This is a genomic window from Aliivibrio sifiae, from assembly GCF_002954715.1.
Lineage (GTDB): Bacteria > Pseudomonadota > Gammaproteobacteria > Enterobacterales > Vibrionaceae > Aliivibrio > Aliivibrio sifiae.
Genome location: NZ_MSCP01000001.1, coordinates 248,179 through 305,849, shown reverse-complemented (window position 1 = coordinate 305,849; position 57,671 = coordinate 248,179). Strand labels below are relative to the sequence as shown.

52 protein-coding genes, 1 other RNA gene and 1 pseudogene (1 of these 54 running past the window's edge) are annotated in these 57,671 nt (G+C 39.0%); 21 read left to right on the top strand and 33 right to left on the bottom strand.

Annotated elements, in window-relative coordinates; all coding sequences use genetic code 11:
- From rseP to rpsB, 8 genes are all read right to left on the bottom strand, one after another.
- On the bottom strand, positions 1-212 hold the 5' portion of the coding sequence (gene rseP, locus BTO23_RS01300) for a sigma E protease regulator RseP (protein WP_060991657.1). The gene continues 1,147 nt to the left of window position 1, outside the view; 212 of the gene's 1,359 nt are visible here — the first part of the coding sequence; its start codon is at positions 210-212; its stop codon lies off the left edge, out of view.
- A 2-nt stretch (positions 213-214) separates the two neighbouring features.
- Positions 215-1,417, bottom strand: coding sequence for a 1-deoxy-D-xylulose-5-phosphate reductoisomerase (gene ispC, locus BTO23_RS01295; RefSeq protein ID WP_060991658.1), 1,203 nt, complete (start codon positions 1,415-1,417; stop codon positions 215-217).
- Between the two features lie 97 nt (positions 1,418-1,514).
- Positions 1,515-2,354, bottom strand: coding sequence for a phosphatidate cytidylyltransferase (locus BTO23_RS01290; RefSeq protein WP_060991659.1), 840 nt, complete (start codon positions 2,352-2,354; stop codon positions 1,515-1,517).
- Between the two features lie 3 nt (positions 2,355-2,357).
- Positions 2,358-3,131, bottom strand: a complete 774-nt coding sequence (locus BTO23_RS01285) for an undecaprenyl pyrophosphate synthase (RefSeq protein WP_060991660.1) — start codon at positions 3,129-3,131, stop codon at positions 2,358-2,360.
- Positions 3,132-3,254: 123 nt separating this feature from the next.
- On the bottom strand, positions 3,255-3,812 hold the full coding sequence (frr, locus tag BTO23_RS01280) for a ribosome recycling factor (protein WP_060991661.1): 558 nt from the start codon (positions 3,810-3,812) through the stop codon (positions 3,255-3,257).
- 61 nt (positions 3,813-3,873) lie between these two features.
- Positions 3,874-4,605 (bottom strand): UMP kinase, encoded by a 732-nt coding sequence (gene pyrH / locus BTO23_RS01275; protein WP_060991662.1) that lies wholly within the window; start codon positions 4,603-4,605, stop codon positions 3,874-3,876.
- A gap of 186 nt (positions 4,606-4,791) precedes the next feature.
- Complete coding sequence (gene tsf / locus BTO23_RS01270; protein ID WP_060991663.1) at positions 4,792-5,637, bottom strand: translation elongation factor Ts; 846 nt, start codon at positions 5,635-5,637, stop codon at positions 4,792-4,794.
- Between the two features lie 134 nt (positions 5,638-5,771).
- A complete protein-coding gene (gene rpsB / locus BTO23_RS01265) occupies positions 5,772-6,500 on the bottom strand; it encodes a 30S ribosomal protein S2 (protein ID WP_060991664.1) in 729 nt (242 codons plus the stop codon).
- Between the two features lie 354 nt (positions 6,501-6,854).
- Here rpsB and map point away from each other — a divergent pair, with 354 nt between their 5' ends.
- The 3 genes from map (at position 6,855) to BTO23_RS01250 (ending at position 10,865) form a co-directional block, all read left to right on the top strand.
- Positions 6,855-7,682, top strand: coding sequence for a type I methionyl aminopeptidase (gene map, locus BTO23_RS01260; RefSeq protein WP_060991665.1), 828 nt, complete (start codon positions 6,855-6,857; stop codon positions 7,680-7,682).
- A gap of 55 nt (positions 7,683-7,737) precedes the next feature.
- On the top strand, positions 7,738-10,362 hold the full coding sequence (gene glnD / locus BTO23_RS01255) for a bifunctional uridylyltransferase/uridylyl-removing protein GlnD (RefSeq protein WP_105062846.1): 2,625 nt from the start codon (positions 7,738-7,740) through the stop codon (positions 10,360-10,362).
- Between the two features lie 122 nt (positions 10,363-10,484).
- Positions 10,485-10,865, top strand: coding sequence for a DUF3461 family protein (locus tag BTO23_RS01250; protein WP_060991667.1), 381 nt, complete (start codon positions 10,485-10,487; stop codon positions 10,863-10,865).
- An 88-nt stretch (positions 10,866-10,953) separates the two neighbouring features.
- Here BTO23_RS01250 and secF read toward each other — a convergent pair whose 3' ends face one another.
- The 5 genes from secF to queA all read right to left on the bottom strand — a co-directional run bounded on the left by secF (position 10,954) and on the right by queA (position 16,631).
- Positions 10,954-11,904: a protein translocase subunit SecF gene (secF, locus tag BTO23_RS01245; protein ID WP_060991668.1), complete on the bottom strand. Its 951-nt coding sequence runs from the start codon at positions 11,902-11,904 to the stop codon at positions 10,954-10,956.
- Between the two features lie 13 nt (positions 11,905-11,917).
- Positions 11,918-13,774, bottom strand: coding sequence for a protein translocase subunit SecD (gene secD, locus BTO23_RS01240; protein WP_081091594.1), 1,857 nt, complete (start codon positions 13,772-13,774; stop codon positions 11,918-11,920).
- A gap of 54 nt (positions 13,775-13,828) precedes the next feature.
- The gene (gene yajC / locus BTO23_RS01235; RefSeq protein WP_060991670.1) at positions 13,829-14,161 is read right to left on the bottom strand and encodes a preprotein translocase subunit YajC; all 333 of its coding nucleotides are present in this window, start codon (positions 14,159-14,161) and stop codon (positions 13,829-13,831) included.
- Positions 14,162-14,253: 92 nt separating this feature from the next.
- Positions 14,254-15,381: a tRNA guanosine(34) transglycosylase Tgt gene (tgt, locus tag BTO23_RS01230; protein ID WP_045102741.1), complete on the bottom strand. Its 1,128-nt coding sequence runs from the start codon at positions 15,379-15,381 to the stop codon at positions 14,254-14,256.
- Between the two features lie 197 nt (positions 15,382-15,578).
- Positions 15,579-16,631, bottom strand: a complete 1,053-nt coding sequence (gene queA, locus BTO23_RS01225; RefSeq protein ID WP_061030225.1) for a tRNA preQ1(34) S-adenosylmethionine ribosyltransferase-isomerase QueA — start codon at positions 16,629-16,631, stop codon at positions 15,579-15,581.
- A gap of 243 nt (positions 16,632-16,874) precedes the next feature.
- Here queA and BTO23_RS01220 point away from each other — a divergent pair, with 243 nt between their 5' ends.
- Positions 16,875-17,318 carry a CBS domain-containing protein gene (locus BTO23_RS01220; protein ID WP_060991673.1) on the top strand — a complete coding sequence of 148 codons (444 nt, stop codon included), beginning with the start codon at positions 16,875-16,877 and terminating at the stop codon, positions 17,316-17,318.
- A gap of 108 nt (positions 17,319-17,426) precedes the next feature.
- On the opposite strand, the gene aceA is transcribed toward BTO23_RS01220, so the two are convergent.
- From aceA to BTO23_RS01205, 3 genes are all read right to left on the bottom strand, one after another.
- On the bottom strand, positions 17,427-18,755 hold the full coding sequence (gene aceA / locus BTO23_RS01215; RefSeq protein WP_061003073.1) for an isocitrate lyase: 1,329 nt from the start codon (positions 18,753-18,755) through the stop codon (positions 17,427-17,429).
- A gap of 14 nt (positions 18,756-18,769) precedes the next feature.
- Positions 18,770-20,374 (bottom strand): malate synthase A, encoded by a 1,605-nt coding sequence (aceB, locus tag BTO23_RS01210; RefSeq protein WP_105062845.1) that lies wholly within the window; start codon positions 20,372-20,374, stop codon positions 18,770-18,772.
- A 575-nt stretch (positions 20,375-20,949) separates the two neighbouring features.
- Positions 20,950-21,849, bottom strand: coding sequence for a hydrogen peroxide-inducible genes activator (locus BTO23_RS01205; RefSeq protein WP_061030227.1), 900 nt, complete (start codon positions 21,847-21,849; stop codon positions 20,950-20,952).
- A gap of 130 nt (positions 21,850-21,979) precedes the next feature.
- On the opposite strand from BTO23_RS01205, the gene BTO23_RS01200 reads away from it, so the two are divergent.
- Positions 21,980-22,588, top strand: coding sequence for a peroxiredoxin C (locus tag BTO23_RS01200; protein ID WP_060991677.1), 609 nt, complete (start codon positions 21,980-21,982; stop codon positions 22,586-22,588).
- Positions 22,589-22,839: 251 nt separating this feature from the next.
- Entirely contained in the window at positions 22,840-23,583 is a 744-nt protein-coding gene (locus BTO23_RS01195) for a copper homeostasis protein CutC (protein ID WP_060991678.1), read from the top strand.
- A 67-nt stretch (positions 23,584-23,650) separates the two neighbouring features.
- On the opposite strand, the gene BTO23_RS01190 is transcribed toward BTO23_RS01195, so the two are convergent.
- Both BTO23_RS01190 and BTO23_RS01185 read right to left on the bottom strand, forming a co-directional pair.
- Positions 23,651-24,016, bottom strand: coding sequence for a YgiW/YdeI family stress tolerance OB fold protein (locus BTO23_RS01190; protein ID WP_060991679.1), 366 nt, complete (start codon positions 24,014-24,016; stop codon positions 23,651-23,653).
- A 40-nt stretch (positions 24,017-24,056) separates the two neighbouring features.
- Entirely contained in the window at positions 24,057-24,686 is a 630-nt protein-coding gene (locus BTO23_RS01185; RefSeq protein WP_105062844.1) for an AcfA family outer membrane beta-barrel protein, read from the bottom strand.
- A gap of 287 nt (positions 24,687-24,973) precedes the next feature.
- Here BTO23_RS01185 and BTO23_RS01180 point away from each other — a divergent pair, with 287 nt between their 5' ends.
- From BTO23_RS01180 to BTO23_RS01165, 4 genes and pseudogenes are all read left to right on the top strand, one after another.
- The gene (locus BTO23_RS01180; protein ID WP_105062843.1) at positions 24,974-25,900 is read left to right on the top strand and encodes a LysR family transcriptional regulator; all 927 of its coding nucleotides are present in this window, start codon (positions 24,974-24,976) and stop codon (positions 25,898-25,900) included.
- 188 nt (positions 25,901-26,088) lie between these two features.
- The gene (locus BTO23_RS01175) at positions 26,089-26,943 is read left to right on the top strand and encodes a YadA C-terminal domain-containing protein (protein ID WP_170066685.1); all 855 of its coding nucleotides are present in this window, start codon (positions 26,089-26,091) and stop codon (positions 26,941-26,943) included.
- A 198-nt stretch (positions 26,944-27,141) separates the two neighbouring features.
- Positions 27,142-28,066: pseudogene (locus BTO23_RS01170) on the top strand (LysR family transcriptional regulator).
- A gap of 375 nt (positions 28,067-28,441) precedes the next feature.
- Positions 28,442-28,936, top strand: a complete 495-nt coding sequence (locus BTO23_RS01165) for a hypothetical protein (protein ID WP_105062842.1) — start codon at positions 28,442-28,444, stop codon at positions 28,934-28,936.
- Positions 28,937-29,022: 86 nt separating this feature from the next.
- Here BTO23_RS01165 and BTO23_RS01160 read toward each other — a convergent pair whose 3' ends face one another.
- The 8 genes from BTO23_RS01160 to phoB form a co-directional block, all read right to left on the bottom strand.
- The gene (locus BTO23_RS01160; protein WP_060991684.1) at positions 29,023-29,583 is read right to left on the bottom strand and encodes a VC2662 family protein; all 561 of its coding nucleotides are present in this window, start codon (positions 29,581-29,583) and stop codon (positions 29,023-29,025) included.
- 162 nt (positions 29,584-29,745) lie between these two features.
- Entirely contained in the window at positions 29,746-30,444 is a 699-nt protein-coding gene (gene phoU / locus BTO23_RS01155; RefSeq protein ID WP_060991685.1) for a phosphate signaling complex protein PhoU, read from the bottom strand.
- 40 nt (positions 30,445-30,484) lie between these two features.
- On the bottom strand, positions 30,485-31,303 hold the full coding sequence (gene pstB, locus BTO23_RS01150; RefSeq protein ID WP_060991686.1) for a phosphate ABC transporter ATP-binding protein PstB: 819 nt from the start codon (positions 31,301-31,303) through the stop codon (positions 30,485-30,487).
- A gap of 4 nt (positions 31,304-31,307) precedes the next feature.
- On the bottom strand, positions 31,308-32,831 hold the full coding sequence (gene pstA, locus BTO23_RS01145) for a phosphate ABC transporter permease PstA (RefSeq protein WP_060991687.1): 1,524 nt from the start codon (positions 32,829-32,831) through the stop codon (positions 31,308-31,310).
- A gap of 23 nt (positions 32,832-32,854) precedes the next feature.
- Positions 32,855-35,068: an ABC transporter permease subunit gene (locus tag BTO23_RS01140; protein WP_105062841.1), complete on the bottom strand. Its 2,214-nt coding sequence runs from the start codon at positions 35,066-35,068 to the stop codon at positions 32,855-32,857.
- A 75-nt stretch (positions 35,069-35,143) separates the two neighbouring features.
- Positions 35,144-36,124 carry a PstS family phosphate ABC transporter substrate-binding protein gene (locus BTO23_RS01135; RefSeq protein WP_374954016.1) on the bottom strand — a complete coding sequence of 327 codons (981 nt, stop codon included), beginning with the start codon at positions 36,122-36,124 and terminating at the stop codon, positions 35,144-35,146.
- 16 nt (positions 36,125-36,140) lie between these two features.
- On the bottom strand, positions 36,141-37,439 hold the full coding sequence (phoR, locus tag BTO23_RS01130) for a phosphate regulon sensor histidine kinase PhoR (protein ID WP_060991690.1): 1,299 nt from the start codon (positions 37,437-37,439) through the stop codon (positions 36,141-36,143).
- Positions 37,440-37,474: 35 nt separating this feature from the next.
- Positions 37,475-38,167, bottom strand: coding sequence for a phosphate regulon transcriptional regulator PhoB (gene phoB / locus BTO23_RS01125; RefSeq protein WP_060991691.1), 693 nt, complete (start codon positions 38,165-38,167; stop codon positions 37,475-37,477).
- 215 nt (positions 38,168-38,382) lie between these two features.
- On the opposite strand from phoB, the gene rdgC reads away from it, so the two are divergent.
- The 3 genes from rdgC to BTO23_RS01110 all read left to right on the top strand — a co-directional run bounded on the left by rdgC (position 38,383) and on the right by BTO23_RS01110 (position 41,245).
- Positions 38,383-39,294, top strand: coding sequence for a recombination-associated protein RdgC (rdgC, locus tag BTO23_RS01120; RefSeq protein WP_172795133.1), 912 nt, complete (start codon positions 38,383-38,385; stop codon positions 39,292-39,294).
- Between the two features lie 304 nt (positions 39,295-39,598).
- On the top strand, positions 39,599-40,987 hold the full coding sequence (gene trhP, locus BTO23_RS01115) for a prephenate-dependent tRNA uridine(34) hydroxylase TrhP (protein ID WP_060991693.1): 1,389 nt from the start codon (positions 39,599-39,601) through the stop codon (positions 40,985-40,987).
- Positions 40,988-40,990: 3 nt separating this feature from the next.
- A complete protein-coding gene (locus BTO23_RS01110; protein WP_060991694.1) occupies positions 40,991-41,245 on the top strand; it encodes a YfhL family 4Fe-4S dicluster ferredoxin in 255 nt (84 codons plus the stop codon).
- A gap of 100 nt (positions 41,246-41,345) precedes the next feature.
- On the opposite strand, the gene BTO23_RS01105 is transcribed toward BTO23_RS01110, so the two are convergent.
- The 5 genes from BTO23_RS01105 to grpE form a co-directional block, all read right to left on the bottom strand.
- Positions 41,346-42,440 carry a DUF3541 domain-containing protein gene (locus BTO23_RS01105; RefSeq protein WP_105062840.1) on the bottom strand — a complete coding sequence of 365 codons (1,095 nt, stop codon included), beginning with the start codon at positions 42,438-42,440 and terminating at the stop codon, positions 41,346-41,348.
- A 182-nt stretch (positions 42,441-42,622) separates the two neighbouring features.
- Positions 42,623-43,765, bottom strand: a complete 1,143-nt coding sequence (gene dnaJ / locus BTO23_RS01100; RefSeq protein ID WP_105062839.1) for a molecular chaperone DnaJ — start codon at positions 43,763-43,765, stop codon at positions 42,623-42,625.
- Positions 43,766-44,105: 340 nt separating this feature from the next.
- Positions 44,106-46,010 (bottom strand): molecular chaperone DnaK, encoded by a 1,905-nt coding sequence (gene dnaK / locus BTO23_RS01095; protein WP_060991700.1) that lies wholly within the window; start codon positions 46,008-46,010, stop codon positions 44,106-44,108.
- A 219-nt stretch (positions 46,011-46,229) separates the two neighbouring features.
- Positions 46,230-47,177 (bottom strand): hypothetical protein, encoded by a 948-nt coding sequence (locus BTO23_RS01090; RefSeq protein ID WP_061003096.1) that lies wholly within the window; start codon positions 47,175-47,177, stop codon positions 46,230-46,232.
- Between the two features lie 235 nt (positions 47,178-47,412).
- Positions 47,413-47,997, bottom strand: coding sequence for a nucleotide exchange factor GrpE (grpE, locus tag BTO23_RS01085; protein ID WP_060991702.1), 585 nt, complete (start codon positions 47,995-47,997; stop codon positions 47,413-47,415).
- A gap of 176 nt (positions 47,998-48,173) precedes the next feature.
- On the opposite strand from grpE, the gene nadK reads away from it, so the two are divergent.
- From nadK to bamE, 3 genes are all read left to right on the top strand, one after another.
- Positions 48,174-49,058 carry an NAD(+) kinase gene (gene nadK / locus BTO23_RS01080; protein WP_060991703.1) on the top strand — a complete coding sequence of 295 codons (885 nt, stop codon included), beginning with the start codon at positions 48,174-48,176 and terminating at the stop codon, positions 49,056-49,058.
- Between the two features lie 126 nt (positions 49,059-49,184).
- Entirely contained in the window at positions 49,185-50,852 is a 1,668-nt protein-coding gene (recN, locus tag BTO23_RS01075; protein WP_060991704.1) for a DNA repair protein RecN, read from the top strand.
- Between the two features lie 216 nt (positions 50,853-51,068).
- The gene (gene bamE, locus BTO23_RS01070) at positions 51,069-51,425 is read left to right on the top strand and encodes an outer membrane protein assembly factor BamE (RefSeq protein WP_105062837.1); all 357 of its coding nucleotides are present in this window, start codon (positions 51,069-51,071) and stop codon (positions 51,423-51,425) included.
- Positions 51,426-51,512: 87 nt separating this feature from the next.
- Here the strand turns inward: bamE and BTO23_RS01065 are convergent, their stop codons facing one another.
- Together BTO23_RS01065 and BTO23_RS01060 are read right to left on the bottom strand one after the other, a co-directional pair.
- Positions 51,513-51,824 (bottom strand): RnfH family protein, encoded by a 312-nt coding sequence (locus BTO23_RS01065; protein ID WP_060991706.1) that lies wholly within the window; start codon positions 51,822-51,824, stop codon positions 51,513-51,515.
- Positions 51,811-52,248 (bottom strand): SRPBCC family protein, encoded by a 438-nt coding sequence (locus BTO23_RS01060; RefSeq protein WP_060991707.1) that lies wholly within the window; start codon positions 52,246-52,248, stop codon positions 51,811-51,813. Before BTO23_RS01060 ends, BTO23_RS01065 begins: the two co-directional genes overlap by 14 nt.
- A gap of 99 nt (positions 52,249-52,347) precedes the next feature.
- Between BTO23_RS01060 and smpB the strand changes: the two genes are divergently transcribed.
- From smpB to BTO23_RS01035, 5 genes are all read left to right on the top strand, one after another.
- Positions 52,348-52,833: an SsrA-binding protein SmpB gene (gene smpB, locus BTO23_RS01055; protein ID WP_060991708.1), complete on the top strand. Its 486-nt coding sequence runs from the start codon at positions 52,348-52,350 to the stop codon at positions 52,831-52,833.
- A gap of 71 nt (positions 52,834-52,904) precedes the next feature.
- Positions 52,905-53,271, top strand: a transfer-messenger RNA (tmRNA) gene (ssrA, locus tag BTO23_RS01050).
- A gap of 97 nt (positions 53,272-53,368) precedes the next feature.
- On the top strand, positions 53,369-54,637 hold the full coding sequence (locus tag BTO23_RS01045; protein ID WP_105062836.1) for a site-specific integrase: 1,269 nt from the start codon (positions 53,369-53,371) through the stop codon (positions 54,635-54,637).
- A gap of 282 nt (positions 54,638-54,919) precedes the next feature.
- Complete coding sequence (locus BTO23_RS01040; protein WP_105062835.1) at positions 54,920-55,861, top strand: hypothetical protein; 942 nt, start codon at positions 54,920-54,922, stop codon at positions 55,859-55,861.
- On the top strand, positions 55,861-57,585 hold the full coding sequence (locus BTO23_RS01035; protein WP_105062834.1) for an RNA-directed DNA polymerase: 1,725 nt from the start codon (positions 55,861-55,863) through the stop codon (positions 57,583-57,585). The genes BTO23_RS01040 and BTO23_RS01035 overlap by 1 nt, the downstream gene beginning before the upstream one ends.
- Positions 57,586-57,671 lie beyond the last annotated feature (86 nt).

The following is a 57,671-nucleotide window of genomic DNA, read 5'->3' as shown; positions in this document are numbered from 1 at the left end:
TTCACATAACCCCCAAGCGGGATCATTGATATATTATATTCCGTGCCGTCTTTGCCTTTTCTGCTCCAGATTGACTTACCAAAACCAATAGAAAATTTCTCAACAATTACACCACAACGGCGAGCTACCCAAAAATGACCATATTCATGAACAGCAACAAGAATACCTAGTGCGATAATAAATGATGATAGATTCCATAGAAGTTCTGACATAGTTAAACCTTTTTAATTGCCTCATCGGCATAATGACGGGCCATTCTATCTAGGTCAATCAGGCTTTCCAAGCTATCTAGCTCAAGGTTTTGGAAGTTTGCGCATACTTTGTCCAAAACCGACTCATTAATTCGAGCTATATCTGTAAATTTAATCTGACCGTCCAAAAAAGCAGCGACTGATTGTTCATTAGCTGCATTTAACCCTGTCGTCGCGTGCTGACCTAAATAACATGCGTCAATAGCTAATTTCAAACATGGGTAACGAGAAAAGTCTGGCTCAAGAAAACTAAACTCTCCCACTTTAGTAAAATCAAGTGGTTCAACTCCAGCATTTACTCTTTTAGGATAAGACATAGTGCAGGCAATTGGGGTTCTCATATCGGGAAGTCCCATTTGCGCTAAGACAGAACCATCCTTGTACTGAACCATAGAGTGGATAACTGATTGAGGATGAATAACAACTTTCAACTGCTCTTTGCTTGCGTTAAACAGCCAACGAGCTTCTATATATTCCAACCCTTTATTCATCATGGTTGCTGAATCAACAGAGATCTTAGGTCCCATTGACCAGTTAGGGTGAGCAATCGCCATTTCTGGTGTTACCGACTCTAATTCTGAAATATCGGTATAACGAAATGGACCACCTGAACCAGTTAATAAAATAGAGCTAATGCCATTAGCATCTAAATCACAACGCCCTAAATTGGTTTGAATTCTCTCAGGAAGACATTGAAAAATTGCATTATGTTCACTATCAACTGGCAATAACTCGGCACCATATGTTTCGACAGCATCAATAAATAATTGCCCAGACATGACTAAAGCTTCTTTATTCGCAAGTAATATGCGCTTTCCAGCTTTAACTGCTGACATGGTTGGTAACAGACCAGCTGCCCCAACAATCGCAGCCATGACCGTATCAACATCATCAAGTTGAGCTATATGACACAGCCCTTTCTCACCAGAAAGAACCTCGATATTAAGACCATGCTCTTTTAGCTTAACCGCTAATACGTTTGCAGCATCAGAACTGGCCATAGCAACATATTTAGGTTGCCATTCACAACAAAGCTCCAGCATCTTTTCAACGTTGCTTCCTGCACCCAATGCAACAACATCAAATTTATCGGCGTTTTGTTTTGCGACTGAAAGTGTACTACTACCAATAGAGCCAGTAGCGCCTAAGATGGTTAACTTGCGCATAATGAATGACCACAATGAAAATTGAATAGAAAAACGGTAGATTATAATATCTACCGTATAAATTAAATTGATTTAGTTTTTCAAAATAGAAAAGAAACTATAGAAAATACAAGAAAGCAAACACTGGGAATGCAGCTGTTAAGCTATCAATACGGTCTAAGATACCACCGTGACCAGGAATGATCGTACCACTATCTTTAATACCAGATGCTCGCTTAAACATACTTTCAACAAGATCACCTAATACAGAAATAATAATAGTCACAATAAAAATACCCAGCATAGCTGCTGTACTTTCAAATCGGACCTCAAAGGCACTTGCTGCAACCCAACCAACGATAATCGCAGTAATGATCCCACCAATTAAACCTTCAATGGTTTTATTTGGGCTTACTGCTGGTGACATTTTACGTTTACCAAAAGTTTTACCAGCAAAATAAGCTCCGCTATCTGCAGCCCATACCAATAAACAAACCAGAAGAACTAATTTGGCACCATAAAAGCTATCAATCACATAACTATCGGCACGCAACAGTAAGATACTCCATAAAAATGGGATCATTGTTAGCCAACCAAAAATGTGCTTTAAAGGTAGGTTGTTTTGCCATAATGTTTTACTTTTAGGGAATGTTAAAACCAAACCTGAAGCAATTAACCACCATATTGAGCCGATCAATAAGATTGCTTGATGACCATCGCTTGGGATCGCTAATTCTAGAGTTGACGTTGGTAATAAAAAAAGAGAAGCGGCAAGCGCGATTACTGAAGGGACTAACGCTATATAACGAGATTTAGATTCTGTAAACTGAGTCCACTCCCAAAAACCAACAAGAGTAATTGCGGTAATTGCAATAAGGAAACCTTGCATTGGCAACATGAAGATCCCCGCAATAACTAGGGGTGCTAAAATAAGAGCGGTAATAATACGCTGTTTCAAACTTTATAGATCCTTTTCGTTCATTAGAGCTTGGATTTGCTCACCTGTACAACCAAATCGTCTTTCTCGACTAACAAACCAAGCAATAGCATCTGCTAAGCTTTGCTCATTAAAGTCAGGCCAATATTGGTCAGTGAAATAGAACTCAGCATAAGCCATTTGCCACAACATAAAGTTGCTAATACGGCACTCGCCACTGGTTCTTATCATCAAATCCACATCAGGTAAGTCTGACATTGTTAGCTTAGAAGCAATAGACGCCTCATCAATATCATTAACCTGTAAATTACCTTGCTCTACTTGATAAGCAAGACGTTTAACTGCTTGGGTAATATCCCACTTGCCGCCATAATTTGCAGCAACATTTAACACTAACCCTGAATTTTCACAAGTTAATGCTTCAGCATCAATAATCTTCTTTTGAAGACGAGCGCTGAATTGAGAAGTATCACCTATAACGCGTAATTGAATGTTATTTTTATGAAGACGCTTAACTTCACGGGAAAGAACCGTAATAAACAGCTCCATGAGGACACTAACCTCTTCCTCAGGGCGACGCCAATTCTCGCTACTAAAAGCAAAAAGAGTAATGGCACTTATCCCTAACTTACTGGCTGCTGATATGGTTTTTCTCACCGCATCAACACCGGCTTTATGACCAAATACACGAGGCTTACCCTGAGCTTTCGCCCAACGTCCATTACCATCCATGATTACCGCAATATGCTTTGGTAATACTTCAGATGATAAAAACTCGCTGTTAGTTTGACTGGCCATATAACTCCCTTAAAAATAAAAGCGCTAATGTCTACACATAGCGCTTCTTATCGTGTTCATCGCGGACATCATATCATTATTTATATGAAAAAATCAGCCTGAACAATGAGTAATAAAAGTAAATTATACTTCCATTAACTCTTTTTCTTTTACTGAAAGCACTTCATCAATGCTCTTAACAGCAGAATCTGTCAGTTTTTGAATCTCGTCTTGTGCTCTACGATCATCATCTTCTGAGATTTCTTTCTCTTTAAGAAGACCTTTAAGATCGCCATTTGCATCACGACGGATGTTACGAACAGCAACACGTGCGCCTTCAGCTTCACCACGTACAATCTTAACAAGGTCTTTACGACGCTCTTCTGTTAACGGTGGAAGTGGTACACGAATTACCGTACCAGCAGACATTGGGTTTAAACCAAGATCTGACATCATGATTGCTTTCTCAACAAGGCCAGCAAGCTCTTTGTCAAAAACAGTAATAGCAAGAGTACGTGAATCTTCAGCAATGATGTTTGCTACTTGATTGATTGGTGTTCTTGCACCGTAATACTCAACAGAAAGACCAGCAAGAAGACTTGGGTGAGCACGACCTGTACGAATTTTTAGCAGGCTGTTTCTCAGTGCTTCTACGCTTTTTTCCATGCGCTCTTGAGCGTCTTTTTTAATTTCGTTAATCACAACTTCACCTTAATTGTTATTTTATTCCGGACTTATACCAATGTAATCAATGGAATTGGTATTATTCAGCGCTGCTGATTAAAGTACCTTCAGCTTCACCCATTACAACACGACGCAATGAACCCGGCTTATTCATATTGAATACGCGGATTGGCATTTTATGGTCACGAGCAAGAGTAAACGCAGCTAAGTCCATAACTTTTAATTCTTTTTCAAGAACAGTGTTGTAATCCAGTTTATCATATAATTCTGCATCAGGGTTAGATACTGGATCAGCGGTAAATACACCATCTACTTTTGTTGCTTTTAAAACGACATCTGCTTCGATTTCAATACCACGTAAACACGCAGCCGAATCTGTTGTAAAGAATGGATTACCTGTACCTGCAGAAAAAATTACTACACGGCCTTGACGAAGTTGAGCGATTGCATCCGCCCAGTTGTAATCGTCGCATACACCTTTTAAAGGGATAGCAGACATAACACGAGCATTCACGTAAGCACGGTGAAGAGCATCACGCATAGCAAGCCCATTCATTACCGTTGCTAGCATACCCATGTGATCGCCTACTACGCGATTCATGCCTGCTTCAGCAAGGCCTGCACCACGAAAAAGGTTACCACCACCAATAACAACACCAACTTGAACACCAAGTTCGATCAATTCTTTTATTTCTTGAGCCATACGCTCAAGTGTTGCAGGGTCAATACCAAAACCCTCTTCGCCTTGAAGTGCTTCACCACTAAGTTTTAATAGAATACGCTGATATACTGGTTTCGGGTTCGTCGTCATGGTTCTTACCTTTTCACTAAGAGTTGTCGAAATAACTGTAACCATTTTAAATTAAACAAAATAATAAGATAAAATGGTTACAACTATTACTTTATATTAAGGCCATAGGCTATTAATAAACTTACTTCGCATTCACAAAAAGACCGTAGCAAAGCCACGGTCTTTTTTATCAACAATACAAAAGGATTAACCTTTTTGTACCGCTGCTACTTCGTCAGCAAAGCTCATTTCAGCCGCTTTCTCGATACCTTCACCAACTTCTAGACGTACGAAGTTAGATACTGATGCACCTTTTTCTTTAAGAATTTCAGCAACAGTTTTCTTAGGTTCCATGATGAAAGCTTGACCTGTTAGAGAAACTTCGCCCGTGAATTTCTTCATACGGCCGATAACCATTTTCTCAGCGATTTCTTGAGGTTTGCCTTCGTTCATAGCGATTTCAACTTGAACAGCTTTTTCTTTTTCTACTACTTCAGCAGGTACGTCAGATGGGTTAACGTACTCAGGCTTAGAAGCAGCAACGTGCATAGCGATGTGCTTAAGCGTATCAGCTTCGCCTTCACCAGCAACAACAACACCGATTTTCTCGCCGTGACGGTAAGAAGCAAGTGCTACGCCTTCAACAAGTTGAACGCGACGGATGCTGATGTTTTCGCCGATTTTAGTAACTAGAGCGATACGAGCATCTTCAAATTTAGCTTGAAGAGCTTCGATGTCTAGACGCTCAGCTAAAGCTGTTTCAGCAACTTCGTTAGCGAATGCTAGGAAACCAGCATCTTTAGCTACGAAGTCAGTTTGACAGTTAACTTCAAGAAGAACGGCAACGCCAGCTTCTTCTTTAATAATGATTGTGCCTTCAGCAGCGATGTTGCCTGCTTTTTTAGCCGCTTTTGCTGCGCCAGATTTACGCATGTTTTCGATTGCTAGCTCGATGTCGCCTTCAGCTTCAACAAGTGCTTTCTTACATTCCATCATACCAGCAGCAGTACGTTCACGAAGTTCTTTAACTAGAGCAGCAGTTACAGTTGCCATTCTCAATTCCTCAATATAAATAGGTATAAAAGTTAAAAATCAGGGGCCAAATTGGGCCCCTGCTAACTATATTTAGTTTACTACGAAACTAAAAGACTCACTAGGAGCAAATAATAATTCGACGAGTCGAAAAATTACTCAGCTTCTACGAAACCGTCTTTTTCAGCTACAGCTGCAACGTCTTGGTTACGACCAGACTTTACAGAATCAGCAGCAGCGTTCAGGTAAAGTTGGATAGCGCGGATTGCGTCATCGTTACCTGGGATAATGTAGTCAACGCCATCTGGGTTTGAGTTAGTATCAACAACAGCAAATACTGGGATACCTAGGTTGTTTGCTTCTTTAACTGCAATGTGCTCATGGTCAGCATCGATAACAAATAACGCATCTGGAAGACCGTTCATGTTTTTGATACCACCTAGAGATTTCTCTAGTTTTTCCATGCTACGTGTACGCATTAACGCTTCTTTCTTAGTAATCTTCTCAAAAGTACCGTCTTGAGCTTGAACTTCGAATTCTTTTAAACGTTTGATAGACTGACGAACAGTTTTAAAGTTAGTAAGCATGCCGCCTAACCAACGGTTGTTCACGTAGTACTGGTCACTGTTGATTGCAGCTTCTTTAACAGCTTCAGATGCAGCGCGCTTAGTACCAACGAAAAGAACTTTACCTTTTTTGCTACCGATTTTAGCAAGTTCTGCTAAAGCTTCGTTGAACATAGGTACAGTTTTTTCTAAATTGATGATATGAACTTTGTTACGAGCACCAAAGATGAATGGCTTCATTTTTGGGTTCCAGTAACGAGTTTGGTGACCGAAGTGAACACCAGCTTTAAGCATATCGCGCATTGATACAGTTGCCATTTGAGAATTCCTCTATTAAATGGGGTTAAGCCTCCACATACCCCGCTAGAATCCGACCCTAACTAATTAATGAATTCATTAAAAAATTGAGCACCCCGGACTGCGTGACGGTATGTGTGTGATTTAAAATTAAAGTATAGTCGGTATTGAGAACAAATTGTTCATCAATCCGGCGCGCTTTATACCATAAAAACGCCGTTAAAATCTACTATTTTCAAAAAAATCATTCTGATTCCCTTCTAAGCAAGAATTATTTTTCATTCTTCTTCATATTGAAAGATAAACACAGCCTAGGTAAACTAAGAACAATTATCGTTTAACCAGAACGATTTATTTCTAGATAGAGAAAAGCCCATGTCAGTAAATATTAAAAGCGCTGCAGAAATTGAAAAAATGCGCGTTGCCGGCCAATTAGCCGCAGAAGTACTTGAAATGATTGAACCCTTTGTAAAAGCTGGGGTAACAACTGAAGAACTTGATCAAATTTGCCACAAGCATATTACTGAAGTACAAGGTGCGATCCCTGCACCACTGAACTACCATGGTTTTCCTAAATCTATTTGTACCTCAATCAATCACATTGTATGTCACGGCATTCCGGCAACAAAAGATGAGCAATACAATGGTTTTACTAAACCAGCAGTACTAAAAGATGGCGATATTCTTAATATCGACATCACGGTAATCAAAGATGGTTACCATGGCGATACTTCAAAAATGTTTTTGATTGGTGACGTTAGCTCTACAGATAAGCGTCTATGCTTAATTGCACAAGAAAGCCTGTATGTTGGTATGCGTAAAGTAAAACCTGGTGTAAAACTAGGAGAAATTGGTACCGCAATTCAAAAATACATTAAAGGCACGACCCCTAAATGTTCTATTGTTCGTGATTACTGTGGTCACGGCATTGGTTCTCAGTTCCACGAAGAGCCACAAGTTGTTCATTACAAAAATAATGACCGCACTGTATTAAAAGCAGGTATGACATTTACTATCGAACCAATGATCAATTTAGGTAAATTTGGTTGCCTACAAGACGATAATGATGGTTGGACTGTTTATACTGGTGACGGTAAAAATACAGCCCAATGGGAACATACTATTTTAGTTACCGAAACAGGTTGTGAAGTATTAACACTTCGAACTGAAGAAAGTATTCCTCGACACATGGTTAACAAATAATAATGAAATAAACAGAAGGCTTCGGTCTTCTGTTTCTTTATCAGCAGGGATTGCTATGAATTATACATCTCCTCTTGCCTTATCCGACCAACAACTAACAATTGCGGAATTAAAACAACAACTAACTATCTTCTCCCAACACCAAATCACCTCTTTCCATCAACAAAATATACCCGTCTCTGATTTAGTTTTTGAACGCTCTCATTACTTTGATCAATTACTATCTCGATTATGGCATTTCTTTAAATTTGAACAGTTACCAAATACAACTTTAATAGCGGTTGGAGGCTATGGCCGCAGCGAACTTCACCCTTTGTCTGACATTGATATTTTAATCTTAAATAATGACAATCTAAGTGAATCATTCTGCCAAAAAGTCAGTGATTTTGTCACCTTGCTTTGGGATTTAAAACTAGAAGTCGGCCATAGTGTTCGCTCTTTAGATGAATGTATTGATATTGGTAAAAGTGATTTAACCGTTGCGACTAATTTACAAGAAGCACGCTATATTTGTGGTGATAAAGAATTTGCTCATCAATTAAAATTAAGTATTCATTCTGATAGCTTTTGGCCTAGTGAAGCTTTCTATCAGGCTAAAATTGATGAACAAAAAAAGCGTCATAGCCGCTATCACGATACAACTTACAATTTAGAACCAGATATCAAATCAAGTCCTGGAGGATTACGAGATATCCATACCTTAAGTTGGATAGCCCGACGTCATTTTGGCGCAACATCATTGCTAGAGATGAGCCAAGCGGGGTTTTTAACAGATGCAGAATACCGTGAATTAGTTGAATGCCAAGAGTTTCTATGGCGTGTTCGTTTTGCCTTGCACATTGAATTAAAACGCTACGATAATAGACTGACTTTTGGACACCAACCTCAAGTTGCAGAGCGCTTAGGATTTATTGGTGAAGGAAATCGTGGCGTTGAACGCATGATGAAAGAGTTCTATCGCACACTACGCCGTGTTGCTGAACTTAATAGTATGTTATTGAAGATTTTTGACGAAGCGATCATTCATCAAGGAGAACAAGAAGAAGCCATTATTATCAATGATGACTTCCAACGTCGTGGACGCTTAATTGAAGCAAGGAAACCAGCTTTATTTCAGGCTCGCCCTGCTACGATTCTTGATATGTTTTTGCTTATTGCCAATGACTCAACAATTGATGGTGTCGCTCCGCCAACAATGCGTCAATTACGCACAGCTCGCCGCCGACTGAATCGCTTTTTATGCGAAATCCCAGAAGCCAGAGACAAGTTCATCACTTTAACTCAACATCCTAATGCCCTTCATAAAGCATTCAGTGTTATGCACCGATTAGGGGTTCTTTCGGCCTATTTACCGCAATGGAGTCAAATTGTAGGCCAAATGCAATTTGACCTCTTCCATGCTTATACTGTTGATGAGCACAGTATGCGACTGCTAAAACACATTAATACATTTTCTGAACCAGAAAACAGGAAAAAGCATCCTATATGCTGTGAAGTCTATCCAAAGATAATAAAAAAAGAATTACTCATTATCGCTGCTATCTTTCACGACATAGCAAAGGGTCGAGGAGGCGATCATTCAGAACTTGGCGCAGTTGATGCCTATGAGTTTTGTATTAACCATGGTTTATCAAAACCTGAGGCTAATCTTGTTGCTTGGTTAGTTAAAAGCCACCTACTGATGTCTGTAACAGCCCAACGTCGCGATATTTATGATCCTGATGTCATTACTGAATTTGCAAAACATGTTAGAGATGAAGAGCGTTTAGATTACCTAGTCTGTCTTACTGTTGCTGATATCAGTGCAACCAATCCCGAGCTTTGGAATAGTTGGAAACGAACTCTTATTGCTGACTTATACAATGCAACTCAGCGAGCACTACGTCGTGGTTTAGAGAATCCACCCGATATGCGTGAACGTATTCGCCACAATCAACACATGTCCTCTGCTCAACTTAGAGCGGAAGGATTTACGCAATGGCAAATCGACAATTTGTGGCGACGCTTTAAAGCCGATTATTTTTTACGCCATACGCACCAACAGATTGCGTGGCATGCGAGCAATCTTCTTAATCATTCAGACAAAGAGAAATCACTTATACTTATCAGTAAAAACCCAACGCGTGGTGGTACTGAAATTTTCATTTATAGTAAAGATCAGGCTCATCTTTTTGCTACCGTAGCTGCTGAACTGGATAGACGAAGCATTACTATTTATGATGCTCAAATTATGTCGAGTAAAGACGGTTACGCACTTGATACCTTTATGGTATTAGATCAAAACGATGATCCGATTGATGAAGACAGACAGCAACGTTTAATCGATCAACTGTATGCAGTAGAGCTAGAAACTCAAGAAACACATATTAAAACTCGCCGTCCACCACGACAATTACAGCATTTTACCGTTAAAACTCGTATGGAATTTCTTCCAACTAAAACGGGTAAACGCACCTTAATGGAATTTGTTGCATTAGATACTCCGGGGTTACTGGCCACAGTAGGGGCAACTTTTGCACGTTTAGGAGTAAACCTTCATGCTGCAAAGATAACAACTATTGGTGAACGAGCAGAAGATCTCTTTATTCTAACATCTGAAACGGGTGGCCGCCTTGATGAAGAAAAACAAGATGAGCTCAAAACTGCACTCATTGAGAATGTGGATAACTTAATTAATTAAGATTTCAAGCAGTGCCATTTAAACTTAACGGATCTATCCCACAAGTTTGTTTAACGCTGTTTGTCATATTCTTTATCTTAGATGAAGATTGAAGTAACAAGATAATAACAATGGAGTAAACCATGTACCCACACCTAGTTAGCCTTGGAATTTCAGAACCTGAAAAGATCGAACGTTACTCTTTACGTCAAGAAGCACATAAAGACGTACTAAAAATTTACTTTGGTAAGCAAAAAGGGGAGTTATTCGCTAAAAGCGTAAAATTTAAGTACCCACGCCAAGTAAAAAATGTCTTAGTTGATAGTGGTAGCCATCGCTATAAAGAAACTACCGAGATTAATCGTAACCTCACGCTAATCATTGATGAGCTAAATAAAATTACGCGCCCAGAAAAAGAAACACCAGCAGATGTGAAAAAGAAAATCCTTAAAGATCTTCGCCATTTAGAAAAAGTCGTCGCAAGTAAAATTGAAGAAATCGAACGAGATTTAGATAAATTATAATATCCGAATTACTAGATTAACTAACAACAGAAATAAAAATGGACCAATTAAGGTCCATTTTTTATAAGTAGAATATGTAAATTACCGGTTAAGGCATCTGCTCAAATTCTTCTTCACCTTCTTTATCTACAGGTGTTGGCATTAAGTGTTCACGCGTAATACCTAATCTTAGAGCTAATGCAGAAGCAACATAGATAGAAGAATACGTACCAACAGTAATACCCAATAGCAATGCAAGAGCAAAACCGTGGATCATTGCTCCACCTTGAGTAAACAATGCAATTACAACAAACAGAGTCGTAGCTGAAGTAATCAACGTACGGCTTAATGTTTGAGTAATTGAATCATTCATAATATCTTCAGGCTCACCCTTACGCATTTTCAAGAAATTTTCACGGATCCGGTCAAATACAACGATGGTATCATTCAAGGAATAACCCACTACCGTTAATAGTGCCGCGATAATCGTCAAATCTACTTCTATTTGAAGGAATGAAAAAATACCCAGTGTAATAATAATATCGTGAGCCAGTGCTAATACCGCACCTGCTGCTAAACGCCATTGGAAACGAATCGATACGTAAGCCAAGATACATAGTAAAGAAACAAGGATAGCTAAACCACCGGCTTCAGTTAGTTCGTCACCCACATTTGGACCAACAAACTCAATACGACGCATCTCAACTTGATCACCAGTACCTTCTTTAATAGCACTGATAATTTGGTTACCTAATTCTTCCCCTTTCACATTTTCACGCGGCTGAAGACGAACAATAACATCACGTGCAGTACCAAAGTTTTGTACCGTTGCATCACCAAAACCTTTTGCTTCTAGTGCGCCACGAATATCTGTTAATTGAGCAGGCTGTTCAAAACCAACTTCAATTAATGTACCACCAGTAAAATCTAGGCCCCAGTTCAACCACTTTGTTGATAGCGTAGCAATTGAAGCTACAATCATCAGCATAGAGAAGAAAAAGGCAGGCTTAGACCAACGCATAAAGTCGATGGTTTTCTCTGCTTTCATTATTTGAAACATGACAAATATTCCCTTAGATCGACAGTTTGTCTACGCGCTTGCCGCCGTAAACTAAGTTAATAACACAACGAGTACCGACAATCGCCGTAAACATTGAAGTCAAAATACCAATAGACAGCGTTACCGCAAAGCCTTTGATTGCACCAGTACCTACAGCAAAAAGAATAATTGCTGTAATTAATGTTGTAATGTTTGCATCCGCAATCGTACTAAATGCATTAGCATAACCTTGGTGAATCGCTTGTTGTGGATTACGTCCGTCTCTTAACTCTTCACGGATCCGCTCAAAGATAAGTACGTTTGCATCCACCGCCATACCTACGGTTAATACGATTCCGGCAATACCAGGTAAGGTCATTGTCGCACCTGGAATCATCGACATAACACCAATAATTAATACCAAGTTAGCAGCAAGAGCCAAGTTAGCGACTAAACCAAAACCACGGTAATAAACAAGAGTGAATAGCATTACTGCTACCATACCCCAGATACATGCTTGAATACCCATGTCGATGTTCTGCTGACCCATAGATGGACCAATCGTACGCTCTTCAACAATCGAGATAGGTGCAATTAGAGCACCAGCACGAAGTAGTAACGCAAGGTTATGAGCTTCAGCCTGAGAATCGATACCCGTAATTCGGAAACTACGGCCAAGAGCTGATTGAATAGTAGCTTGGTTAATCACTTCTTCTGTCTTAGCAAGAATAACGCGACCTTCTGGGGTTCGACGACCACTGTCTTTATATTCAGTAAATACCGTAGCCATTAGCTTGCCGATATTTTTACGAGAGAATGCCGTCATCTTGCTACCACCTTCACTATCCAGTGAAATGTTAACTTGTGGACGACCGTACTCATCAGCACTTGAGCTTGCATCAGTAATACTTGCACCGCCAAGAATAATACGTTTTTTCAGAACAACAGGACGACCATTACGATCTTCTTTGATCTCACTGCCTGCTGGCGCACGACCACTAGCTGCCGCGGCTAAATCTGCTTTATCATCGACTTCACGGAACTCAAGCGTCGCGGTCGCACCTAAAATTTCTTTTGCACGAGCGGTATCTTGAACACCTGGCAACTCAACAACAATACGACTAGCACCTTGACGTTGAACTAAAGGCTCAGCCACACCAAGTTCATTAACACGGTTACGGATAATGGTAATGTTTTGCTCAACAGCATAATTACGGATTTCTTGTAAGCGTTGATCTGTAAACTTCGCAACAAGTTTAAATTGGCCATTAGATTCTGAATCGACAAAAGTCATATCACGATGAGCATCAGACAATAATTTTTTTGCTTCAGCTAATTGCTCTTCGTTACGTAAAACGACTTCAACAGCGTCTTTACCTGATTCACGAATTGCACGATAACGAATTTTTGCTTCACGTAAGTCAGTACGGAAGGATTCTTCTTGTTGTCCAATAAGTTTACTCATTGCGGCATCCATATCCACTTCCATTAAGAAGTGAACTCCACCACGTAAATCAAGACCTAACTTCATCGGAGCAGCACCAATAGAAGTTAGCCAATCAGGAGTTAATGCTGCAAGGTTTAGCGCCACTACGTAATCTTTACCTAGTGATTGATTGATAATATCTCGAGCACTGATTTGAGAATCAGTATCATTAAAGCGAACAAGTACACTGCCATTTTCGAATGCAATAGACTTATAAGCAATGTCATTGTTTTTTAAATTTTCAGCGACAACATCCAGCGTAGAGGTCTGAACCTCTGTACCACGACTACCCGTGATTTGAACGGCTGGATCTTCACCATAAAGGTTTGGAAGTGCATACAAAGCGGAGATAAGTAATACAGAGATTACCATCAAATACTTCCATAAAGGGAAACGGTTTAGCACAGCGATGTCCTTAACGAAAAATACCCCCTAACCGAAGTTAGAGGGTACAAGTTTTTATAGTGATTTCAGTGTGCCCTTTGGCAGAACAGCTGAAACAAAATCTTTCTTGATAGTTACTTCGTTATTCGCGTTAAGCTCAATTACGATGTAATCATTCTCTTCAGAAGCTTTTGTGATTTTACCCACTAAGCCACCTGCTGTAAGGACTTCATCACCTTTGCCCATAGAAGACATTAGGTTTTTGTGCTCTTTTTGACGTTTCGCTTGTGGGCGATAAATCATAAAGTAGAAGATAACTGCAAACATACCAAGCATGATAAACATTTGCATACCACCGCCTTGTGCCCCTGCTTCACCAGCTGCATGAGCCTGAGAGAAAAAATTCATTTAATAACGTCCTCGTATCTAGTTTTAATTTCCAGTTTCTAAAATGTGACCATACACATATCCCTTTAGATATATGGGTGATAACTCTGTTTTTAAAGGTCTTTTAATGGTGGAACTTCACGATCGCGACGTGCGTAGAATTCTTCTACGAACTGCTCAAAACGTTCTTCTTCCAGAGCCTTACGGATGCTCGCCATAATACGTTGGTAATAACGTAAGTTATGAATCGTATTTAAACGTGCACCTAAAATTTCATTACAGCGATCTAAATGATGTAGATAAGACTTGCTGTAATTCTGACAAGTATAACAATCACATTCAGGATCTAGTGGTGTTGTATCTGTTTTATGTTTCGCATTACGGATCTTGATCACACCGCCAGTCACAAATAGGTGTCCATTACGTGCATTTCGCGTTGGCATAACGCAATCAAACATATCAATACCACGGCGAACACCTTCAACCAAATCTTCAGGTTTACCAACACCCATTAGGTATCGTGGCTTATCTTCCGGTAATTGTGGACACGTATGCTCTAAAATGCGGTGCATGTCTTCTTTTGGCTCACCTACAGCTAGGCCACCAACAGCATAACCATCAAAACCAATTTTTGTTAATGCTTCAACAGAAACATCACGCAAATCTTCATACACACCACCTTGAACAATACCAAATAATGCGTTCGGGTTTTCTTGGCGATCAAATTCATTACGACTACGGTCAGCCCAGCGAATTGAACGTTCCATTGAAATACGCGCTTCATCATGCGTTGCAGGATATGGCGTACATTCATCAAAAATCATTACCACGTCAGAACCAAGATCATATTGGATTTGCATTGATTTCTCTGCATCCATAAAGATCTTGTCACCATTTACAGGGCTACGGAAATGAACCCCCTCTTCAGTGATCTTACGTGTTTTACCCAGACTGAATACTTGGAAACCGCCTGAATCCGTTAAGATTGGGCCCTTCCAGTTCATGAAGTCATGTAAGTCACCATGCAGTTTCATGATTTCTTGACCAGGACGTAACCATAAATGGAATGTGTTACCTAGTAAGATTTCAGCACCAGTATCTTTCACTTCTTCTGGAGTCATACCTTTAACTGTACCGTAAGTACCTACAGGCATAAATGCTGGTGTTTCAACCGTACCACGGTCAAATTGTAATTGACCACGACGTGCGCGACCTTGTTTTTTGAGTAGTTCGTACTTCACGAAACCTCCAATAAGCCAGAGAAACAATCTGACAATTTATTTAATTTGCATTCACTAATAGGTTTAATGATGCACCGCTAGATTAACAATCTCTTTTATTTACTTTACCGTTAACCTAGTTGAAAACATCCAGTTTTCCTATTTCACTGGTTCCGTGAGTGAAATTTGAATTTATATAGTGCGTTAGTTTACTTTTATTACGCTGTTTTTTTTGTAATAAACATCGCATCACCGTAACTAAAGAAACGGTATTGATTATTCACCGCTTGCTCATACGCTTTCATCGTATTTTCATAACCAGCAAAAGCACTTACAAGCATGATAAGTGTAGACTCTGGCAAGTGAAAGTTTGTCACCAATGCGTCAACAACTTGGAACTCATACCCTGGGTAGATAAATATTTCAGTATCATCAAAAAACGGCGCTAACTCAGTCCCTTGCTTTAAAGCATGTTGCGCTGCACTTTCTAAAGAACGCACAGAGGTTGTCCCTACAGAGATTACACGACCACCACGCGCCTTAGCTGCATTAACAGCATCAACCACTTCTTGAGAGACTTCAGCGTATTCAGAATGCATGTGATGTTCTAAGATATTATCAACACGAACCGGTTGGAATGTACCCGCACCGACATGAAGAGTAACGTAAGCAAATTCTACTCCTTTTGCTTTCATCTTTTCTAAAATGTCTGTATCAAAGTGTAAACCAGCGGTTGGAGCAGCAACAGCGCCCGGCTTTTCATTATAAACCGTTTGATAACGCTCTTTATCTGCATCTTCATCAGGACGATCGATATAAGGCGGTAATGGCATATGACCAATTTCATCCAAGATATCTAATACTTTCTTTTCAGAAGAGAAGCGAATCTCAAATAAGGTATCGTGACGGGCAACCATCTCTGCTTCATATTCTTGATTCTCACCTAACCACAGCTGATTCCCTGGTTTTGGTGATTTAGAACAACGAACATGAGCCAACACAGAATGCTCATCAAGTACACGTTCTACTAATACTTCTAGTTTCCCGCCAGAGGCTTTTACACCGAACATACGCGCAGGAATAACACGAGTATTATTGAAAACAACAAGATCACCACTCTGCACTAAATCCAGCACATCAGTAAACTGACCATCAACTAATTCACCGCTATTACCGTTTAATTGTAATAGGCGACTTGCCGTACGCTCAGGTTGAGGATAACGAGCAATAAGTTCATCGGGTAATTCAAAGTGGAAATCGGATACTTGCATGGTTTACTTCTTCATCAAAAATGGCAGACAGAGTAGTATATTCACGCCCAGAGCAATAGCAAGAGATGAAGCAATATACCTCTCAAATTTTGAAAAAATTAGTATTTTAATTAATGAATTTGACTTTAAACAGAGAAAGTATCATCAATATTTTTATCTCTTCAAACCGCTAGCTAGTTCGCACTTTTTTATTCATTCTCATTCTATATTTAATTTAGGACATTCAAATAGCAGGAGCACGCTATGTTTACCGTTAATGATATGATGACAACTCATCCTCATACCCTGCTTCGTTCACATTCATTAGAAGATGCCAAAGCATTAATGGACGAGCACGGTATTAGACATATTCCTATTGTAGATACTGAACACGCACTGATTGGATTGGTAACACAGCGTGATTTATTATCCGCTCAGACGTCATGCTTAGAAAAGCCAACTCTTGAAGAATTATCAGCTTTGGATATCCCGCTCAATAATATAATGCATGAAAACATCATGAGTGTTTCTCCGCATGGTGGATTAAAGTCCGCTGCATTATTTATGCAAAAACACAAAGTAGGATGTTTACCTGTTGTCGAGCATGGGAAGTTGGTAGGCATTATTACTGATTCAGATTTTGTAACTATCGCAATTAACTTATTGGAATTACAAGAAGAAGTGGATCCGATGGAAATGGACGAATAAATTATTAATGTGTAATACAAGTAAAAAAGAAAGGGAGATTCCATTCTCCCTAAACGTGATAGTGTGGTGTTTCTTATTATTTAAATTTATTGAATTAACGTAAAGTCACTACGCGTTTGTTTTAAATTGCTCTTCTTCCGTTGACCCCGTTAACGCGGTAACAGATGAGTTACCTCCCTGAATCGTATTAGTCATAATATCAAAGTAACCCGTCCCCACTTCTTGTTGATGCGCTACGAACGTATAGCCCTTCGATGCTGCTTCAAATTCTTTACGTTGAACCATTTCAACATAATGACGCATGCCTTCGCCTTGCGCATAAGAGTGTGCGAGTTCAAACATGTTAAACCACATATTATGAATACCCGCTAGCGTGATGAATTGGTATTTATAGCCCATATCAGCCAACTCTTGTTGGAACTTAGCAATGGTTTCTGAATCCAGATTCTTCTCCCAATTAAACGATGGAGAGCAGTTATATGCTAATAATTGGTCGGGATACTCAGCATGAATCGCTTCAGCAAATTTTCTGGCTTCTTCCAAACAAGGTGTTGCTGTTTCACACCACACTAAATCGGCATAAGGAGAGTAAGCGAGACCACGAGATATGGCTTGGTCAATACCTGCTGTTACTTTATAGAAGCCTTCTGCTGAACGCTCTCCTTCGATAAATTCTTGATCGTATGGGTCACAATCAGATGTCAGTAAATCAGCAGCATTCGCATCAGTTCTTGCGATAACAAGCGTTGTTGTTCCTGCTACATCCGCAGCCAATCGAGCCGCAACCAATTTTTGTACCGCTTCTTGAGTAGGTACTAATACTTTCCCTCCCATATGACCACATTTTTTCACTGATGCTAGCTGATCTTCAAAGTGAACCCCTGCTGCTCCAGATTCAATCATATTGCGCATTAGTTCATAACCGTTAAGTACTCCGCCAAAACCGGCTTCTGCATCGGCAACAATTGGAAGGAAGTAATCAATGCCTTCTTCTGGTGTTGTTCCATTTGACCATTGGATTTGATCCGCACGACGAAAGGCATTATTAATACGTTTAACGACCGAAGGTACTGAATCTACAGGGTATAACGATTGATCTGGGTACATGGTTGATGCGGTATTATTATCTGCCGCAACTTGCCAACCAGAAAGATATATTGCTTCAATTCCGGCTTTTGCTTGTTGGACTGCTTGTCCACCAGTCAGGGCTCCAAGACAGTTCACATATCCTTTTTTAGATGAACCATTCACTAGTTCCCACAGTCTATCTGCGCCTTTTTGAGCTATTGTGTTTTCTGGTGCAAATGAACCTCGAAGATTAATTACTTCCTCAGCGGTATATGGACGAGTCACGCCATCCCAACGTGGGTTTTCAGCCCAATCTTTTTCTAGAGCATCGATTTGTTGTTGGCGAGTTTGCGGTTTAAATGTCGTCATAATAGTTCCCTCTTTTATAAGTATTCGTAGCCAGATAATGTTAAAAAGTCCGTTAGTTGGTCACTGGTGGTTAATTGCTCCATCAGTTTTGCCGCTTGAGTAAATTGGCCTGAATCAAAACGTTCAGTTCCCAATTCATCCTCTATTACTTTCATTTCTTCTAATAACATAGTTCTAAATAGATCCGCGGTGACCGTTTCCCCGTTATCTAATTTTTTCCCATGTTGTATCCATTGCCAAATAGACGTTCGTGATATTTCTGCCGTAGCGGCGTCTTCCATTAATCCATAAATAGGGACACATCCACTTCCTGTGATCCACGCTTCAATGTATTGAACTGCCACTCGAATGTTATGACGCATCCCCTCTTCTGTTCTTTCACCTTCACACGGTGCTAATAACTCTTCTGCCGTAATTGATGAATCCGTATTTCGAGTGATATCCAGTTGATTTGTTCTTTCACCTAATACTTTGTCGAACTCTGCTCTTGCTGTGTCAGCTAATCCAGGATGAGCAACCCAAGTTCCATCATGTCCATTATTCGCTTCTAATGATTTATCCGTTTGGATTTTATTCAACACCCAATCATTTTTTACTGGATCTTTCGATGGAATAAAGGCGGCCATTCCTCCCATCGCAAATGCCCCTCTTCTGTGACATGTTTTGATTAATAAACGTGAATAAGAATTTAAGAATGGTTTTTCCATCGTCACCACTTGGCGATCTGGCAATACGCGATCTGGATGATTTTTTAATGTTTTAATGTAGCTAAAGATGTAATCCCAGCGGCCACAATTTAATCCTACAATATGCTCTTTTAAGCTATATAGGATCTCATCCATCTCAAATACAGCAGGCAAAGTTTCAATGAGAACAGTCGCTTTGATCGTTCCTTGTTTCAAACCAAATTCTCGTTCAGCAAAACTGAATACGTCACTCCACCACGCGGCTTCTTGATAAGCTTGTAATTTTGGTAAGTAAAAATAAGGTCCGCTACCTTTCTTTAAAGACGCTTGATAGTTGTGATAAAAATAAAGAGCAAAATCAAATAAGGCTCCGGGGATTGCAACGCCATTGAAGAGCACATGTTTTTCTGGAAGATGTAGGCCACGAACACGGCAAATCAGTACCGCAGGATCTTGTTTTAATTGATATACCTTTTGAGTATTAGGATTAGTGTATTGAATCGTGCCATTCATCGCATCTCGAAGATTAATCTGCCCATCAAGTACCGCTTCCCATGACGGCGCTAATGAATCTTCAAAATCTGCCATGAATACTTTTACATTGGCATTCAAAGCATTAATCACCATTTTTCTATCAGTAGGACCAGTGATCTCTACTCGTCTGTCTTGAAGATCCTCAGGGATACCTTGAATCATCCACTCTGATTCTCGAATGGAGCGAGTTTCGGTTAAAAAATCAGGTAACTGGCCTGCGTCTATTTTGCGTTGACGAATTTGACGTGTTTCTAAAAGATCAGGAATTCGATGGGCAAACTTTTTAACAACGTGAGTTAAAAACCGGACAGCCCCAGCGCTTAATACTTCTTCAACTTGTGGCAACTGAGCGCCAACAATAGATATTTTTTGTTTTGTGGTTGTCATGGTATCAGTCATAGTTTGCGCCTCCGGCAAAATTACATTTGTAACTAAAACACTACGATTTAGTATTCATGTTTCATCCTATTCATCATTCTTTCTGCTTACATCTATTACACTCTCGAAAGAGTGAATGAATTACAACCCCTACCAAAGGCTAATATCGCCTTGAGTTTTCAATAAGATGTCGACATAAAACAGAAAGTTGAGTTATGAGTAAATGCTCTACAAAGATAATTGTCAAAGATTAACTTTTACATTTATGTAACACCCAAAAGTCAAAATGAAATGAAAATAACGTTATAAAATTACACAAATTAAACTTGTAAAATTGAACATGTAAAATTCACAGTTTTAATTTCACAAAGAAAACAGGAGGATAGAACTAAAAAAAGAGGAAGGTTCGTTCAATTAAACGAATGACTATGGGAAAGTGACGATATACAACAAGAATAAAGAGGACAAACTGGTCAGATCTGTTTTTAAATGAATATAAAGAAGTGAGAAGGTGGTCACTAATTGCTCTATTATTCAAAAGTAGAAAGGCGCCTATCTATAAAAATAAATAAGCGCCTTAAAATGTGATCATAAAACTATAATATATCTTTTACGACATCCGCTAGTTGATGAAAAGCTTGTAAGCGAGATGAACTTGGCCTCCAAACTAAACCAATATCACGTGATGCCTCTTGACCAGGAGGCTCAACCACAACCAAGTTTTGGTTATCTAATAAACCATGCTTAATTGCCATTTGAGGAATAAAAGTTGTACCCAAACCATTCGCTACCATTTGGACAAGAGTATGCAAGCTTGTTGCTGTAAATGGGTTTATTTTCTCTTTGCTTGTTAGCTTACAAGCAGAAACCGCATGCTCCGTTAAGCAATGTTCCTTCTCTAATAAGAAAACAAACTCATCGGGCAATTCATCATAATGGATTGGTGTCGATATTGTTCTTGCCTGATCTTTACTAATAACCATTTTGAATGGGTCACGACCAACGACCAAACTCTCCATCCCTGAAATATCAACTGGCAGAGCAAGAATAAGGACATCCAACTGCCCTTGCCTTAACGCTGCTAACAAATTAGTCGTTGTATCTTCTCTTAATAATAACGTCAACTGCGGGTAACTTTTATTAACCTCTTGTACTAAATCGCACAATAAGAATGGGGCAATCGTCGGAATACAGCCAACACGCAACTGCCCTTGCATTGCATCACCTTGGCATAATGAACCTAATTCGATTAAGTCTTGTCCTTTAGCTAATAACTCTCGTCCTTGCTCAACGACTTTTTCACCGATAGGGGTAAAAACTAATGTCTTTTTATCTCTCTCATACAATGGGCAACCAATTAATTCTTCAAGGTTTTGTATCCCTTTACTTAATGTTGACTGGCTGACAAAGCATCGTTCTGCTGCTTCACCAAAATGGCGAGTCTCATGCAGAGTAATAAAGTAGTGTAACTGTTTTAATGAAGGCCATTTGTTCATCGTTTTTCTCGATTACATCAATCTATTTAATTCGCTTTTTTCAATCATACCTTTTGTACTATAGTTTGTCCTGTTGAAACGCAAAGCCAAACACGAAGTTTGGAAAATCTAATTTTTAGGAGATTCAAAAATGGTACTAGTAGGTCGTCAAGCACCAGACTTTACTGCTGCAGCTGTTCTAGGTAACGGTGAAATCGTTGATAACTTCAACTTCGCAGAATTCACTAAAGGTAAGAAAGCGGTAGTATTCTTCTACCCACTAGACTTCACTTTCGTTTGTCCTTCAGAGCTAATCGCTTTTGACAATCGTCTAGCTGATTTCCAAGCTAAAGGCGCAGAAGTAATTGGTATCTCTATCGATTCACAATTCTCTCACAACGCATGGCGTAACACTGCTATCGAAGATGGTGGTATTGGTCAAGTTAAGTACCCTCTAGTTGCTGACGTTAAGCACGAAATCTGTAAAGCATACGACGTTGAGCATCCAGAAGCTGGTGTTGCTTTCCGTGGTTCTTTCCTAATCGATGCTGACGGCCTTGTTCGTCACCAAGTAGTTAACGATCTTCCTTTAGGTCGTAACATCGACGAAATGCTACGTATGGTTGACGCACTAAACTTCCACGAGAAGAATGGTGAAGTTTGTCCAGCACAATGGGAAGAAGGCAAAGCAGGTATGGACGCATCTCCAAAAGGTGTTGCAGCATTCCTATCTGAACACGCTGACGACCTAAGCAAGTAATTGCTAACATAGAGTACTTTACATCAAAGTACTCGAATGCACCCACGCTCAACGGTGCATGTGGCTAGAATATTAAAAGCGTATAAACGCAGTAGCCTAAAATCAGAAAGTTTGCCTAATACTAAAAGCTCTGAAGTTTTCTTCAGGGCTTTTTTCTTTATTCTAGACCGTAATTCTGACGTCCTCTTCACACATCTAAAGTTAAATATCCCTTACACTGTTCCATTCTCAATTATTTTTATTTACCCATCATGTCTATTAAAATTGAAGTCTGTATCGATAACTTAGAGTCCCTGCATAATGCTATTAATGGTGGCGCAGATCGCATTGAGCTTTGTTCTTCACTTGCTTTAGGTGGATTAACACCAAGCTTTGGTTTCATGAAAAAAGCAGCGGCTATCTCTTCTATTCCTGTTTATGCCATGATCCGCCCTCGACAAGGAGACTTCCTATACGACAACGATGATATCTCTGCAATGATAGAAGATATTCATGCCGCTAAACTTGCTGGATTACAAGGCGTTGTTTTTGGGGTGTTAAAAGCTAATGGCGATATCGACATGCCACTTGCTACTCGTTTAATGAAAATAGCCAATGATAATGATTTAGGTGTCACATTTCATCGTGCCGTAGACCAATGCTCTAATTATAAAAAAGCGATAGAAAATATTGCAGAGCTTGGGTGCGAACGAATTCTAACATCTGGCCTTGCTGCTAATGCCTATGATGGCATTCATGTATTAGCTGAGATGGTTAAATTAGCAAATGGGCGATTTGAAATATTAGCTGGTGCTGGCGTGACCGCTGATAATGCAAAAGAAATTATTGAAAAAACAGGAATAACTGAAGTTCACTTATCGGGTAAATCAACTCGTCCAAGTAAAATGAAATTAGTATTAGATGGCGTGAAAATGGGGGCTGGCGATTTAGATGATTTTATTGTCCCAATGACGGACTCTAAAAAAATTGATGCCGTAAGACAGAATATTAAATAGATTTAATTCTAATAAAAAGGCCAAAGAATTATCTCTGGCCTTTTTGATACTGAGCGCTATCGAAAAATCATTTCGCTAATTGCACCGTATTCACGTCAATAGCGGTGTGTTTCCACTCTTTGTCTACTTCACCTTGAATTACTAATTTTGTTTCAGGAGTTGCTTCAATACCATTCCAATCACGATGGTCAATCTCAACAATCATCTCACCTGTCGCATCTTTAAATTGATATTCTTCATCACCTAGTGAGGACACAATATAACCCGTTAATGTTACTGGTGTGTCGTCTTTTGCCTCTTGAGCGACTTGAACAGTATTTACAGTCACCGCACTTGGGCCCGTAAACCCACCTTTAGCAACTTGAGTGTTTTGAGCTGCGAACGCACCTGTTGACGCCAATACTAATGCACTTACTAATACGATTTTTTTCATTTTATTATTTCCAAATATGATTAACTTCTATAACTGCATATTAAAAGTAGTAAGCTGAACTCAACATGAACGACGTTGAATTAGCAATACTATCTACTTGATAGCTTGCTGATGCACCTAAAGCTAAGCTTGGCATCACCATATACTCAACACCTACGCTTGCGATAGCACCAAATACACTTTCTGATTTAGATGCTCCGTGCTCATGATCAGAAATTGACTCTTGATCTGTTAAATCATTTTCTGTTTCTGTATATGCTGATGAGTCGTATTTATATTGGGTATACGTTAAACCTAGGCCTGTTTTTAATTGTAATTTCTCATTAAAATTATAAAAATACACTGGTTTAAATGTAAATTGAGCCGCATCTAAATCAGCATTCCACTCGCGTTCTGTTTCTACTGGTGGGTGATAATTTAATGTTTTACTACGAGAATCATCACTCTCAAACTTCTTATAAGCGAACTCTAAACCAAACTCGTTAAAACGGTAACCAACGAAACCACCAAAAGCTGAACTTGAATCATCAGGCATTAAAGATACATTATCTGAAAAAGTAGTTGAGTAATCATGACTCATGTTTGTAACGCCATATTCTAAGCCTACGTATGGTGCAGCACATGCGTTTGTTGATGTTGCAGCCATTAGTAAAAATAAATACTTTTTCATTGTAAATTTAATCCTATCGTTATCGTGTTGGGCTTGGTCTTAATTATCAATGTGAGTACTATAAAGAAGAGATCGTGAAGGAAGTGTGAAGATTCTCTCTATCAATTTGTATCAATTCAATTAAGAATTATTAGACTCGTTCTATAGGTTTTTAAATAGCTGTAATAATTTACAGTATTTAAAAATACATACTTTTTCATCATAAATTCAATACAATAAGAAGAGTTAACGAAGGATGCGTAAAGAATTATTTAATAATTCAAATTTCAATAAGGAAGTAATTCAATATGGCTAAAGATCTCTTTGCAACATTAGACTTAAACTTACTAAGAACCTTTTTAATTCTTTCTCAAGAGCTCAATATGAGAAAAGCTTCTGAGCGTCTTTTTGTCTCTCAACCGGCCATAAGTCAAGCGCTACAAAAATTACGTAATCATTTTGATGATGAGCTTTTTATAAAAGTTCACCATGGATTAAAAGCAACCCCATTTTCTGAAGAATTAGCAGAAAACATTCACCCTTACCTTGATGGTTTATCTTCAATATTAAATAAATCTGAAAACTTTCAGCCAAGCGAATTGCAACAAACACTAAAAATAGCGTTAGCACCTCAAGTACTAACTTGTTTATCTGGAGCTTTGTTTCATGAAATAAGAGAACAAGCACCAAATGTTGATCTCCAATTATTTAACTGGTCAATCTCAACCTTTGATGAACTAATTAAAGGAAAATTAGATATCGCGATTAATTATGATTATGACAAGGTATCTAAAGAGTTACTCGCTAGTAATTTAATGACCGTGACAGGTTGTGTCATTATTCGAAATGATCACCCCATAAAAAAGCACGTTGCCACTCCTTATGACTTTGAGGGATATGAACTTGCCTCTTTAATAATCCCCGGTTGGAATAGCAATAAAAGTTTAGCTAGTGAAGTGCTGCAACACTTAGATATTGAACATAAAGTTGGCTTTCGTTCAGAGTTACCAATGGCACTAATTGATGTTATTCAACATACAGATATGTATTTCCCATCAACTTCGTTGTTCCCAACTCATCAATATTCAGGCTTAAGACGTATTGATCTAGCTCTTGGAGATATTCCCTTAAATTATCCTATTTATAGCTATTATCACCAAAGGCACAAAAAGAACCCTCTGCACACTTGGCTAAATCAGTTAATTACTGATTTATTATTAGAAGCTCACCACTAATAGCTTATTAATGATCGCAATTATATCTACAATAATAAGGATTACTTATTATTAATATAATCACAGATGATTAGAAAGTAACCGCTACTCTCCATATTATTCATTCCATCAAACGGAAACAGATTTATCGGTAAGCAAGGATGCTCATTACTAAATCTAATTTATGATTAATATATGAGAGTTATAAAATGAAAAAAACTATTCTAGCGCTATCGTTAACGGCCATCTTTTCTTCTTCTGTTATGGCAGCAACTATTGAGAATCCAGCAGAACTACCAAGCATTGATAATTCAGTGCCATCAGTTGCAGATCGACCAAGCCCAGATTTTGGAAATACGCCAAACTGGGGATTAGGCCCAGCTCAACCACCGATGGATAATTCTCCTGAGTACGGAAAACCAATGAATCCTACTCAACCACCAATGGATAACAATACACCTGAACGTCCAACACCAGATCATTCACCTGATTGGGGAATTAATCCAGACAAACCTGTTGACCGTCCACAACCAGATGACGCTTCTCCTGATTATGGTAAAGAAATACCTACACAACCACCAGTTGATAATAGCCCAAATCGCCCAAAACCAGACGATGCTTCTCCTGATTATGGTAAAGAAATGCCTACACAACCACCTGTAGATGACAATTCACCAGAACGTCCTGGTCCTGATTTCGGTGATACGCCAGACTGGGGGATTCCACATGTAAGTGATGGTGAACGCATCACTTCATTAGAAAATGATTTTAAAGCAATGGCTGAAGAAAATAATCGTCGCTTTAATGAACAAGATGAAAAAATCGATGGTGTTAGAGCTGGTTTACACGCCGTTGCCAATGCTCGTCCATTTGTAACAAATGGTGAGTTTGCAATCGGTGTTGGTGTTGGTTTTTCTAGCTCTAAGGAAGCATTAGCACTGGGTGGGGCTTATGGTATTAATGAACAATTAAGTGTTTCTGGTACTTTCCATTATGAATCATCAGGCAGCTACTCATCATCAGATGTTGCTGGCGGCGTTGGTGTTCAATACAGCTTTAAATAAATAACTCTCGCCCCACCAAGGATTGGTAGGGCACTTTATTCTATCTATAATTTGACCTTATTTTTAACTACACAATATTCTGTCTTTGACGTGTTATCTTATGATAGCCTTTGCCTCTGTCTCTCATCCAGAGGCTTTTTTTCTTTACCATAATGCAGTTCTCTGCTCCAATGAAATAGTATTCAAAGGAGTGATATCATGGCTAAAGACTTATTTTCTAATTTAGACCTTAATCTTTTAAGGACTTTTATTATTCTGCATCAAGAACGAAATATGCGTAAGGCCTCTGAACGCTTATTTGTCTCTCAACCAGCAATCAGTAAAGCCCTACAACGTCTACGTGATCACTTTGGTGATGAATTATTTGTAAAAACACATCATGGCCTTCGTGCTACTGAATATGCGAATCAATTAGCAGAAAGCATCTCCCCAATACTTGATGAATTATCGTCAACATTAAATGAAAGTAATGAATTTAATCCACAAGAGCTCGATGGCGTAATTAAGATCGCTTTATCTCCTTTTCTTTTAAGCGCCATTGCCAATAGCTTATTTCAAGCAATTAGAACTGAAGCACCTAACGTTCAAAGTGCAATTATTAAATTGGTCTAAATCCACAATGACCGATATCATTAATAACGAAGTTCAATTAGGAGTTAATTATGAAATTAGCCACGCTCCGAAAGAATTAATCCAAAAAGCTATAGCTCAAGACCGTTTTACTGGTTATATACGAAAAGACCATCCTTATAAAGGTAACAATATTGAAGTGAAAGATGGTGTAAATTTCGAACTAGCAACAGTAATTGCTGTTGATTGGAACTCTCACCAATCTTTAGCAGAAAAGATATTAAAGATAAGAGGATACGAAGCAAATATTGGCTTTAGATCTGAATTACCTTCAGCTGTTATTGATGTAGTTAATAACTCTGACATGCTATTCCCTGCATCTAAGTTTTTAGAAATAGAACATAACCACCAATTACGAAGCCTTAAAATTCTTTTTGATAATCAAGATATTAACCCTAAAGTCTGCGCTTATTACCACCATAAAAATCGTAATAACCATACGATGCTATGGTTAAAAAACATTCTTCAATCCTTACTTATTGATAACCAATAGTTATTAGGTCAATTAACCTCAGTCATTAATAACTCAAGATTAAAGCCTCTATTCTTTTAAGGGATTGGAGGCTTTTTTGTACATTTCATATACTTCTCTCATCGGCTAGGAACGTGACTCATAACAATAGGTAGGGTAATTATGATTCTTCTTATCATGCTAATAATCCAATTTCTTTTTCTAACCCTTTGTATCAAAGCAATGATAAATGACTCTGAGTGCATTAATTACTCATTAATAAGTTTTGGTTATGAGCAAGATAAATACATGTGATTAGTGACTTACTGTATTTCTTATTACTATCTCCTCATCAAAACAATTAAAGATTAAACAAAGCATGGATGCTTTTAAAATGATTATGAGAGAGTATCCAAGATGAAAAAAACACACCTAGTTCTTGCTATCGCAACTTTATTCAGTGCAAATACATTTGCTAATAACATCCATATATCGCCAGAAATTAAGATTGGTCCTTATGGTGGCTTTGGTATTCAAGCAGGCGTGACTGATGCACTTGGTTTCGATGCAGCTTATGTAAGTTATGGTCGTACGGTTTATAGCAGTTCAATGTATGACGAAACCATAGATTCATATCGTTTTGGTGTTCAACAGATGTTTGGTTCAGCAAAAATACACGGTGTGCAATTTGAAGTCGGTGTTGCTAACTATGATGGTAAAAAAACCAAAAGTGGAGATACAACAAAAGAGAGTACATTAGGGTCAAGCCTTGGCGCAGCTTATGTTTTCCAAGCAACTGAGCAAATAGGCTTAAGAGCTGGTGTTGATCTTAACTATTTCCCAATGAGCGATACTTATATACCTTATGATTTATCGACTAACTTTAATATTGGTATGACATTTACTTTTTAATACCAACCAAATATTAATTAAACAGATACAAAAATGGCGCTGCTTTATAATAAAGCAGCGCCATTTTTATTTAATTTTAAATCAAATTACATCGCAAAGTTCACGATAGGGAAACATGGTAGGAAGCCATTTTCTGCACAGTTGATTAGACCAACTTGAACACCTTTAATCTCAGATGTCATGTTGAATAAACCCACTTGAACGTGTGAATCGTTTGAAAGGTTTGCAACGCCAACATCAACCATTGTGTAGCCTTCAGAATAGTTAACTGCAGATAGGTTCGCACCTTTAACATTATTAGTAATGTTAACAAAACCTAAGTTAGCACCTAGATCTTCACCTTTGTGCCAGTTAAATAGGCCGAAAGATGCACCTGTCATATTGCCATTAACTTTGTTAGCACCGATAAATAGAGGGAAGTTAACACCGGTTAGGTTATCACTTTCTGACATACCAAGTGCAAAATCGACACCTGTTACATCACCCGTTTTACCATGAAGAGCTGCTAAACGTACGCCTGTTACTTCACTTGCCGCTGGTGCGTTAAAACCATTCAGAGATGAAAACATCACAGGAGTGCTGTCTGCCATAGCGAACGATGAAACCATAGATAACGCCGCGCAAGTACCAACTAAAATTTTCTTCATAATATATTCCTTTATTACTATAATTTATGATTATTAAATGAATCTATTTTTGTATTATCAATCGCATAGTGAATGCAATAGCTCATAATATACTCATATTCATCAATAAATACAGCATAGTTCAAAAAGTTACTCTATGAGTATTATTTTTAAGTCAAATTGTTACTTGATCACATCATCAATGTTTTGATCACCAATATGACGTACGTCTTTACCTTTTACAAAGTAGATAATGTATTCACAAATATTCTGACAACGATCACCCACTCGCTCAATTGCACGAGCAGCCCACATCACTTTCATTACACTTGGAATTGAACTTGGGTCTTCCATCATATACGTCATAAGCTGGCGTACTACCGCTTCATATTCTGCATCGATTTTATCATCAAACTTATATGCCTCGGTTGCAGCTTTAACATCCATTCGGGCGTAAGCATCTAACACGGTATGCATCATTTTGACTGACTGGCGACCTAGTGACTCAAGAGAAACGAGTAAAGAGTGTTGTTTGTTGGTAAAGTTTTCTAATGAAACCTTAGCGATCTGAGATGCAACATCACCAATACGTTCTAGATCAGTAATTGTTTTAATGATTGCCATGACCAAACGTAAATCACTTGCGGTGGGTTGTCGCTTAGCAATAATGCGCGTGCATGCTTCATCAATTGCAACCTCCATCGCGTTAACTTTATGATCTTCATGCATAACACGTTTTGCTAATTCAGCATCATGATTATGCAATGCTTCTAATGCATAGGTAAGTTGCTGTTCCACCATTCCTCCCATGGTTAATACATGAGTTCTAATGGCTTCAAGCTCGGTGTTAAATTGGCCTGAAATATGTCGACCAAGTTGCATGATATATCCTTATTTTATTAGTTGGCCTGCCATAGGTGAATTACCCATAACGACCTGTAATGTAATCTTCTGTTTGTTTATGCACAGGAGAAGTAAAAATGGTATTCGCATTGCCGTATTCAACCAATTTACCTTGATTTATGAAAGCTGTATGATCACTTACACGTGCTGCTTGTTGCATATTATGAGTAACAATAACAACGGTATATTTACTTTTTAATTCGTATATAAGCTCTTCAATAGTCAGGGTAGATATCGGATCCAATGCTGATGTCGGCTCATCTAATAATAAAACTTCAGGTTCAATAGCAATCGCTCTAGCAATCACTAATCGTTGTTGCTGGCCACCGGATAATCCAAACGCATTTTCATGCAAACGGTGCTTTACTTCATCCCATAAAGCCGCCGCTTTTAAAGCATCTTCTACCGCTTCATCTAATATTCTCGCTTCTTTAATCCCTTGTAAACGTAAACCGTAAACTACGTTCTCATATATTGATTTAGGAAACGGATTTGGCCGTTGAAACACCATTCCAACACGACGACGTAGTGAAGGGATATCAGTATTTGGCTGATAAATATCATCACCAAACAGTTTTATTGACCCTCTGATTTTGCAGTTATCGACCAAATCATTCATTCGGTTAATGCAACGTAGTAACGTAGATTTACCACAACCAGATGGACCAATAAAAGCGGTCACCTGCCCTTTAGGAATACGCATATCGATATTAGATAATGCTGACGTTTTATCATAATGCAAACTGAGATTGTTAATCTCTATCGCTGTATTTTCATCCGATAGCTCGTTGACGTCTATTGACGATAAAAAAGAGAGGTCTGGTGATAATGAATACATATAGCTACAACTCCAATGTTCGATATTTCTCTCGTAAATTATTACGAATAGCAATGGCAGTTAAGTTTAATCCAATAATAACGGTAACTAATAAAAATGCCGTAGCATAAACGATAGGACGAGCTGCTTCTACATTTGGACTTTGGAAACCTACATCATAAATATGATAACCAAGGTGCATGAATTTACGATCTAAGTGTAAATAAGGCGCTACATTATCTACGGGTAAAGAAGGTGCCAGTTTAACGACACCAACCAGCATTAAAGGAGCAACCTCACCCGCCGCCCTTGCAACCGCTAAAATTAATCCGGTCATAATGGCAGGACTTGCCATAGGCAAAACGATTTTCCACAAGGTCTCAAATTGCGTAGCCCCTAGAGCCAATGAGCCATGGCGAACAGAATTAGGTATACGACTTAATCCCTCTTCGGTTGCAACAATAACAACTGGAAGTGTTAAAATCGCGAGAGTTAACGCTGACCACAATAAACCAGGCGTTCCAAACGTTGGTGTTGGTAACTCATTTGAATAAAAAAGTTGATCAAGCGTTCCACCCACCACATACACAAAGAAGCCTAAACCAAACACTCCATATACAATAGATGGTACACCTGCGAGATTTATCACTGCAATTCGAACTAATCTTGTCAGCATATTTGGCTTTGCGTATTCATGTAGATAAATAGCGGCAATGACCCCTAATGGCATCACTATGACCGACATTAAAAGCACTAATAAAATAGTACCAAAAATAGCTGGAAAGACGCCGCCTTCTGAATTTGCTTCTCTTGGATTATCTGACACAAAGTCATACAACTCCCCAACCCAATGCATCGTTTTTTCTTTTAAAGACATCGCATTAGGAAACCAAATATCAACCACATTATCGCTACTTAATTTGTACTTTTCACCCTGACTATCTTGCAAAATCAAGTAACTATGACTGAGTTGATTAACAATCGTTTCAGCTTGTTCATTTAATTCTGTTTCGCGTTTTTTACTTTCATCGCTTAATAAACCTGAATTTGGTAAGGCATCAAGTAATCGATATAACTTACGTTGCTCTTGCTCTAGCAGATCTATTTTGGCTTTTTCACTACGCACCCATGCTTCAACTTGCAATCGAGTTAATTCAAGACCGCTCGAGGTTTCAATAATAGTACCGAAATATTTACCATTTTGAAGTCTATCTACCACAGCTAAATCAACAGGCTGACTTACCGATTTAATTTTGTCTTTATCAATATTAATAAAATCAAAACCATTAATATCTCGATTGCCGACTTTGATAACTAGTCGTTCTTTTTTCTCAGTATTAGTATCATGCAGTTTTTCTACATCATAAAGTTGCCCAACAATAACTTTACCATCAATCGTATGCCATTCTTGCAATGGGGTTGGCCAAAAATAGGAAAGCCCTTTCCAACCAATCAATAATAGAATGCCAAGAACAGCGATCATGCTGATACTTACAGAACCTGCCGTCAACCATATCCAAGGAGATCCTGATTTAATCCAATGTTTCATTATTCACCGTCATATCGACCAACCTATAAACTGCGGTACTTTTCACGTAGCCCTTGGCGTATCCATTCTGCCAATGAGTTAACGAAAAAGGTAAAAACAAATAATAAAAAAGCGGCTAAGAAAAGCATTCTAAAGTGTGTACTGCCCATTTCTGATTCTGGCATTTCAATCGCAATATTTGCAGCAAGAGTTCGCATCCCTTCTAAAATATTGCCATCCATAATTGGGGTGTTACCGGTTGCCATTAATACAATCATTGTTTCGCCTACGGCACGTCCTAATCCCATCATCACCGCAGAAAAAATACCCGGGCTTGCGGTCAACAAAACCACTTTAGTTAAGGTTTGCCACTGTGTCGCTCCCAACGCTAATGAACCTTCAGATAAATGTTTAGGTACTGAAAAAATCGCATCTTCAGCAATAGTATAAATAGTTGGAATAATGGCGGCTCCCATTGCTATCCCAACCACCAATGCATTGCGTTGATCGTAACCAACCCCCCTATCACCAAGGTAGTGTCGTAAATCACCATCAAATAGCCAACTTTCAATCAAATAACCATATTGAAAAGTAAGATACCCTATCCCAATTAGTGCAGGAATAAGTAAAATGGCATGTTGACCTCTAGGTAATTTTCTCATGATATGAGCAGGTAATATGTGCCAAATAAACGCAATAATAATCATACTCAAAGGGAAAAACACAAATAAACTAAAGACAGCAACTAAATTATTTTCAACAATGGGAGCAAGCCAAATACCCGCTAATAAGCCAATAATCACGGTCGGTAATGCTTCCATTATTTCGATGGTCGGTTTGACGTAACGACGAACATTGGCAGACATAAAATACGCTGTATAAATTGCACTACCAATGGCTATCGGACCTGCAAAGATTAAAGCATAAAAGGCAGCTTTAAGTGTTCCAAACGCCAGTGGCATTAAACTGAATTTAGATTCAAAGTCATCGTTAGCAGCGGTTGATTGCCAAATGTAAGCAGGTTCAGGGTATCCTTCATACCATATTTGTCCAAAGACAGATTGCACACTGACTTCTGGATGAGGATTTGTTACTTCAAAGCATTCCCACCCTTTTGGAGTAAGAACAATAAGCTTTTCTGCATTCGGTGGTTGAGTAACGGCAAGTACATCATCATTAAATAGGTGCTGGCGATAGAGTGTTTTTTCTGTGGTTGTATGAATAAGTGATAGATTCCCTTTTTCATCAATAACACTTACTCCTTTTCGATATACTTCTGGTGATAACTGAGAGATTGGCGCTCCAAAATCAAAAGTACGGATCAGCGTTAATCTGCGTTTTTCATCATTTATCGTATCAAACCACTGGGACAATGTGCCATTTTCAAACTGAACCAAAACAGAGTGTGCTCCTGATAATAATGTCAGTTTTTGTGCTGATTTTTTTAACGGAATACGTTCACGTAAATTAGCTTGGTGATCTTTTAGCGTCCACACTTGAAGTTCATGCTGATACAACAAATACAAAAAATCATTATTAGGTGTTATCACCATTGAAAGTAATACATCAATTTTATCTAAGCCAGCTTGTTCAAATGTGATTGGTACTGCTTTCCATACGGTTTCTCCCGTCATCTGGTTAACCACACTATCAAGCTCTACACCCAATAAACGCTCATCTTGTGTTTTAGCTAAAATAACCCCTTCAGTTGCAGTTAAGCTTAATGCCAATTGGGTTAATGCTTGCTGCTTTTCATCAACTTTAATCACAGGGAATGGCGCAAACTTTTCAACCAGAGGAATAAGCTGGCGATTACCTTTTGAATAATTTGTTTGAAACCCAATTTGGGCAAACTGAACCCGTCCTTTATCATCACCAAACGCAAACCAGTCTTGGCTTTCAATCGTTGAAGTAAAGGCCGTCGCATTTTTAATGATCTGCTGCTCGCTCACTAATTTTTTATTAATGAGATCAATAAACTCAACACGTCCAGTATCATCAATCCGATACGCCATTTTCCCTTGCTCATCGGATCCTATTGCTAACGTATTATCATGGTAAGAAACGTTATATTGAGAGAGAGGTTCAACACTCACGGATGTAAAAATAGGAGCAATAACCGCTAATAAATAAAAACAAATAAGCATAAGGGCTGCGATGATCCCTACGCCACTGGATTTCACCCACACACGCATAATCAGATCAACAACACGACGTTGTTTATCTCGAACTCTCTGATTAGGTTTGGCGTATGCCATGATGGGTTAACCTCTGTACTTAATTATTGATAATCGTTTTATATTTCATTATATGAGTGACACTATAATGACAGTTTAGTGTAAATCTAATTTGGATAATTCTTGTAAAACAAACCGCTCAGATAGTGCAATGTACCCGTCTTGCTCTACTCTTTTTTGTCCATTAGCAGAAAGCATATAACGAATAAACTCGGCTTCCAGAGGCTTAAGCTTTGCTGTTGGCGGCTTATTTATGTAGATATATAAGAAACGAGCTAAGGGATATTTACCACTCGTTATATTATCCGTTGTCGGCTCAATGTAATCAGTCCCTTCTTTACTGATAGACAATAATTTCACTCCCGACATTTGATAACCAACGCCAGAATAACCAATACCATTAACAGAAGCAGAAATACCTTGAACTACAGAGGCTGAGCCCGGTTGTTCATTAACATTGACCTTAAAATCTCCATCACACAATGCATTATTTTTAAAATAACCATAAGTACCAGAAACTGAATTACGACCAAACAGTTGAATTTGATGTGTAGCCCAACGAGCTTTGATTCCTAAGTCTTCCCAACGATTTATTGGTTTTAATGCACCACAGCGTAATGTGGCTGAAAATATGGCATCAAGTTGAATAAAATCTAACCCTTTAATTGGGTTATCCTGATGAACAAAAATTCCGAGGGCATCAATAGCGACTCGGATTTCAGTAGGTGGGTAACCAAATTGTCTTTCAAAAGCGGCTTTTTCACTTTGCCGCATTTTTCGACTCATGGGGCCAAACTGTGCTGTACTTTCAATTAATGCTGGAGGAGCTGTAGAAGAACCTGATGCTTGAATTTGAATATTAACTCGGGGATAGATCCGTTGAAAATCTTCCGCCCAAAGTGTCATCATATTTGCGAGAGTATCAGAGCCGATGGAAGATAAATTGCCAGAGATACCAGATACACGCTCATAATGAGCTAACTTCCCATCGTAGGCCAAACCACTTTGAGCAATGCACAGCCAAAGAAATCCCACAGGAAAAAACACCCGAGACCATCTTTGTATTTTACTATGCATGTTATTCATTATATCCTTATTTCAAAATCAATCTTTTAGGCAGAATAAATGAAAAAGTACTCCCTTTTCCTAATTTACTCTGTATTTCTAACTGTGAATCATGGTGACTAAGTGCATGTTTTACAATAGCAAGTCCTAATCCACTGCCACCAGTATCTCTTGAACGAGCCTTATCTACACGATAAAAGCGCTCCGTTAAACGAGGAATATGTTGTGGCTCTATTCCTTGACCTGAATCCGTCACTGCCAACATTGCTCCGGACTTCACTTTCTTCCATTCAACAGTAATGTCTGCACCCTCAGTCGTATGTTTAACAGCATTATAAACTAAATTCGAAATCGCACTGCGTAACTGATCTTCATCACCTTGTACTTTAAGGTTATGATCTACATTAAAAGTAATAGCATGATTTCTTTCACCACTTAACGCTACCGCTTCTTTTTCTAAAATATCTAACATAGATGGCACATCAACACGATCTTCTAGCATAGATGTCGCTGCCGCTTCTATCTTAGATAGCGTTAATAGCTGTTCAACTAAACTTTCCATTCGTGATAATTGCTCTGTCATTACGCCGTGAGCTCGATTCCACATTGGCCCAACAAGCATATCAGGATCTTCTGACATCTCTAAATAACCACGCAGTACCGTCATTGGTGTACGTAATTCATGCGACACATTAGCAAAAAAATTACGACGCATTCCTTCTAACTGCTTAATTTGAGTGACATCACGAACCACCATCAAATATTCACCATCACTGTATGTCACGATACGAATTTCAAGCGTTTTATCGGTGTTAATCGGCGACGGCATATCTAATGGAATATCAAAGTTCTGAGTCATTAAATATTGAACAAAATCAGGTGTGCGTATTAAATTCGTGATTGGGTGCCCTGAATCATCAGGCCAACGAAAACCAAGAAGTGATTGCGCTAAGCTGTTACACCAAACGATATTTCCTTCATGACGAAAAACTACCACGGCATCAGGCAGAGCCTCGGCACCTTGCCTAAAACGACGAATTAATGCGGATAACTCTTTGCGACGCTTTTTATGTCTTTTCTGTAAGCGATACGTTTCATCAAAAATCGGTTCCCAACTGCCTGAGGCTGAGGGAGGCGTTGCTTTACGCCCTTCATGTAGCCAGCGAGACATTTTAATCTGGTTATGCAAATGCCAGATTAATAAAATAAACGAGGCAAGAAACAACAATGGCCATATAGCATCAAACAAATACCCTACAATGATCCAAGGTATGTAGAAAAAAGCCAATTCACCGACTAACTTTTTCCAAGAAAGACGTTCAACCATGTATCTTACCTTTTTGTGCTTTTATTGATTATTAATTACGATGCTTGGACAGAGAAACGGTAACCCGCCCCACGAACCGTTTGAACTAGGCGGTCATGACCTTCAAGTTCTAATGCTTTACGAAGACGACGAATATGAACATCAACAGTGCGATCTTCTACATACACATTCGTGCCCCATACATTATTTAATAATTGTTCACGGCTATACACGCGTTCTTGATGCGTCATAAAAAAATGCAGCATTTTAAACTCAGTTGGCCCCATATCTAATGCTTTATTGTTCGCTGTTACGCGATGTGAAACCGGATCTAATTTTAAGCCTTGAACATCTATCAGCTCTTCAACTGATGTTGGAGAAACTCGACGGATAACCGCTTTCAAGCGCGCCATTAATTCTTTTGGTGAAAATGGTTTTGTAATGTAATCATCTGCGCCTACTTCAAGGCCACGGACTTTATCTTCTTCTTCACCACGAGCGGTTAGCATTACAACTGGAATTTTTTTCGTGAACTCATCACGCTTAAGGTGCTTGATCAAATTGATGCCTGAGCCACCTGGCAACATCCAATCCAACAAAATTAAATCAGGGTAAGGTTCGCAGAGTAAACCAAGTGCAGTGTCATAATCTTCTGCTTCTATTGGTTCATATCCTTTCTGCTCTAATACAAAACATAGCATCTCACGGATTGGTGCTTCATCTTCTACGACAAGGATCCTTCTAGACATTCTTTTTTACCTAAATTAGCCAACAAAATTTATAACGCTATTATTAAAGGTAATTATGACACTTTTGTGACTATTGAAAAGAAAAGTTCATAAATTCATCATTCGATTTTCAACCTTATGGGCATTTCCCCAAAATCCCGAAAACTCTACAAGCATAATGAATCAAAATCTCCTATCATAAGCGCACTTACAAAAGACAGGAATTCAGCAGCATGATGTGGTTTAAAAATTGTTTAATTTATCGTTTTACTAAAGAAGTGGATCTCAATCCTGAGCAACTTGAAAAACAACTGAACGATTTCCGTTTCACACCTTGTGGTAGCCAAGATATGCAAAAGTTTGGCTGGGTAACTGCAATGGGCCGTCATGGTGATATGCTGACTCACGTAGCAAGCAAAAATATTCTTATCTGTGCTAAGAAAGAAGAAAAAATGTTGCCAGCGTCTGTGATTAAAGAGTCAATGAACGCAAAAATTGATGCGATGGAAATTGAACAGGGTCGCCCTCTTAAGAAAAAAGAGAAAGACTCTATCAAAGATGACATAGTGATTGATCTTCTTCCTCGCGCTTTCAGCAAACACCAACAAACTTACGCATTAATCTTGCCTGAATCAGGTTTTATTATTGTTGATGCTGGCAGCTACAAAAAAGCAGAAGACGTATTAGCGTTACTTCGTAAATCTATCGGCAGCTTACCTGTTGTTCCTCTTACCTCAACTCAACCAATTGAAAATGCATTAACTGAGTGGGTTAAAACTGGCACTTGTCCTCAAGGTTTTGAGATGGGTGAAGAAGCAGAACTAAAAGCTATTTTAGAAGATGGCGGCGTGATTCGTTGTAAGCAACAAGAATTAGTGTGTGATGAGATCCACGCTCATATTGATGCGAACAAAGTTGTGACTAAATTAGCCCTAACTTGGCAAGACCGTTTAGAGTTTATCCTTGCGGATGACCTATCTCTAAAACGCCTAAAATTCAGCGATGAAATTAAAGACCAAAACGAAGATATTGGTTTTGAAGATAAAGCAGCACGTTTTGATGCTGATTTTTCTCTAATGAGTTCAGAGCTTGATGCTCTACTACCTGATCTTTTCAAAGCACTTGGTGGCATTGAAGAGAAAGAGTAAAAGCAGGACTCAGATCGGTCGCAAGCTCCTTGAAGAGTTCAGAGGTGCTTGCGGCAATCTCTCAGACCAAAAAATCATCTTTGATTCTTTACTTTCAGCGAACATATCTGAAGTTTATTAAGGCTGCGATCTAAGCTCTTAATCCTCTATTTTCTTTACTGCTTTTTCAACCTGAAAGCGAAGCGATCTGAAACCTTTCTTTATACCCTAGCACTTCCCTCACTTTCCATGTAAAATCCGGCCTCCTTCATATCCATGTGATATGACCTGACCTGAGATCAGAATATAAAATTGGGAAGCAATGATGTTTAAACCAGAACTACTTTCGCCTGCGGGCAGCCTTAAAAATATGCGTTATGCGTTTGCCTACGGTGCAGATGCCGTTTATGCAGGCCAACCACGTTACAGCCTTCGTGTTCGTAACAACGAATTCAATCATGAAAACCTAGAAATCGGCATTAACGAAGCGCACGCGCAAGGTAAAAAACTGTATGTGGTATGTAATATCCAACCACATAACTCAAAGTTAAAAACCTTCATTCGTGACTTAGAGCCAATCGTTGCGATGGGACCTGATGCATTAATCATGTCAGATCCTGGTTTAATCATGATGGTTCGTGAAGCATTCCCTGAAGTAGTTATTCACCTGTCAGTTCAAGCTAACGCTGTTAACTGGGCTACAGTGAAATTCTGGTCTACTCAAGGTGTTGAGCGTGTGATCCTATCTCGTGAATTATCACTAGAAGAAATTGAAGAGATCCGTGAACACTGTCCTGATACAGAACTAGAAATTTTTGTACACGGTGCATTATGCATGGCGTACTCTGGTCGCTGCTTACTTTCTGGCTACATGAACAAGCGTGATCCGAACCAAGGTACATGTACTAATGCATGTCGTTGGGAATACAAAGCTGAAGAAGCTAAAGAAGACGAAAACGGTCAGATCGTTGAAGCGAATCCAACCGGTGTTGAGATCCAAGATGTAGAAGTTCAGGACGAGCGTCCAGACAACACACTAGGTTTAGGCAAACCAACTGATGAAGTAGTTCTTCTTTCTGAAGCACACCGCCCTGAAGAAAAAATGGCAGCATTTGAAGACGAGCATGGCACTTACATCATGAACTCTAAAGATCTTCGTGCTATCCAACACGTAGAGCGCCTAACTAAGATGGGTGTACACTCTCTTAAAATCGAAGGTCGTACTAAGTCTTTCTACTACTGTGCTCGTACTGCTCAAGTTTATCGTAAAGCGATTGATGATGCCGTTGCAGGTAAACCATTCGATGAAAGCCTAATGGGTACGCTAGAAAGCCTAGCTCACCGTGGTTACACAGAAGGTTTCTTACGTCGTCATACACATGACACATACCAAAACTACGATTACGGTTACTCTATCTCAGATTCTCAACAATTTGTTGGTGAGTTTACAGGTAAACGCCGTGGTGATTTAGCGGAAGTTGATGTTAAAAATAAATTCCTAGTGGGTGATTCGGTTGAGATCATGACTCCACAAGGTAACTTAACACTAACGCTAGAAGTAATGGAAAACCGTAAGAGCGAAGCGGTAGATGCAGCAAAAGGCAACGGCCACTTTGTATTCATCCCAGTACCTGCAAACGTTGATTTAGAATACGGTCTTCTAATGCGTAACTTACACACGGGTGAAGATACTCGTAACCCACACGGCAAGTAAGTAATGGCGTTATTGATCAATAAGAAATGCATCAATTGTGATATGTGCGAGCCTGAGTGCCCAAACGAAGCAATCAGCATGGGTGACAATATCTACGAGATTAATCCAGACCTATGCACTGAATGTAAGGGGCATTACGATATCCCTACTTGCCAGTCTGTTTGTCCAATCAACAACTGTGTAGTTTCAGATCCAAACAACATAGAAACAGATGAAGAGTTACTAGAGAAATTCGTTAAGCTTCAAGGCCTAGCGTAAACTAAATACTCTTATCTGATTCAATAAAAATGCCCAGTGATATCATCACCGGGCATTTTTTATTTATAGTGCAAATGACTAACAATACAAAGACGTTAGTTTATTTTCCCACTAAACCATACGGCTTACTTATAAATGCTTTGGGTTCATTTTGAATCGTAGGTGCGGCATGTGGCGTTTGCCAATCAAGTAGCATAATCGCTAGTACATTACGGTGCTCACCATCAGTTAAATCCGTGCTGTTTGATGTTGATGGCACCATGCTCTTCTCACGGTTAATCGCGTTTTGAATGTGTTTTTGTGTTTTATAGACTACAGGGTCATCCTCTAACCCTGCTAATAAGAACGTAATTCCTACTTCTGAAATAATGTCTTCTTTTGTTCTCTTTAAGATAGTATCGATGTTATTACGCAGATAATCGTATATCCATTGATGATCAGACTCTTTTAGGGGGTATTGATAATATTGAGAGTCGGCTAATAAAATATGCGTTAAACCATAGATTTTATTGCCATACTGCTGCTTAGAAAGCGCTGCATCTTTATTATCTGGGTAGGCTAATTTGAATGCTTCAACAAACTCATCAACCACATCCTGCTCACCTAATTGACGTAACCAATAAACTTGGTTCGCTAGCTGAGCTGCCCACGCTTTAATCATCGCTTCATCAGTCGCGTATTTTTTAAAATCATAACGACGGATAATTTCTCGCAACTGTTTATCGTTACGATGCTTTAAACCATATTCATTAGCACGAGCCATTGAGCCAAGTAAATCCACACCAAGATAGAAATACTCAGGCATTTTTTTTGTCGCTTGGTAACGTAAAGTACTACGAATGTCAGTGTCATCAACATAGCTACTTAATCGCTTTTGAGAATAGATATCTATTTGTTCGGGCGTATGAACTTCCGAAGATAATTGATTAAGTCGACTTGCCACTCGCGCCATATCAGACCAAACCGCCGCTGAATATTTAGGGTCCATCGTTTGACGATACATTCGTAAACCATAGTGGCCAGCTTTAAATGCCGATAAAGTATAGAGTTGGGTTTCATAAGTATGACGAATAGACGCCGCATCCTGCTTGAAGCTTGGTACTGTTTTTCCACCTTGCATTATTTCTGCATTGGCAGTAGTAAAACTAAGCAGTAAAACAATAAACAGTAATAATGTCCGTTTAAATAACACCATGTCGACTCTCTCATCTATTAAGAAACTAAAAACATAATTGGTTACATAATAAACGAGAAGTATAAGTAACGGTCAAAAAGGTGTAAATAAACCGTGCTTTATCATTTGTTTTGGGCATAAAAAAAACCTAATGATACAAAATGAATATCATTAGGTTTCAATTTATTCGTTGAGCAATAAACTTATTTAGTTAAATCATCAAAGAAGTTTTTAACACCTGATAAGAAACCTTCAGATTTCGGATTGTGCTTTTTCGCATCTTTCCCATCAAAAGATTCTTGGAATTCTTGAAGCAGCTCTTTTTGACGCTTAGTCAGTTTAACTGGAGTCTCAACAATCAGTTTAACGATTAAGTCACCTGTACTGTGCGTACGAACGCCTTTCACACCTTTACCACGCATACGGAACATACGGCCTGTTTGCGTTTCTAGAGGTACTTTTAGGCTTACACGGCCATCAAGAGTAGGGACTTCAACTTCGCCACCTAATGCCGCCATCGTAAAGCTTACTGGCACTTCACAGTATAAGTTGTTGCCGTCACGCTCAAAGATATTGTGCTCTTTTACGTGCACTTGTACGTATAGATCGCCTGCTGGAGCGCCGTGCTCTCCCGCTTCACCTTCGCCAGATAAACGAATGCGATCGCCAGTATCAACACCTGATGGGATCTTAACATTAAGTGTTTTCGTTTTTTGAACGCGACCTTCACCATGACAAGAGTTACATGGGTCTTTAATGATCTTGCCTTTACCATGACAAGTAGGACAAGCCTGCTGTACCGCAAAGAAACCTTGACGCATTTGAACTTGGCCATGACCATGACAAGTGCTACACGTTGATGAAGAAGTGCCTTTCTTAGCGCCAGTACCTTCACATGGATCACAAGACACTAATGTTGGTACTTCAATCTCTTTATCACAACCACGAACCGCTTCTTCTAGCGTAAGTTCCATGTTGTAACGTAAATCTGAACCGCGTTGTGCACGTTGTTGACCACCGCCACGACGACCGCCACCAAAGATGTCACCAAACACATCGCCAAAGATATCGCCAAAGTCACCTTGACCGCCACCGAAGCCGCCACCGCCCATGCCACCTTGTTCAAAGGCTGCATGACCGTATTGATCATAAGCTGAACGTTTTTGAGCATCCGTTAAGATCTCATACGCTACTTTTACTTCTTTAAACTTTTCTGGCGCTGTTTCATCGCCCTGATTACGGTCAGGGTGGAATTTCATCGCTAGACGTTTATAGGCTTTCTTAATATCACGCTCTGAAGCATCACGGCTTACGCCCAATACTTCATAAAAATCACGTTTAGACATGCTTTGGTCACCAATTCTTTTGATACTGCCGGCAGTGACACCATCAGTATGAGTTCAATCTAGATAATTAGGATCAGCACAAACCGAAAGTGATTATCTAGATTGACCTAATTACAAATTTGCGGGCGGTAGAGAAAACTCCAACGCCCGCAATATATTTTTTCATTCGAAGCATTCAAGATATAAGGCTTTTGCTCTTTTCTTAAATGACTAAGGCAATGATTTCTTTAAGCTAGAAGTGTTAAGTCCAAGGAGAAAGCACGCCATTTCTTAGCAAACAAAAGCGCGAACGCAAATGAGTACTTTTAACGCAGGAATTAACCCTTCTAGCGACAAGAAATTACTTGTCTTTTACTTCTTCGAACTCAGCGTCTACTACATCATCTTCTTGCTTAGGTTGCTCACCCGCTTCAGCACCTTGTTGTGCTTGAGCTTTCTGTTGAGCGATTTCCATTAGCTTTTGTGCTGCTTGCATTAGCTCTTGAGTTTTCGCATCGATTGCTTCTTTATCATCGCCTGACTTAACGTCTTCTAGTGCTTTGATTGCTGCTTCGATTTTTTCTTTCTCGTCAGCTGGAAGGGCATCGCCTGCTTCTTCGATTTGTTTCTTCGTACCGTGGATCATTTGATCCGCTTGGTTACGTGCTGTTACTAGCTCTTCGAACTTTTTGTCCGCGTCTTTGTTAGCTTCAGCTTCTTGTACCATTGCTTCGATTTCTTCGTCTGTTAGACCACCAGAAGCTTGGATTGTGATCTTCTGCTCTTTACCAGTCGATTTGTCTTTAGCAGATACGTTTAGGATACCATCAGCATCTAGATCGAATGTTACTTCGATTTGTGGCATGCCACGTGGTGCTGCTTGGATACCTTCTAGGTTAAATTGACCTAGAGATTTATTGTATGTTGCTTGCTTACGCTCACCTTGAAGTACGTGGATTGTTACCGCACTTTGGTTATCTTCAGCAGTTGAGAACGTTTGGTCTGCTTTAGTTGGGATCGTTGTGTTCTTCTCGATTAGCTTAGTCATTACACCGCCCATCGTTTCGATACCGAAAGACAGAGGAGTAACATCTAGAAGAAGTACATCTTTAACGTCACCAGCTAGTACGCCACCTTGAACTGCAGCACCCATTGCTACTGCTTCATCAGGGTTTACGTCACGGCGAGCTTCTTTGCCGAAGAAATCAGCAACTTTAGCTTGAACCATAGGCATACGTGTTTGACCACCGACTAGGATTACGTCAGTGATTTCGCTTACTGATAAATCAGCATCAGCTAGAGCAACTTTTAGTGGTTCAAGCGTACGAACTACTAGGTCTTCAACTAGAGATTCTAGTTTTGCACGCGTTACTTTAACGTTCATGTGCTTAGGACCAGTCGCATCAGCAGTAACGTAAGGAAGGTTTACGTCAGTTTGTTGAGCTGAAGATAATTCAATCTTCGCTTTTTCTGCTGCTTCTTTAACACGTTGCATTGCTAGAGGATCAGTTTTAAGGTCGATGCCTTGCTCTTTCTTAAACTCATCTACTAGGAAGTTGATCATACGGTTATCAAAATCTTCACCACCTAGGTGAGTATCGCCGTTTGTTGCAAGAACTTCGAAAGTTTGCTCGCCATCAACGTTGTCAATTTCAATGATAGAGATATCGAACGTACCACCACCAAGGTCGTATACAGCGATAGTGCGATCGCCGCCTTTTTTGTCTAGACCGTAAGCTAGTGCTGCTGCTGTTGGTTCATTGATGATACGTTTAACATCAAGACCAGCAATACGACCAGCATCTTTAGTTGCTTGACGTTGAGCATCGTTAAAGTAAGCAGGAACAGTAACTACTGCGCCCGTAACTTCTTCGCCTAGGAAATCTTCCGCTGTTTTCTTCATTTTCTTAAGAATTTCAGCAGAAACTTGAGGAGCAGCCATTTTTTGGCCTTGCGCTTCAACCCAAGCATCACCATTGTCAGCTTTAACGATTTTGTACGGCATGATTTCGATGTCACGTTGAACTTCTTCGTCTTCAAAACGACGACCGATCAGACGCTTAATCGCAAATAATGTATTTTGTGGGTTAGTAATCGCTTGACGCTTAGCTGGCTGACCTACAAGAGTTTCGCCATCTGTGTATGCAATTACCGATGCCGTTGTACGTTCACCCTCTGCATTCTCTAAAATACGTGGCGTATCGCCATCTAAAACAGCAACACAAGAGTTAGTTGTACCTAAGTCAATACCAATGATCTTACCCATCAGGTTATCTCCAATTTATCTATTTAAACTCACCCAAAACAACTTGGATAAGGACTGGGACTTAATCCCATAATTCATTCTATGACTAATTAATAAGGGCGTGAAATGACAATTCAAGGGAAACAATAAAAAAAAATCAATTTTATTTTCATCCGAACAAAAAAAAGCCTAACAATCATGCCAGGCTTATCGTTCAGAATATTCTTTCGCCATATCGACTTAGTAAGAATCTTGACAATTCATCACATCAAAATCAATTGGCGGCGGGTTTTGCTGCCACTCTTCTTTGGTTAAATAGGTTTTTCCGCCCGATTTAATATATGGACTATTATCATCAACAATCAATAACCCCTCATCAGCGACAGTTCCCATGTAATACCACGTCGGTGTAGTTGTTAAATATTGAAAGCGACTACCACCAGCTCCCGGTAAATAATTGGCATTAGATAAGTCACCATGAGAAACCGACGTATTCACTGTTGGATAATAATCAGCTCCAGTGCTGATTAACACTTTCGCAGTGCTTATATCTTGCTTTCCTTGCGGTTTATCTGGAACCAACCATGCTTTCATTCGTACAAACGCAGCAAGAACATTCTCACCATCAATGGCAACCTTACTTGTTCCCCCATGCAATGGATAATGATCTGGGTGCAGGGCATATTCTTTAAGCCCATCATTCGAGCGACGATATGGTACATCTTCAATATATTTAATAATGTTGTGAGAATAATAGGCAGCCCAAGACATTGATGTCCTATTTTCAGTAGCATTAACCCATTCTGCGGTTAGCGGATTCATGGTTCCATCAGTTGATTGAAGTAGCCACATATCAGCATCACCAATAACAACTCGAACATTTGTTGCTGTGTTTTTCTGCGCCTCAAATACAGTGAACCATTGGGTCATTCCTGTCCATGCCTCTGAGGTTGTTATACTTTTATCAATGATTTCATCAGCCCAATAAGAGGGAGCTGCGTCCCCACGAGGGATCCCTTGCACAAGGGTCGCTCCACGCGCCCAAGCTGAAGTCTCTGGTGCATTATATAATTTAGCATCGTTTGATAAAGCCATTGATGAATAAGTCTCAGATGCTACAACATGCTCAGCAAAGCTCAACGGCGTATATAAACAAAATGCACTTAAAAGTAGTGTTCTAAACTTCATATTTTTTTCCATATATTTAAACTTGTATCGTTCCATGATGATTAAAATTTAGTAAAAAACAAAACAAAGAACACTGATAAACAAAAGAAAAATATAAAGTTTTGATGCTTATTCCTTATTTCTGAGAGCGATTCCAAAAACAAAGACACACGATCTTAAAATAAAGACAAAAAAAGGCAGTATCATTCCTGACACTGCCTACTTATTAAACATTTAATCTATTTAAAACAATTAATTATTGAGCAACCATAACCATTGCAGGGCGAAGTACTTGCTCATTTAATGAGTAGCCTTTTTGCATTACAATCATTACCGTATTTGATTCATGGTCTGGACTTGCTTGCATGCCAATCGCTTGATGAAGTTCAGGGTTAAATGCTTCACCAACTGGATTAATTACGGTTAGACCAAACTTTTCAACCGTTGAAATAAACGTTTGTAGTGTTAGCTCAACACCTTCAAGCAACGCTTTTGCCGCTTCATTTTCTTTATCGCCATTCTCAAGAGCACGCTCTAGATTATCGATAACAGGAAGCAGTTCACCTGCAAATTTTTTCAACGCGTATTTACGCGCTTTATCAATATCGCCTTCAGCACGACGACGAACGTTTTGCTCTTCTGCTTTAGCTCGTAAAACCGCATCTTGTTGGTCTTTAAGCTGTGCTTGGCTTGCAAGTAATGCCGCTTCTAGTTCCGCGATTTTTGCTTCTTGGTTATCTTCTGAAGATTCATTCCACTCTACATCAGCCTCTGTACCAACGGCTTCAATGTGATCTTCTACTACTGCTTCTTCGTTAACTTTGTTTTCTTCGTTGTTCATTACTGCTTCTCCAGAATGCTAATGATTAGCTATATAAAGCGATCTTAATACAAACCAAGGCATCGCTCTATAAGCAAATTAAAACTTTGTCATTATTATGGGGACTAAATAAAGCGATTCAAGCATAATAGTACTAATTGTAACATTTGTTGCCCATTTCATGACGGATGATGGATATGAAAACAGCCTTTAACGTTATCGCAATCATTGGTAAACCAAGAGACCCAAGTGCAGTAAAAACACATTTAGCTCTCTATAATTGGCTTACTGGATTAAATTACCCTGTATTAATCGATAGCCGTTTACGTGAAGCTCTACCTGATATTCCTGATGAACACTTTAATCACCTATTAAAATTAGGCGAACAAGCCGACCTTGCTATTGTTGTCGGTGGTGATGGCAATATGCTAGGTGCAGCTCGTGTTCTATCCCGTTTCGATATCTCTGTAATTGGTGTTAACAGAGGTAATCTTGGCTTTCTAACCGACCTTGATCCTGATAATTTTGAAGAGCCACTACAGGCTGTATTAAATGGTGAATTCGTTAAAGAGGAACGCTTTTTACTTGAAGCTGAGGTTCACCGCCATGGACAAGTGAAAAGCCATAATACGGCATTTAATGAAGTCGTTCTTCACCCCGGCCAAGTCGCTCATATGATAGAGTTTGAGGTCTATATTGATGAAAGTTTTGCTTTCTCACAACGTTCAGATGGTTTAATCATCTCAACGCCAACAGGATCTACCGCTTATTCTCTTTCTGGTGGCGGTCCCATTCTGTCACCAAACCTAAATGCAATCTCAATAGTCCCAATGTTTCCGCATACTCTTTCAAGCCGACCATTGGTTGTTGAAGGTAAGCGTCACATTAAATTATTCATCTCACCAGAAAATCGTAGTTCATTAGAAGTGAGTTGTGATGGACAAGTATCTTTACCGGTTAGTCCTGGAGATGAAGTTCATATTTTCCAAAGCCCAAGCAAGCTAAAGCTTATTCACCCTAAAGATTATAGCTACTATCATGTACTTAGAAATAAACTTGGTTGGTCAAGTAAACTCTTCTAATCTCTAAATACAGATAAAGATAAGCCACTCACAAAAAGTTAATTTAAACTTTACTGTATAAAGAAACAGTATATACTGTTTCTTTATACAGTGTTTTTAGTGTTTAAATTTCACAGAGAATGGCTTATGTTGGCACATATCAAAATTACTCATTTCGCAATTGTAAAATCATTAGAGCTTGATTTAACCAAAGGCATGACCACTATTACTGGTGAGACTGGTGCAGGTAAATCTATTGCTATTGATGCACTTGGTTTATGTTTAGGCGATCGCGCCGAAGCTTCTATGGTTCGCCAAGGAGAAGAGAAAGCAGAGATCACCGTACTCTTCACATTAGAAAATAACCTAAATGCTAAACGATGGTTAGAAGACAATGAACTCTATGATGGTAATGAGTGTATTTTACGCCGTGTAATCACTAAAGAAGGTCGCTCTCGCGGCTTTATCAATGGTAGTCCTGTTCCTGCTGCACAACTAAAAACACTAGGTCACCTACTGATTAATATTCACGGGCAACATGCTCATCATGAATTAATGAAACCAGACTATCAATTGAATATGTTAGATCAGTATGCGGGGCATGTTTCTTTACTAAATAAAACACGCAGCCGTTACCAAGCGTGGCGTCAAGCAGATAATTCCCTAAAGCAATTCATCAAGAACAGTCAACAAAATGAAGCTCAAAAGCAATTAATTGAATATCAAATAAAAGAATTAAACGAGCTGGCTTTAGGCGAAGAAGAATTCGTACAACTAGAAGAAGATCATAAACGTCTTTCTAATTCTGGTGAGTTAGTAGATTACTGCCAACAAGCGGTGTCTGTCTTATATGAAAATGACGAAGTAAATGCACTTCAATTGCTGCAATATGCGAACAATCATATTCAACAACTTGGTCAATTAGACCCTCAACTAGCACCATTATCAGAGATGCTTAATGAAGCTATGATACAAGTTGAAGAAGCCAATCATGAATTAAAAAATTATTTAGATTGTATCGATGTTGACCCTGAGCAAATCGCATTTGTTGAAGAACGTTTTAGCCGAGTAATGTCTATGGCTAAAAAACATCACGTACTTGCCGAAGAGTTGTATGAACACCATCAACAATTATTAGCAGAATACGATCGTCTTGATTGCTCAGATGAAAAACGTGAGCAACGAGAGCAAGAAGTCGAAGAACTAAAACTGCACTTTTTAGAAGCGGCACATAAACTCACCAAAAGTCGTCAACGCTATGCAAAAGAATTAAACAACAAAATCACCGAAAGTATGCAAACGCTAAGCATGGAAAAAGCGGTATTTGATATCCAAATAGAAAGCGATGGTGTGACTAAAATATCACCGCTTGGTATAGATACTTTATGCTTTAAAGTTTCAACAAACCCAGGTCAACCTTTGCACCCTATTGCAAAAGTAGCCTCTGGTGGTGAGTTATCTCGTATCTCTTTAGCAATTCAAGTTATCACTGCTCAAAAAGTCGATACGCCAAGTTTGATTTTCGATGAAGTTGATGTAGGTATTAGCGGACCAACCGCAGCAGTAGTTGGTAAAATGTTGCGAACACTTGGCGAATCAACCCAAGTACTTTGTGTTACTCACTTACCGCAAGTTGCGGGTTGTGGGCATAACCAATTATTTGTTGCTAAGCACACCAATTCAGGTAAGACAGAAACTCAAATGCGAGCATTAAGCACAGAAGAACGCATCGAAGAGTTAGCTCGTTTGCTAGGTGGTACGCAAATTACAGACCACACATTAGCGAATGCAAAAGAGTTGCTAAATGCCGCTTAACCGCACCGACTTATAGTGATATAAACCAATAAAAGCCAATATCAAACTCATGATATTGGCTTTTTTATTTCCATTTTCCTCTGAAAACTCACAATAGAATGCAACTAGATTCAAAATTTAGGGTCAAAACACATCAGAACACGCTTAACCTTTTTACTTATTAGGTCAGCTTGTTTATCATCTAATCATTATTTTAAAGGCTAAGCTGTACGAACTATGCAATTCAAAAAATGGATCATTGCTCTACCCCTTGCTGTTGGACTTCTGGGTGGTTGCTCGCTATTAGAACCATTGGTATATCGAATCGATATTACCCAAGGTAATTACGTCGAACAGGAAGCCGTCGATAAACTGCGATTTGGAATGACAAAACAACAAGTACAGTTTGTTATGGGTTCTCCAATGCTTGTTGAATCAGGCTACCCAAATACTTGGTACTATATTTACCTATTTACTCATGGCCATGAAGATTCAGTACAAAAAGATCTTATTGTTCACTTTGATAACAATGGAAATTTAACCAGTATTGATGGTGTGTTTCCTATGAGTGATAGTTTCTACGAGAAGATTTAATTTTCTTTAAAGAAGCACTAAATACAAAAAAACCGGAGTTCGTAAAACGAACTCCGGTTTTTTATTCACTTTAGAAAGCAGTTTTCACTATTTCTTTCTTGCTTCTTTTTTCGCTTGTTCTGCTCTTTTTCGACGAATCTCTTTTGGATCAGCTAATAAAGGACGATAAATTTCAATACGATCTTTATCTCTAATTGTCGCATCCAACTTTATATTTCGACTAAATACACCGACCTTATTCACGGTAAGGTCGATATCAGAATAGCGCTCTAACACACCAGATTGCCTAATGATCTCTTCTACTGTTTGGTCTGCTTTTACAGCAAGTTTAAAAACCACTTGCTCTGTAGGCAGCGCATAGACCACTTCAACGTGGATCATCTCATTAATTACTGACATAAACCTGCTTCGCTCTTTGGGTAAATGAATTCACCATATTGTTCGTTAGCTCTTGAAATACCTTACCAAACGCCATTGCTACCAAGGCATTTGAAAATTCAAATTCGAGCTTTAATTCTACTTTACAAGCCGTTTCATCGAGTGCAATAAAATGCCAACCACCAGTAAGTGATTTGAAAGGACCATCGACTAAATTCATACCAATGACTTCAGAGTCAACTAATGTATTCTTTGTCGTAAATGTTTTTTTTATACCTGCTTTAGCAACATCAACAGATGCGATCATTGAGCCTTTAGTTTGCTCGATGATCTGTGAGCCAGAGCACCCTGGTAGAAATTGAGGGTATGAGGCAACATCATTGACTAAATCGTACATCTGCTTTGCGCTAAACGGCACTAATGCAGATCGGCTAACCTGAGGCATAAATTATCCTTTACATTATAGAGGTAAGCATCATACCATCTTGAATTAGCTTGAGTATATATAGTCAAACCACTTCTCTATCAGTATAATGTGGGCATTATGGCAAAGAAAAAATCAAAAGATAAAGCGGGCAGTAATACCATTGCTATGAACAAGCAAGCTCGCCACGAATATTTCATTGAAGATGAAATCGAAGCAGGGGTTGAACTCCAAGGCTGGGAAGTTAAATCTCTTCGTTCTGGTAAAGTTAATATCGCGGAAAGCTATGTTTATGTTCGCGACGGCGAAATTTTCATTAGTGGTATGAACATCACACCACTGCAAGCAGCATCGACTCATGTTGTAGCGAATCCAACTCGTATTCGTAAATTGCTAATGAGCCGTAAAGAAATTGATAACCTCATCGGTCGTGTAAACCGTGAGGGTATGACTCTTGTTGCAACAACAATGTACTGGGTTCGCTCTTGGGCGAAGATTAAGGTTGGCGTAGCAAAAGGTAAGAAACTGCACGATAAACGTACAGATTCAAAAGAAAAAGACTGGAACAGAGATAAAGCACGAATTATGAAGAGTAGTTTGCGTTAATTTCAACCAGTTAGATGGATACTAGCTAGACAGACGCTGTTTTTCTGTTAGTATCATCTGGTAACAACTTTGGGGCTGATTCAGGATTCGACGGGAATTTTGAAACCCGAGGAGCATGTCGTGGGGCGGTTGGCCACGTAAAAAGCCGCAAAAAAATAGTCGCAAACGACGAAAACTACGCACTAGCAGCTTAATAACCTGCTCAGAGCTCTCCTGCCCTAGCTTCCGTTTGTAAGACGGGGAATAACAGGGGATCAAACCCAAACGAACTAGAATGGATTCTCCCACCTGAGAGATGAAGTTCGAATTATAATTCAGGTTAGCCATAAGATAGCGTGTCGGTTCGCAGTTTTACGGTGAAATTAAAGATCGACTAAACATGTAGCGCCAACGGTGAACGGTTCTCGGACGGGGGTTCAAATCCCCCCAGCTCCACCAAACGTTTGGAAAAAGCGGTAAATCACTGATTTACCGCTTTTTTTATGTTTTTTAGTTAGCTTTTTGACTGTTTGGTACTAAAACTAGGTACTAAAATATGCGCGGTCTAAAAATATCAAAAACTGGTAACTGGCTATTCAGATATCAAATTCCCCTACGCCATCGACACCTTTTCGACAGTAAATACGAAATCAAACGCTCTCTTCGTACATCCGACAGACAAATTGCATTAGTTAAAGCATTACAGATAGAACTAGAAATACGTATTTCGATTCAGAACAATACGCCCCTATCTGCCTCTAAAACAGAATTTCACGCACCTGAGAAACCTGCATCACCTGCATTTTTAATTCCGAAAGCAAAAACAACATCACTAGACCCTTTCAAGTGTCTCGAAAAGTACAGAGACTCCAAACAAGATCTCGTTAATCCAAAAACAATTGGTATGGCTTATGCGAAATGTCATATCGTACTTACGCTGCTCAGAGCTAAAGGCATAAAAGATATTCGTCGACTTCAAGCAGAAGAGGCTCGCTCCTTGTTGAACCAATATCCTGTCAATGCAACTAAACATAAGAAATTTGATCGGATGAAAGGTCAGCAGCTAATAGAAGCTAATAAAAAACATAAACTTCCCACCCTAAGCACTGAGAGCGTCAAAGATTACATTCAAAAATGCTCGTCTTTTTTTGAATGGTGTTTGCAGATGGAAATGACGGACATCAACCCATTTAAGGGGATGAGATTCAAGAAAACTCGCAAGGACAGCGAAGCCAAAAACGCCTACAGCCATGCTGACCTTAAAAAACTGTTCAATACAGAGATCCATACCCAGAAGAAATATAAACATCCTCATTACTACTGGCTGCCACTTCTAGGCTTATACACTGGCGCACGTTTAAACGAGCTCTGTCAACTCTATCGCCAAGATATATGTAACAAAGAGGGTATATGGGTCATTAAGATTGACGATAAGCTTGAGGGACAACGGCTCAAAAACAACAGTAGCCGCAGGTTAATCCCGATTCATGACAAACTGTTAGAACTTGGCTTTATTGACTTCATCAACAGCGTACAACATGAACGAATCTTCCCTACCCTTAAACAAGAACGTGATGGTTTTGGTACAGCCGCTTCCAAATGGTTTGGACGGTTTAAAAGCAAGCTAGGATTTGAACGTGGGCATGACTTTCACTCATTTAGGCACACGGTTGCAACTCAACTAAAACATGCCGAAGTATCTGCTGTTCTTGCTGGTGAAATATTAGGACATTCTCAAAACAACATTACTTACGATCGATACGGTAAAGGTATGAACCTTAAAAAACTCAAGCAAACAATCAATATTATTAATATTAACCAATAGCTTATTTTACTTTTTTTGTTGCAGTGATTATTCAGTAAAAGATTGTGCTACTGAGTACGCGATACATTTAATTATTGCTGGGCATCGCGAAGTGCTGCTCAGTAACTCTCACTCCAGAGCAAAAATGGACTCTCAGCTAAGTTTTTCCTCCTACTCGGATCTGCAACTGCACAAGTTGGCAAAAAGCAGTATCTGCCCCCCTAATACCCATTAAACTTTTTGAGGCGAAATATGCAATTAAGTGTGTGATAATAGATAGAATTCAGAAATAAGGTGTGTAATTTGAAAAGGTTAATTAGTCAGGAAGACTTACCAGAGACAGTTTGGTGCTCAATTAAATCTGAAATGCAGTTGCCAGATAACCTAGTCAGTTCTTGGGTGCAATTACTAACAAATAATGGGCTAGAAGAGCTGGCTAAAACACCAGCAGAACAAGGCTTTATAGGTGGAATTAGCCAAGAAGACACGAATAAGCATTTAGCTTGGCGTTACAATGGCTCATGTGCCAGAGTCATTTTATCGATGTTGGATCCTAAACACGAATTGACAGAAGTTTCTAACGCATATGCAAAATTATTTTCAGGTAATCGAGTTTTTCTTGCTGATATCCCAAGTGGTAGTGGTGCTGCTGCAATTTCTATACTTTGCACTTTCGCTGAATTACGTAAGAAAGATGTACTTCCAAGGCATCCGCTTGAGGTCGTGATTGTTGCTGGTGAGATCTCACAATTTGCTCTGGACTACTATAAAACACAACTTGAATTCATCGCCCCTATGCTTGCGGAGCAAGCCATAAAAATAGTGGAAAGCTCTTTTGTGCATTGGGACATACTAAATAAACAAAGTACCACTAATCTAATTAGAGAGATGACGGTTAAGAGTGTTAATTGTCAAAGCAGAATGCTAGTTGTTTGTAATTTCAGTGGTTTCTTAGCTTCTGACAGCGGTCGATGGAAAAAGGCAACTGTGCCATTAGAGGAAATTTTTAGGCATAGTACCGATGATAATAGTGCCGTAATTTGGATTGAACCTCAAACTAATAAAGTAACTAGTTTCTTTTCAAAACTAAGAGATTGGTTTTCAGACAAGCTTAGCTATTTAATGTCTGATCAACAAAAAACTGAGCAGCTTAACTCTACTGCAATATGCAAGCACTCTCTAATAGATGGTGAGTTTAGAGTGCAATTGTCAGTTCATCGATTTGACTTACCTAGGAATAATTAATGACTTCAGTAATAGCACTAAAAACGTTGAATCAGTACCGACGAAGAGATATTTACGCTTATTTAGGACTCCGGTATTACCTGAATAATTCTAGTACTAATAGTGATTTCTGGCTAGAGGAAGTATGTTGTAAACTTACATTAGAAGGGACTGAATATGGCTATTTGAAAAGCTTCCACTATAAAGATTACAACGATAAACAATATGTCTATCGAGATGTGTACTTACCAGCACCAAATGAAACACTGAGTGAGGCATTTCTCATAAGTAAGTTATCAGCGTATCAGGAGTTTCATCCCCAGCCTTATGTATTCAGCTATAGGTATGCCGAAGAAAGTGATTTGTCTGGTATCTTCTCACCATATTTTAATGGGGTCAAAGAGCGACATAAGTTTATTGAAAATCTTTGCTGGGAAAATGAAAATAGCTTTGTTCTATATACTGATATCAAGAAATTTTATCCAAGCATTAAATCTGAAGATGTCTTAAAGGTTTGGAATGATAAATGTGATAGTTCTGGAATTGACTCTAAGTATAAATTATTAGGGGAAAAAATCCTCAGAAACCACATCGATCTAAACGTTAAAAATACTACTGGTGATAGTATATTAACTGGACCGATGCTTAGTCATGTCATAGCAAACTTACTCTTAGATGATATTGATAAGAAAATGTACGCACTTACAAATGGGCGTTATTGTCGATATGTAGATGACGTAATTTTTGTGGGAAGCCAGAGTGAATTGGAGTCTTGGCGAGATAAACTTGAAAGTGATTTTTCGGATTTAGGGCTTGAGCTACATGATGGGGCAAAAGATTTTTCGGTTAGCAACAGTGAATGGCTTGCAGGTGCTAATGATTTCAATTCATCTATAAGTCTCAATTGGATGAAGTTAATTGCTAATTTGAAACGTTTTTTATTTGCCAATGCTGATCAAAAAGACGACTTGATGCAAGCCTTTAAGGATAACTCCATCCGTATACCAATATTGGATTATTCTGTTGCTGTAAAGGAGTCCTCAGCAATTGAAAAGATGGCCGATTGGATCAAGAAATATAGCTGGTCTGAAAAAGTTATTAGAGAAATATCGATTAAAACCTTAATCTCACAAGCTATGGCTTGTAAGTTCGATATGCTAGAGAAAATCTATGAATATCTCGAACTACTAATTACTACTAACGAATATGAAAGAAAACGATATATCCCTAAAATAAAGTTTCTTTCGGGTAGGTTATTGATGCTGTCAAATCATGAGGAATTACATCAATTATCCGAGAAGCTTGCTGACATAGAGGATTTTCATCAATTAAAAGTCACAATTCAATGCTTACTTACCAGAGATGTAACTGAAAGCTTGAAAATGGGAGCGAATGCTACACAAGCAGTAGCTCAGCTTTTAGCTATTGAACCATATTCCGTAACTATTGATATTGCCGCTCTTAACGGTGTTGATACTCGTGTTATAGAGCAATCTTTAGCTGTACTCGATATCAATGGTATTGACTATAATCATGATAATCCTCCAAGTGAGTTAAGACTGTTCTCTAAAGGTCTTGAAATTAGGGAATTAATGGCCTCTGATGATCGATATATTAAAGAGTTAGCAGCTTTACATGGTATCTGTGCTGCTCGGCATACCGAAACCTTGCTGACTTGTTTTGATCGAAATGAAGAGCTGGCAATTGATATTTTGAACCAAGTACAAAGCTCGAAAAGTGGTTAGATGTCAAATCTGTGCTGCATTTGGCATTTAGTCTGTTTGCAGCACAGGCAATGATCCGACTAAACTAAATTATTAATATAGATAGC

Bases quoted from the DNA above. Each gene is read 5' to 3' on its own strand.
- bamE (WP_105062837.1), top strand. From the start codon at position 51,069: ATGCAATTCAAAAAATGGATCATTGCTCTACCCCTTGCTGTTGGACTT.
- BTO23_RS01195 (WP_060991678.1), top strand. From the start codon at position 22,840: ATGTCTATTAAAATTGAAGTCTGTATCGATAACTTAGAGTCCCTGCAT.
- aceB (WP_105062845.1), bottom strand. From the start codon at position 20,374: ATGACTGATACCATGACAACCACAAAACAAAAAATATCTATTGTTGGC.
- yajC (WP_060991670.1), bottom strand. From the start codon at position 14,161: ATGAATTTTTTCTCTCAGGCTCATGCAGCTGGTGAAGCAGGGGCACAA.
- phoR (WP_060991690.1), bottom strand. From the start codon at position 37,439: ATGGTTGAACGTCTTTCTTGGAAAAAGTTAGTCGGTGAATTGGCTTTT.
- BTO23_RS01135 (WP_374954016.1), bottom strand. From the start codon at position 36,124: ATGCATAGTAAAATACAAAGATGGTCTCGGGTGTTTTTTCCTGTGGGA.
- nadK (WP_060991703.1), top strand. From the start codon at position 48,174: ATGAAAACAGCCTTTAACGTTATCGCAATCATTGGTAAACCAAGAGAC.
- BTO23_RS01165 (WP_105062842.1), top strand. From the start codon at position 28,442: ATGAAAAAAACACACCTAGTTCTTGCTATCGCAACTTTATTCAGTGCA.
- BTO23_RS01185 (WP_105062844.1), bottom strand. From the start codon at position 24,686: ATGAAAAAGTATTTATTTTTACTAATGGCTGCAACATCAACAAACGCA.
- BTO23_RS01220 (WP_060991673.1), top strand. From the start codon at position 16,875: ATGTTTACCGTTAATGATATGATGACAACTCATCCTCATACCCTGCTT.
- BTO23_RS01200 (WP_060991677.1), top strand. From the start codon at position 21,980: ATGGTACTAGTAGGTCGTCAAGCACCAGACTTTACTGCTGCAGCTGTT.
- BTO23_RS01205 (WP_061030227.1), bottom strand. From the start codon at position 21,849: ATGAACAAATGGCCTTCATTAAAACAGTTACACTACTTTATTACTCTG.
- tsf (WP_060991663.1), bottom strand. From the start codon at position 5,637: ATGGCAACTGTAACTGCTGCTCTAGTTAAAGAACTTCGTGAACGTACT.
- pstB (WP_060991686.1), bottom strand. From the start codon at position 31,303: ATGTATTCATTATCACCAGACCTCTCTTTTTTATCGTCAATAGACGTC.
- rpsB (WP_060991664.1), bottom strand. From the start codon at position 6,500: ATGGCAACTGTATCAATGCGCGATATGCTTAAAGCTGGTGTTCACTTC.
- smpB (WP_060991708.1), top strand. From the start codon at position 52,348: ATGGCAAAGAAAAAATCAAAAGATAAAGCGGGCAGTAATACCATTGCT.
- dnaJ (WP_105062839.1), bottom strand. From the start codon at position 43,765: ATGTCTAAACGTGATTTTTATGAAGTATTGGGCGTAAGCCGTGATGCT.
- BTO23_RS01250 (WP_060991667.1), top strand. From the start codon at position 10,485: ATGTACCCACACCTAGTTAGCCTTGGAATTTCAGAACCTGAAAAGATC.
- dnaK (WP_060991700.1), bottom strand. From the start codon at position 46,010: ATGGGTAAGATCATTGGTATTGACTTAGGTACAACTAACTCTTGTGTT.
- BTO23_RS01060 (WP_060991707.1), bottom strand. From the start codon at position 52,248: ATGCCTCAGGTTAGCCGATCTGCATTAGTGCCGTTTAGCGCAAAGCAG.
- trhP (WP_060991693.1), top strand. From the start codon at position 39,599: ATGTTTAAACCAGAACTACTTTCGCCTGCGGGCAGCCTTAAAAATATG.
- BTO23_RS01190 (WP_060991679.1), bottom strand. From the start codon at position 24,016: ATGAAAAAAATCGTATTAGTAAGTGCATTAGTATTGGCGTCAACAGGT.
- aceA (WP_061003073.1), bottom strand. From the start codon at position 18,755: ATGACGACATTTAAACCGCAAACTCGCCAACAACAAATCGATGCTCTA.
- BTO23_RS01175 (WP_170066685.1), top strand. From the start codon at position 26,089: ATGAAAAAAACTATTCTAGCGCTATCGTTAACGGCCATCTTTTCTTCT.
- BTO23_RS01160 (WP_060991684.1), bottom strand. From the start codon at position 29,583: ATGAAGAAAATTTTAGTTGGTACTTGCGCGGCGTTATCTATGGTTTCA.
- grpE (WP_060991702.1), bottom strand. From the start codon at position 47,997: ATGAACAACGAAGAAAACAAAGTTAACGAAGAAGCAGTAGTAGAAGAT.
- recN (WP_060991704.1), top strand. From the start codon at position 49,185: ATGTTGGCACATATCAAAATTACTCATTTCGCAATTGTAAAATCATTA.
- ispC (WP_060991658.1), bottom strand. From the start codon at position 1,417: ATGCGCAAGTTAACCATCTTAGGCGCTACTGGCTCTATTGGTAGTAGT.
- BTO23_RS01105 (WP_105062840.1), bottom strand. From the start codon at position 42,440: ATGGTGTTATTTAAACGGACATTATTACTGTTTATTGTTTTACTGCTT.
- BTO23_RS01140 (WP_105062841.1), bottom strand. From the start codon at position 35,068: ATGGCATACGCCAAACCTAATCAGAGAGTTCGAGATAAACAACGTCGT.
- map (WP_060991665.1), top strand. From the start codon at position 6,855: ATGTCAGTAAATATTAAAAGCGCTGCAGAAATTGAAAAAATGCGCGTT.
- rdgC (WP_172795133.1), top strand. From the start codon at position 38,383: ATGTGGTTTAAAAATTGTTTAATTTATCGTTTTACTAAAGAAGTGGAT.
- BTO23_RS01180 (WP_105062843.1), top strand. From the start codon at position 24,974: ATGGCTAAAGATCTCTTTGCAACATTAGACTTAAACTTACTAAGAACC.
- BTO23_RS01065 (WP_060991706.1), bottom strand. From the start codon at position 51,824: ATGTCAGTAATTAATGAGATGATCCACGTTGAAGTGGTCTATGCGCTG.
- BTO23_RS01035 (WP_105062834.1), top strand. From the start codon at position 55,861: ATGACTTCAGTAATAGCACTAAAAACGTTGAATCAGTACCGACGAAGA.
- phoU (WP_060991685.1), bottom strand. From the start codon at position 30,444: ATGCAACTTGGTCGACATATTTCAGGCCAATTTAACACCGAGCTTGAA.
- BTO23_RS01090 (WP_061003096.1), bottom strand. From the start codon at position 47,177: ATGAAGTTTAGAACACTACTTTTAAGTGCATTTTGTTTATATACGCCG.
- secF (WP_060991668.1), bottom strand. From the start codon at position 11,904: ATGTTTCAAATAATGAAAGCAGAGAAAACCATCGACTTTATGCGTTGG.
- BTO23_RS01285 (WP_060991660.1), bottom strand. From the start codon at position 3,131: ATGGCCAGTCAAACTAACAGCGAGTTTTTATCATCTGAAGTATTACCA.
- phoB (WP_060991691.1), bottom strand. From the start codon at position 38,167: ATGTCTAGAAGGATCCTTGTCGTAGAAGATGAAGCACCAATCCGTGAG.
- BTO23_RS01110 (WP_060991694.1), top strand. From the start codon at position 40,991: ATGGCGTTATTGATCAATAAGAAATGCATCAATTGTGATATGTGCGAG.
- queA (WP_061030225.1), bottom strand. From the start codon at position 16,631: ATGCAAGTATCCGATTTCCACTTTGAATTACCCGATGAACTTATTGCT.
- pyrH (WP_060991662.1), bottom strand. From the start codon at position 4,605: ATGACGACGAACCCGAAACCAGTATATCAGCGTATTCTATTAAAACTT.
- glnD (WP_105062846.1), top strand. From the start codon at position 7,738: ATGAATTATACATCTCCTCTTGCCTTATCCGACCAACAACTAACAATT.
- BTO23_RS01045 (WP_105062836.1), top strand. From the start codon at position 53,369: ATGCGCGGTCTAAAAATATCAAAAACTGGTAACTGGCTATTCAGATAT.
- pstA (WP_060991687.1), bottom strand. From the start codon at position 32,831: ATGAAACATTGGATTAAATCAGGATCTCCTTGGATATGGTTGACGGCA.